50 protein-coding genes and 3 pseudogenes are annotated in these 55,158 nt (G+C 59.9%); 28 read left to right on the top strand and 25 right to left on the bottom strand.

From position 1 onward, the window contains the following. Positions 1-215: 215 nt before the first annotated feature. Positions 216-734, top strand: a pseudogene (locus ACR0KW_RS21170) (IS6 family transposase); the annotation flags it as partial. A 37-nt stretch (positions 735-771) separates the two neighbouring features. On the opposite strand, the gene ACR0KW_RS21165 reads toward ACR0KW_RS21170, so the two are convergent. After that, on the bottom strand, positions 772-1,989 hold the full coding sequence (locus ACR0KW_RS21165) for an IS110 family RNA-guided transposase (protein ID WP_480806769.1): 1,218 nt from the start codon (positions 1,987-1,989) through the stop codon (positions 772-774). A 248-nt stretch (positions 1,990-2,237) separates the two neighbouring features. Between ACR0KW_RS21165 and ACR0KW_RS21160 the strand changes: the two are divergent. The 16 genes and pseudogenes from ACR0KW_RS21160 to ACR0KW_RS21085 form a co-directional block, all read left to right on the top strand. Continuing rightward, positions 2,238-2,420: pseudogene (locus ACR0KW_RS21160) on the top strand (DDE-type integrase/transposase/recombinase); the annotation flags it as partial. A gap of 144 nt (positions 2,421-2,564) precedes the next feature. After that, positions 2,565-4,286: an amidohydrolase gene (locus ACR0KW_RS21155; protein WP_480806768.1), complete on the top strand. Its 1,722-nt coding sequence runs from the start codon at positions 2,565-2,567 to the stop codon at positions 4,284-4,286. Positions 4,287-4,417: 131 nt separating this feature from the next. Beyond that, entirely contained in the window at positions 4,418-5,500 is a 1,083-nt protein-coding gene (locus ACR0KW_RS21150; RefSeq protein WP_480806767.1) for a DUF3500 domain-containing protein, read from the top strand. Positions 5,501-5,553: 53 nt separating this feature from the next. Beyond that, complete coding sequence (locus ACR0KW_RS21145; protein WP_480806766.1) at positions 5,554-6,051, top strand: DUF4405 domain-containing protein; 498 nt, start codon at positions 5,554-5,556, stop codon at positions 6,049-6,051. Positions 6,052-6,072: 21 nt separating this feature from the next. Continuing rightward, the gene (locus ACR0KW_RS21140) at positions 6,073-6,759 is read left to right on the top strand and encodes a response regulator transcription factor (RefSeq protein WP_480806765.1); all 687 of its coding nucleotides are present in this window, start codon (positions 6,073-6,075) and stop codon (positions 6,757-6,759) included. Continuing rightward, a complete protein-coding gene (locus ACR0KW_RS21135) occupies positions 6,752-8,164 on the top strand; it encodes a sensor histidine kinase (RefSeq protein WP_480806764.1) in 1,413 nt (470 codons plus the stop codon). The genes ACR0KW_RS21140 and ACR0KW_RS21135 overlap by 8 nt, the downstream gene beginning before the upstream one ends. Positions 8,165-8,340: 176 nt before the next feature. Further along, positions 8,341-9,441: a transporter substrate-binding protein gene (locus ACR0KW_RS21130; protein WP_480806763.1), complete on the top strand. Its 1,101-nt coding sequence runs from the start codon at positions 8,341-8,343 to the stop codon at positions 9,439-9,441. After that, the gene (locus ACR0KW_RS21125) at positions 9,438-10,049 is read left to right on the top strand and encodes an ANTAR domain-containing response regulator (protein WP_480806762.1); all 612 of its coding nucleotides are present in this window, start codon (positions 9,438-9,440) and stop codon (positions 10,047-10,049) included. The genes ACR0KW_RS21130 and ACR0KW_RS21125 overlap by 4 nt, the downstream gene beginning before the upstream one ends. Then, on the top strand, positions 10,024-10,914 hold the full coding sequence (locus ACR0KW_RS21120; protein WP_480806761.1) for an ABC transporter permease: 891 nt from the start codon (positions 10,024-10,026) through the stop codon (positions 10,912-10,914). The genes ACR0KW_RS21125 and ACR0KW_RS21120 overlap by 26 nt, the downstream gene beginning before the upstream one ends. Beyond that, on the top strand, positions 10,914-11,834 hold the full coding sequence (locus ACR0KW_RS21115; protein WP_480806760.1) for an ABC transporter permease: 921 nt from the start codon (positions 10,914-10,916) through the stop codon (positions 11,832-11,834). The genes ACR0KW_RS21120 and ACR0KW_RS21115 overlap by 1 nt, the downstream gene beginning before the upstream one ends. Before the next feature lie 37 nt (positions 11,835-11,871). Further along, positions 11,872-13,494 carry an ABC transporter substrate-binding protein gene (locus tag ACR0KW_RS21110; RefSeq protein ID WP_480806759.1) on the top strand — a complete coding sequence of 541 codons (1,623 nt, stop codon included), beginning with the start codon at positions 11,872-11,874 and terminating at the stop codon, positions 13,492-13,494. Between the two features lie 4 nt (positions 13,495-13,498). Then, on the top strand, positions 13,499-14,443 hold the full coding sequence (locus ACR0KW_RS21105) for an acetamidase/formamidase family protein (RefSeq protein WP_480806758.1): 945 nt from the start codon (positions 13,499-13,501) through the stop codon (positions 14,441-14,443). After that, complete coding sequence (locus ACR0KW_RS21100) at positions 14,440-16,242, top strand: ABC transporter ATP-binding protein (protein ID WP_480806757.1); 1,803 nt, start codon at positions 14,440-14,442, stop codon at positions 16,240-16,242. The genes ACR0KW_RS21105 and ACR0KW_RS21100 overlap by 4 nt, the downstream gene beginning before the upstream one ends. A 327-nt stretch (positions 16,243-16,569) precedes the next feature. Next, complete coding sequence (locus tag ACR0KW_RS21095) at positions 16,570-16,959, top strand: aminopeptidase P family N-terminal domain-containing protein (RefSeq protein ID WP_480806756.1); 390 nt, start codon at positions 16,570-16,572, stop codon at positions 16,957-16,959. A 12-nt stretch (positions 16,960-16,971) separates the two neighbouring features. Then, positions 16,972-17,628: pseudogene (locus ACR0KW_RS21090) on the top strand (M24 family metallopeptidase); the annotation flags it as partial. Beyond that, complete coding sequence (locus ACR0KW_RS21085) at positions 17,609-18,382, top strand: maleate cis-trans isomerase family protein (RefSeq protein ID WP_480806755.1); 774 nt, start codon at positions 17,609-17,611, stop codon at positions 18,380-18,382. The pseudogene ACR0KW_RS21090 and the gene ACR0KW_RS21085, both read left to right, overlap by 20 nt. Before the next feature lie 320 nt (positions 18,383-18,702). Here the strand turns inward: ACR0KW_RS21085 and ACR0KW_RS21080 are convergent, their stop codons facing one another. From ACR0KW_RS21080 to ACR0KW_RS21070, 3 genes are read right to left on the bottom strand one after another with little or no spacing between them, the layout of a single operon-like run. After that, positions 18,703-20,334 carry an ABC transporter ATP-binding protein gene (locus tag ACR0KW_RS21080; protein ID WP_480806754.1) on the bottom strand — a complete coding sequence of 544 codons (1,632 nt, stop codon included), beginning with the start codon at positions 20,332-20,334 and terminating at the stop codon, positions 18,703-18,705. 24 nt (positions 20,335-20,358) lie between these two features. Continuing rightward, complete coding sequence (locus ACR0KW_RS21075) at positions 20,359-21,276, bottom strand: ABC transporter permease (RefSeq protein WP_480806753.1); 918 nt, start codon at positions 21,274-21,276, stop codon at positions 20,359-20,361. Next, positions 21,273-22,253, bottom strand: a complete 981-nt coding sequence (locus tag ACR0KW_RS21070) for an ABC transporter permease (protein ID WP_480806752.1) — start codon at positions 22,251-22,253, stop codon at positions 21,273-21,275. The genes ACR0KW_RS21075 and ACR0KW_RS21070 overlap by 4 nt, the downstream gene beginning before the upstream one ends. A gap of 282 nt (positions 22,254-22,535) precedes the next feature. Here ACR0KW_RS21070 and ACR0KW_RS21065 point away from each other — a divergent pair, with 282 nt between their 5' ends. The 5 genes from ACR0KW_RS21065 (at position 22,536) to ACR0KW_RS21045 (ending at position 30,018) form a co-directional block, all read left to right on the top strand. Next, on the top strand, positions 22,536-24,128 hold the full coding sequence (locus ACR0KW_RS21065; RefSeq protein ID WP_480806751.1) for an ABC transporter substrate-binding protein: 1,593 nt from the start codon (positions 22,536-22,538) through the stop codon (positions 24,126-24,128). A 280-nt stretch (positions 24,129-24,408) separates the two neighbouring features. Continuing rightward, on the top strand, positions 24,409-26,547 hold the full coding sequence (locus ACR0KW_RS21060; RefSeq protein ID WP_480806750.1) for a hydantoinase/oxoprolinase family protein: 2,139 nt from the start codon (positions 24,409-24,411) through the stop codon (positions 26,545-26,547). Continuing rightward, positions 26,547-28,217: a hydantoinase B/oxoprolinase family protein gene (locus tag ACR0KW_RS21055; protein ID WP_480806749.1), complete on the top strand. Its 1,671-nt coding sequence runs from the start codon at positions 26,547-26,549 to the stop codon at positions 28,215-28,217. Before ACR0KW_RS21060 ends, ACR0KW_RS21055 begins: the two co-directional genes overlap by 1 nt. After that, positions 28,214-29,281: a pyridoxal phosphate-dependent aminotransferase gene (locus ACR0KW_RS21050; RefSeq protein WP_480806748.1), complete on the top strand. Its 1,068-nt coding sequence runs from the start codon at positions 28,214-28,216 to the stop codon at positions 29,279-29,281. Before ACR0KW_RS21055 ends, ACR0KW_RS21050 begins: the two co-directional genes overlap by 4 nt. Continuing rightward, on the top strand, positions 29,278-30,018 hold the full coding sequence (locus ACR0KW_RS21045; RefSeq protein WP_480806747.1) for a maleate cis-trans isomerase family protein: 741 nt from the start codon (positions 29,278-29,280) through the stop codon (positions 30,016-30,018). The genes ACR0KW_RS21050 and ACR0KW_RS21045 overlap by 4 nt, the downstream gene beginning before the upstream one ends. A 28-nt stretch (positions 30,019-30,046) precedes the next feature. Here the strand turns inward: ACR0KW_RS21045 and ACR0KW_RS21040 are convergent, their stop codons facing one another. From ACR0KW_RS21040 to ACR0KW_RS21000, 9 genes are all read right to left on the bottom strand, one after another. Beyond that, complete coding sequence (locus ACR0KW_RS21040) at positions 30,047-30,328, bottom strand: Fic family protein (RefSeq protein ID WP_480806746.1); 282 nt, start codon at positions 30,326-30,328, stop codon at positions 30,047-30,049. Positions 30,329-30,598: 270 nt separating this feature from the next. Next, positions 30,599-30,937 (bottom strand): helix-turn-helix domain-containing protein, encoded by a 339-nt coding sequence (locus tag ACR0KW_RS21035; RefSeq protein ID WP_480806773.1) that lies wholly within the window; start codon positions 30,935-30,937, stop codon positions 30,599-30,601. Between the two features lie 318 nt (positions 30,938-31,255). Further along, positions 31,256-32,794, bottom strand: a complete 1,539-nt coding sequence (locus ACR0KW_RS21030; RefSeq protein ID WP_480806745.1) for a trimethylamine methyltransferase family protein — start codon at positions 32,792-32,794, stop codon at positions 31,256-31,258. A gap of 2 nt (positions 32,795-32,796) precedes the next feature. Continuing rightward, complete coding sequence (locus ACR0KW_RS21025; protein WP_480806744.1) at positions 32,797-33,762, bottom strand: D-2-hydroxyacid dehydrogenase; 966 nt, start codon at positions 33,760-33,762, stop codon at positions 32,797-32,799. Beyond that, complete coding sequence (locus tag ACR0KW_RS21020) at positions 33,759-34,298, bottom strand: hypothetical protein (RefSeq protein WP_480806743.1); 540 nt, start codon at positions 34,296-34,298, stop codon at positions 33,759-33,761. The genes ACR0KW_RS21025 and ACR0KW_RS21020 overlap by 4 nt, the downstream gene beginning before the upstream one ends. A 2-nt stretch (positions 34,299-34,300) precedes the next feature. Next, positions 34,301-37,141: an FAD-dependent oxidoreductase gene (locus ACR0KW_RS21015; protein ID WP_480806742.1), complete on the bottom strand. Its 2,841-nt coding sequence runs from the start codon at positions 37,139-37,141 to the stop codon at positions 34,301-34,303. Beyond that, positions 37,138-37,404, bottom strand: coding sequence for a sarcosine oxidase subunit delta (locus tag ACR0KW_RS21010; protein ID WP_480806741.1), 267 nt, complete (start codon positions 37,402-37,404; stop codon positions 37,138-37,140). Before ACR0KW_RS21010 ends, ACR0KW_RS21015 begins: the two co-directional genes overlap by 4 nt. Before the next feature lies 1 nt (position 37,405). Next, positions 37,406-38,647, bottom strand: coding sequence for an FAD-dependent oxidoreductase (locus tag ACR0KW_RS21005; protein ID WP_480806740.1), 1,242 nt, complete (start codon positions 38,645-38,647; stop codon positions 37,406-37,408). Between the two features lie 39 nt (positions 38,648-38,686). Continuing rightward, positions 38,687-40,033 (bottom strand): MmgE/PrpD family protein, encoded by a 1,347-nt coding sequence (locus tag ACR0KW_RS21000; protein WP_480806772.1) that lies wholly within the window; start codon positions 40,031-40,033, stop codon positions 38,687-38,689. A 191-nt stretch (positions 40,034-40,224) separates the two neighbouring features. Between ACR0KW_RS21000 and ACR0KW_RS20995 the strand changes: the two genes are divergently transcribed. Continuing rightward, positions 40,225-41,124, top strand: a complete 900-nt coding sequence (locus ACR0KW_RS20995) for a LysR substrate-binding domain-containing protein (RefSeq protein WP_480806739.1) — start codon at positions 40,225-40,227, stop codon at positions 41,122-41,124. A 53-nt stretch (positions 41,125-41,177) separates the two neighbouring features. On the opposite strand, the gene ACR0KW_RS20990 is transcribed toward ACR0KW_RS20995, so the two are convergent. Both ACR0KW_RS20990 and ACR0KW_RS20985 read right to left on the bottom strand, forming a co-directional pair. Continuing rightward, a complete protein-coding gene (locus ACR0KW_RS20990; protein WP_480806738.1) occupies positions 41,178-43,625 on the bottom strand; it encodes a GcvT family protein in 2,448 nt (815 codons plus the stop codon). Positions 43,626-43,648: 23 nt separating this feature from the next. Continuing rightward, complete coding sequence (locus ACR0KW_RS20985) at positions 43,649-44,899, bottom strand: aminotransferase class V-fold PLP-dependent enzyme (RefSeq protein ID WP_480806737.1); 1,251 nt, start codon at positions 44,897-44,899, stop codon at positions 43,649-43,651. Positions 44,900-45,062: 163 nt separating this feature from the next. On the opposite strand from ACR0KW_RS20985, the gene ACR0KW_RS20980 reads away from it, so the two are divergent. Beyond that, a complete protein-coding gene (locus tag ACR0KW_RS20980) occupies positions 45,063-46,034 on the top strand; it encodes a GlxA family transcriptional regulator (protein WP_480806736.1) in 972 nt (323 codons plus the stop codon). 620 nt (positions 46,035-46,654) lie between these two features. After that, positions 46,655-47,359 carry an IS6 family transposase gene (locus ACR0KW_RS20975; RefSeq protein ID WP_480806771.1) on the top strand — a complete coding sequence of 235 codons (705 nt, stop codon included), beginning with the start codon at positions 46,655-46,657 and terminating at the stop codon, positions 47,357-47,359. A gap of 180 nt (positions 47,360-47,539) precedes the next feature. On the opposite strand, the gene ACR0KW_RS20970 is transcribed toward ACR0KW_RS20975, so the two are convergent. Genes ACR0KW_RS20970 through ACR0KW_RS20935 form a run of 8 tightly spaced genes read right to left on the bottom strand, consistent with a single transcriptional unit; the run spans position 47,540 to position 51,476 of the window. Beyond that, positions 47,540-48,103 carry a zinc-binding dehydrogenase gene (locus tag ACR0KW_RS20970; RefSeq protein ID WP_480806735.1) on the bottom strand — a complete coding sequence of 188 codons (564 nt, stop codon included), beginning with the start codon at positions 48,101-48,103 and terminating at the stop codon, positions 47,540-47,542. Further along, positions 48,004-48,420, bottom strand: a complete 417-nt coding sequence (locus tag ACR0KW_RS20965; RefSeq protein WP_480806734.1) for an alcohol dehydrogenase catalytic domain-containing protein — start codon at positions 48,418-48,420, stop codon at positions 48,004-48,006. The genes ACR0KW_RS20970 and ACR0KW_RS20965 overlap by 100 nt, the downstream gene beginning before the upstream one ends. Before the next feature lie 9 nt (positions 48,421-48,429). Next, a complete protein-coding gene (locus ACR0KW_RS20960; protein ID WP_480806733.1) occupies positions 48,430-49,557 on the bottom strand; it encodes a DUF917 domain-containing protein in 1,128 nt (375 codons plus the stop codon). 16 nt (positions 49,558-49,573) lie between these two features. Further along, positions 49,574-50,053, bottom strand: coding sequence for an ABC transporter permease (locus tag ACR0KW_RS20955; RefSeq protein WP_480806732.1), 480 nt, complete (start codon positions 50,051-50,053; stop codon positions 49,574-49,576). 54 nt (positions 50,054-50,107) lie between these two features. Beyond that, positions 50,108-50,365, bottom strand: coding sequence for a hypothetical protein (locus tag ACR0KW_RS20950; RefSeq protein WP_480806731.1), 258 nt, complete (start codon positions 50,363-50,365; stop codon positions 50,108-50,110). Next, positions 50,362-50,691 (bottom strand): ABC transporter permease subunit, encoded by a 330-nt coding sequence (locus tag ACR0KW_RS20945; protein ID WP_480806770.1) that lies wholly within the window; start codon positions 50,689-50,691, stop codon positions 50,362-50,364. Before ACR0KW_RS20945 ends, ACR0KW_RS20950 begins: the two co-directional genes overlap by 4 nt. Before the next feature lie 6 nt (positions 50,692-50,697). Beyond that, positions 50,698-51,204: a hypothetical protein gene (locus tag ACR0KW_RS20940; RefSeq protein WP_480806730.1), complete on the bottom strand. Its 507-nt coding sequence runs from the start codon at positions 51,202-51,204 to the stop codon at positions 50,698-50,700. Beyond that, positions 51,201-51,476 carry a TOBE domain-containing protein gene (locus tag ACR0KW_RS20935; protein WP_480806729.1) on the bottom strand — a complete coding sequence of 92 codons (276 nt, stop codon included), beginning with the start codon at positions 51,474-51,476 and terminating at the stop codon, positions 51,201-51,203. The genes ACR0KW_RS20940 and ACR0KW_RS20935 overlap by 4 nt, the downstream gene beginning before the upstream one ends. On the opposite strand from ACR0KW_RS20935, the gene ACR0KW_RS20930 reads away from it, so the two are divergent. Further along, positions 51,382-51,642, top strand: coding sequence for a M14-type cytosolic carboxypeptidase (locus ACR0KW_RS20930; protein WP_480806728.1), 261 nt, complete (start codon positions 51,382-51,384; stop codon positions 51,640-51,642). The two genes, ACR0KW_RS20935 and ACR0KW_RS20930, sit on opposite strands and share 95 nt — an antisense overlap. Beyond that, on the top strand, positions 51,582-51,803 hold the full coding sequence (locus ACR0KW_RS20925) for a beta-barrel domain-containing protein (RefSeq protein WP_480806727.1): 222 nt from the start codon (positions 51,582-51,584) through the stop codon (positions 51,801-51,803). Before ACR0KW_RS20930 ends, ACR0KW_RS20925 begins: the two co-directional genes overlap by 61 nt. Before the next feature lie 486 nt (positions 51,804-52,289). Here ACR0KW_RS20925 and ACR0KW_RS20920 read toward each other — a convergent pair whose 3' ends face one another. Continuing rightward, positions 52,290-53,141 carry a putative nucleotide-diphospho-sugar transferase gene (locus ACR0KW_RS20920; RefSeq protein WP_480806726.1) on the bottom strand — a complete coding sequence of 284 codons (852 nt, stop codon included), beginning with the start codon at positions 53,139-53,141 and terminating at the stop codon, positions 52,290-52,292. Positions 53,142-53,171: 30 nt separating this feature from the next. Between ACR0KW_RS20920 and ACR0KW_RS20915 the strand changes: the two genes are divergently transcribed. Continuing rightward, positions 53,172-53,795 carry a sulfotransferase family 2 domain-containing protein gene (locus ACR0KW_RS20915; protein ID WP_480806725.1) on the top strand — a complete coding sequence of 208 codons (624 nt, stop codon included), beginning with the start codon at positions 53,172-53,174 and terminating at the stop codon, positions 53,793-53,795. Positions 53,796-53,821: 26 nt separating this feature from the next. On the opposite strand, the gene ACR0KW_RS20910 is transcribed toward ACR0KW_RS20915, so the two are convergent. Next, positions 53,822-54,556 carry a sulfotransferase family 2 domain-containing protein gene (locus tag ACR0KW_RS20910; RefSeq protein ID WP_480806724.1) on the bottom strand — a complete coding sequence of 245 codons (735 nt, stop codon included), beginning with the start codon at positions 54,554-54,556 and terminating at the stop codon, positions 53,822-53,824. Positions 54,557-55,158: the final 602 nt, after the last annotated feature.

Genomic DNA, 55,158 nt, shown 5'->3' with positions numbered 1-55,158 from the left:
CTGAATTGGACCTGATCTGCTAACACCATACGGGCCAGCGGCACGTGCAAAGGCCGCGCAACAGGCCGAACACATGTCAGTACCCGAGCCGGTGCAAAAGGTCGACCAAATTACCTCTTGCGTTCCGGGCGTCTACACATGTTGCAAACTTTGACCATTGACGCTCAAGAACGCAGAGAGTGAATAGCTGCCGGTGAAATTCAGCCGAAAGTCTGATCATGATCTCTTTAAAAGACGCACAATTTCCCAGAGCAGTGATCCTGTTTGCGGTGTTTTTATATGTCCGATACGGCGCTTCATACCTAAATCAGGAAAAATTCATGCTCAAGCGTGGCGTATCGGTCGATCACACGGCGTTGAACTGATGGGTTACACGGTATTTCGGCGGGATTGCGGAAACAGCGCGCCGGCGAAAAGTGACCTGTGGCCCATCTTGGAGAATGGACGAGACCAACCTCAAGGTGAAAGGGGCATGGGTAAACGTCTACCGGGCGGTCGATAAGCACTTTAAAACGCAAGACTTCATGCTCTCGCAGCGCCGAATTAAGCCTGTCGCCACGAAGCTCTTCGCGCGAATGATGGAGACCAACGGCCTTCCCAGAAAGATTGTCATCGACAAAAGCGGAGCTAACACGGCTGGCATCAAGGGCATAAAAAAGTTGTTGAAAGGCTTTGGTTGCCCGGTGCCAATTGAAATGGTCAGGCGGAAATACTTGACGGATGTATTTGACAAGACCTTTTTCAGGTGCCGCACCCTTATCTTTGGGTGAGCTACTGAGGTGAAACCGGCTTTGCCCATGGTGACCACTGATACCACTTGGCGACGAAACGCAGGTAAACCTTTTCTGCGTGACCGACGGTTTCTCTCTCCCGATCGCGCACTGATTTGAGGCTGTAGTCGGCAGCTGAGCCCTTTGTCCTGCTACCACGGCGCGAGAGGTATCCAGCGGCCAGTTCCAGCTTTCTCAGCTTCCAGTCCAGGAGAGCGGGACGGCTCCAGATATATTCTTCGCCCTTGGAGAGCATGTGCCAGATGACCGCTGTCAGCTTCCGTGCTATTGCCACCGCCGCGATTTGGTTGCCTCGCTTTTCCCTGATCCTTCGAAAGAAGGCTCTTAGTGGTCCGGGCGTACGGGAGAGCGACCAGGCTGCTTCCACCAGCATCGCCCGCGCATGTGATCGACCCTGCTTTGTGATGCGGCCGTGATAGGCAGCTTTGTCACCGGACTGTCGTACCCGGGGATTGAGACCGAAATAACTGACGAGTTTCTCCGGAGATGAGAAGCGCCCGATATTGCCAACTGCCGCCAGAACACTCAAAGCAACGATCATGTTTACGCCGGTGATTGTCATCAGCTGTTTCACGCGCGGCTCCTGAAGCGCTGTCTGTGCAAGGTCTTCTTCGATCTGTTTGAGTTCGCAACCGAGACGGTCCAGCTCGCCGGCATGACGGAGGATGACGCGTCGCTGGTCTTGCGCGACGGGTTGTTCCTCCAGCCATTTTCTCCCACGCTTTGTAAAAAGAGACGCATTGTACGGCGGGATCAGATTGGCATGCAGCACCGAATGGATCCTGTTCTTGAGACGCGTCATCTGAGAAACCAGCTGCACGCGTTCGGCAACGACCCGACGCAGCTGTTCCGTTTCTTCATCCGGCATCCAGACTTCCGGCAGAAAGCCACTGGCGTGAAGCTTCGCCAGAACACTTGCATCGATCTTGTCGGTCTTGACTTTGGCCCAGGCGATGGCGCGAACGAGCAGTGGATTTGAGATGATAACACGGCTCACAAAAGGGGACAGCAGCCGCACGATGGCCTTTGTGTTGACTGTCGCTTCCAGGACGACCTCGTCCTCCACATTCAGCCGCTCTGCAAATTTCAGGATGTGTTCACGTTCAAGCTCGAGGCGACCTGTGTCCCGGATCTTGCCATTCTCCAGAATCGCCACCTGAGCAAAGGTGCGATGCACATCAAGCGCAATGATTTTCATGACGGGCTCCTTTCCATGGTCAGCAACCAAGAGAGCCAGCGGGCCACACGACAACTACGGATCCGCGCTCGCAGCGCAACCGGGCAAGTCGAAGGGGCGGCCAGATAACAACTCGAGCTCACAGCTCATCAAGTATTTCGGCCTACCCGCCTTTCGTGCTCCCAACGCCCCAATCCCGGTAGATCAATTCTAATCCACATTGAGACCAATAACCTCCGATTGGAGCGTCGCGCCCATTCCTGCCGGATAACAACATGATCGAACAGGATCACAGATTCATAAAACGGCGCGTTCGGCACATGTGCGGTTTCAAGTCTTTCTCGTCGGCATCCGCGACGTTGGAAGGTATCGAAGTGGCCAACATGATCCGTAAAGGCCAATTCACACCAGAACTCTGTCCCTTTCAACAATTCAATGAGCTGGTCGAATAGCAAAGCAGGTCAGATGTATTCCTCTGAACTTCAGTAATCTTCGCAACAGAACCACATTGCAATAATGTAATTTTGGCGAAATCGGCCGGCAATATGAATAAGGCATCTGGCCTCATGATCAGATGCTTCGAATTGGAGAGTAGAATGAGTGTCTTGTCCGCCAGCGCTGTGATCGGCATGACAACTGCGGTTGCGTTTGTTGGGGCGATCTCACTTGCCCAAGGCACCGATATCACGATCTACATAAACGGTGACATATTTACAGGAAATCCGGATTCAGCATGGGCCGATGCTGTTGTCGTCGAGGATGGACGCTTTGCCTATGTCGGCAACGCCGAGGACGCCAAGCTGTTTGCCCCCGGCGCTGCGATCGTCGATCTGAAAAGCAGCACTGTGATCCCCGGGTTGTATGATAGCCACGCGCATCCAGTGGGGGCTGGTGAAACCATGCTCTATTTTTGCAACATTGCAGGTGAAGCCGGTGTGCCCGAGCTGTTGCAAGGGATACGTGACTGCGCGGCGAAACTGCCCGACGGAGCTTGGATACAGGGTGGGGCTTGGGGGCCGCAGATCATGTCACAGACGGATATGAGCGCAGCCGAGTTCCTCACCGCCGTGGATGAGGCCGCAGGTGGCCGCCCTGTCGCCCTGCGTGATTTTTCCAACCACAACATTCTGGGCAACAATATTGCCATGCGGGCTGCTGGATTGTTCGACAGGGATCTGTCCGAATTTGGTGATTATGTCGGACGGGATGCGGATGGCAACCTGACCGGGTTCTTTGTTGAAGATGCCAGTTCCGTGTTCAACTCGGCGATCCCGGAGCGCAGCTCTGAAGAGCTTCAGCAAGCGCTGAGTACGGCGCAGGACGAGTTGCACAAACAGGGCTTTGTCGGCGTGTGGTCAGCCGATGCAGCACAACGCGAGCTGGATACGTTTCTAGCGCTGGCTGAAAAGGGTGCATTGAATCTCCACACCGGGTTATCCATCACATGGAGTAATCTCGAAGGCGATATCGAAACGCGCGGTGCGGCATTGGTGGAAATGGTCGCACCTGCCGAAGCTTATCGAAATGTGAATGCACGGTTCACCAAGGTGCTTGTTGATGGTATTCCGCCCACGCGGACGGCTGCATTCCTGGCACCTTACGAAGGAGCCGAAGACGGTCAGGCAGGTGATTTACTAATCAGCCCGGAAGAGTTGAAGCAGCTTACGACCTGGATGGACGCCAACGGTTTCACTGCGCAATACCACACGGTTGGTGACCGGGCCGTTCGCGTGACATTGGATGCGATCGAAGCAGCGCGCGACGCGAACGGAATGTCAGGTTTGTCGCATCAATTGGCGCATGCCTGCATTATCGACGACGTTGATATCCCCCGCTTTGGAGAGCTGGGCGCGGTCGCGAATTTCTCGCCGATGTTCTGGGCGCCCAGCCCTATTGTCGATGGGATGTATGCGCTTTTGGGTGAGGACCGGGTTAATCCCTATTGCCCCAATGCCGCTCTGGAGCAGGCCGGTGCCTGGTCGACGGCCGGTTCGGACTGGCCGGTGGTACCGGACGTGAATCCGTGGAACGGGATTGAAGCATTCGTCACGCGGCAGAATCCCGATGGTTTGCGCACTGACGAATACCTTTCACCGGATCAGAAGGTTCCGTTGGAAAAAGCGCTGAGCTATTACACCATCAACGGCGCCCGCGCGCTGGGTCTGGAAGATCAGGGCGGCAGCATCGAGGTCGGGAAATACGCCGATATGGTCGTGCTGAATCAGGATGTCTTTTCCGTTCCTGAGGCGGATATCAACCAGACCGAGGCGGTCATGACAATATTTGAAGGTAATGTCGTGTATCGCGCCAAGGATTGATGCGTATCATCGGTAACTATGCCGGAAAACATCTCAAGATCACAAAACTGTTAGCATCCTGCAAGGTCGCGCCAATCCGGCGCGGCTAGAAGGGCGCTGAATGCATACACCAGATTCGGGCGAATCCAGTCATGATGAAAACTCCTAAAACTCTGGCCTGCGCCATCGGCGCGCTGGCATTCTCTATTTCTTCTGCCATGGCGCATGACGCGCCGCAGGTAAATCCGGACAAACTGATTCCGATCCCTGCCTATAATGCGCAAGCGAACGCAAGCGGAGGAGCGACCACTGCTGCTGCTCAAGATTTGCTGTCCACGCTCAGCGAGGCGCAGCGGCAGGCGCTGGTCATGCCCTACGATGACCCGAGCCGCCGGAGATGGAGCAACCTGCCGGCCGGCATCGTGTCGCGTGCCGGTTTGCGTCTTGGCGATCTGAGCGCCGATCAGCAAAGCCATCTGTTCGAGTTTCTGTCAGCGGCGCTGGACGCCGAAGGATATCAGCGGGTTGCATCGACCATGGCCGCCGAGGCCTATCTGAGCGATGACACCGAAGCCAAACGCCTGAAATGGGCACCCGAGAATTACTGGCTGGCTTTCTATGGCGCTCCAGCTGCCGATCAGCCCTGGGCCTGGCAATTCGGTGGGCACCATCTCGGATTGAATCTGTCGCTGGCCGACAATGCAGTGACCAGCATGTCACCCACATTCGTTGGCACTGAACCCGCGATTTTCAGCTATGACGGGCTGGAATATGAATCTGTCCGTGACATGCATCTGGCCGGGGCTGCTTTGTTCTATGCACTGGACGACGACCAAAAAGCCAAGGCGTTTTTGCCGAAAGTGCCGGGTGACATCGAAACCGGGCCGGGTAATGACAATGTCGTTCCAACGGTTCGCGGGATTCCCGCCGCGGAAATGACTGCGGCGCAGCGCGAACTGCTGCTGGCGGCGGCGCGAAAGTGGGTCGGGATGCAACCTCAGGAATCTGCCGAGGCGCGAATGGCCAAAATCGAGAGCCAAATCGACGACACTTATTTTGCCTGGATCGGAACGGATGAACTCAACACCGATGGCTATTTTCGTATTCAGGGGCCCAGCCTCGTCATCGAACTGCTGTCCTTTGCCAGCAACATTGGCGGCAGTGCCCAGGGCCAGGGGCATTACCACACGCAGTATCGCAACCTGACCGCCGATTACGGTGTGGCCGAAAATTGAGATGATGAGAGGCGGAGTATTTGCCAACACCCGCCAGCAAAAGGAACGGGAAGATGAAATTGACAACACGCAGTTGGTCGACACCGCTGGTTATCGGCGCGGGGCTTTTTGTGGCGGTCTCTGGCACGCTGATGTTCTGGCGGCTGGCAGAGCCGCTTGAATCAGCGCATGAATGGATCGGCCTTGCCTTTGCCGCAGGTATTCTCTTGCATGTGCTGAACCACTGGCGCAGCTTCAGAAACTACTTCTCGAATGGACTGGGGATGGCGGTCATTGCGATCTGTCTGATCGGGGCTGGCGGCTTTGTCGTCAATGGCCTGACGGAAGGTGAAGGTGGCGGCGTTTCGGTCGGGGCAATGTTCGAATACCTCTCCGAGGCACCGCTTGCCTCTTTTGCCGGGCTTCGCGATATTTCGCCCGACGAGCTTGTCGCACAGTTGCAAGCGGGTGGTGTGCCGGTTGACGATATGTCCCTGACGGTGGCCGCCGCAGCCACAGCATCAGGCCTGTCTGAAGATGCCGTGCTGGGGCTGTTGTTCCCGCGCCACTGAGATCCGGGCAGGAGAGATCACATGCGTGTTTTGTTGCTGGAAGATGAGGTCGAGATCGCCCGGTGGATTGAGCGGGGCCTGACTCAGGCCGGGCATGTGGTCGATCATCTGGCCGATGGCGGTGACGCGCTGGCCGCTGCAAGCGGCCGGGATTATGACCTGCTGATCCTAGACCGGATGACGCCCACGGTGGATGGCTTAAGTGTTCTCAAGGGGCTACGTGCAATTGGCAACACCACTCCCGCCATCTTTCTCACCGCGCTTGGCGCGGTTGAGGACCGGGTACAGGGGTTGGAGGCAGGCGCTGACGATTACCTGAGCAAACCTTTTGCGATCTCGGAATTGCTCGCACGGGCGCAGGCCCTGACGCGCCGGGTGCAGATGGAGAGTAAAGCCGGGCAGGAAGAGGGCGCAGTGTTGAAGGCTGGCCCGCTGGAACTGGACCTGATCCGGCGGACCTGTCGCAGAAATGGCCAGATCATTGAATTGAAGGCCAAGGAATTCACCCTTCTTGAGGTGCTGATGCGCAACAAAGGTCGGGTCATCACGCGGTCAATGCTGCTGGAACAGGTGTGGAGCCTGAATTTCGATCCGCTGACCAACGTGGTGGAAACGCATATGAGCCGCCTGCGCGCCAAGATAGAAAAACCCTTTGGTGACACCGTGATACAGACGGTGCGAGGATCGGGGTACAAGCTGGATGAATAAGCGCCTTGCCAGATTGCTGCGCCGTTCGGCCATGCGGCAGTCGCTGATCCTGTCGGCGGTGTTTCTGGTGGCCATGATCATCGCCGGCGTTCTGGTGTTGGGTACGTCTTACTTTGCTTTGGACAAGAAAATCGACACGATGCTGGCGCAACGGCAGGCCGAACTGCGCGCCGGTTTGGTGACATCTTCTCCAGATGTTCTGTTTGGTCCGAAAGCACGGATATTGCCCAACAGTACAAATTTTCAGGGTCTGATCACCCCTGACGGTGTGGTGTTCGGACAGATTCCAAGCAGTATCAACTTCGTCAGAGGGTATCAGACGATCCTTTTCGCGCCGCGGGGCGAAGACCATGGCGGTGACCACAAGTATTTTTGGCGCGCTTACGCCGAGCAATCCACGACCGGTCTGCTTATTACGGGCACTCGCACAGATATCTACAATGAAGCGCTCGAGTTGTTGCCAGCGACCTTTCTGATTTCCGGAACGCTGATCATCGTGGTGATGCTTGGCGGTGGTTGGTGGTTTGCCAGGCGAAATCAACGCAGGCTCGATCATATCGGGATGGCACTGGATCAAATCGCTGACGGAAATCTGGACACGCGCATCAGCCCGAAAGAAAAGCGCGATGATCTGGATGATCTGGCGGGAAAGATTGATGAAACGACGGCCCGCATCGGGGCATTGATGGTTCAGGTCCGGCAATTGTCGGCAAGTATTGCGCATGATCTGAAAACCCCACTGACCCGTCTGGGGATTCAGATCGAGACCCTGCACGAAGTCATCGAGCAAGGAGACGATCCAACAAAAGCCCTGATGGGTGCTCGGCAACAAATGGATCAGTTGTCATCCATTTTCACGGTGTTGTTGCAGATTGCCGAATTCGAAGGTGGTGTCGGACGAGGAAGCATGTCCCGGCTGAGCCTGGCAGGCGTTGTCGAAGACGTCGGCGAGATCTATCAGGCCGTGGTTGAAGACGCCGGAGGCACCTTAACGGTTTCCGCTGAAAATACAGCCTGTGTCAAAGGTAACCGGGCTTTGTTGGTACAGGCGCTGTCCAACCTGATTGAAAACGCGTTGCGCCATGGCGGTGATCAGGTGCACATCCATCTGGTGGCGCGAAATGCTGCCCTTATTGTCGAAGATGACGGTCCGGGTATTCCAACAGATTTGCGCGCCAAAGCATTGCGTCCGATGCAGCGGTTGGACGCGTCACAGGATGGCCACGGCCTGGGTCTGCCGCTGGTCAGCGCAATCGCCACATTGCATCATACTTTTCTCGATCTTGACTGGGGAAACCCGGATCAGCAAGCAGGGCTTAGAGTGACATTGCGCTTTGCGAACTCAATGGTCGATTCTGATAACTATCAAAAAAAACAAGACTTTAGAGAAACTGAAGAAGCATAAAGATTGCTGTGAACCCGAACTTTTTCAGGCGTTGGAATAAAATCTTGACAGCTCTCCCGCTTGATTACACCATGTTCCCAACATTTGGCGTATAGCCAATCTGGCATCAGAGCCCCACATTTGCCCGTGTATTTTGCACGGGCAAATGTGGGGCTTTCTCGTTTTGGAGAGCTTAAGTGACGAAGCGGCAGATCGAACTTGGTATCCTTTATTCCCGCTCGGGGAACTACTCGCTCATCTCGGAAGCTTGTCGTATCGGGGCGCTCGGGGCGATCGCGGAGATCAATGCAGATCCAACGCGGGATTTCACCTTTCACGCGATAGAACGCGACCCGATGGGCAACATCGACAATTATGAACCGCTGTGCACGGATATCCTGACGAATACCAACGCCCGGCATGTCATCGGATGTATCACCTCGTGGAGCCGCAAGGAGGTGATCCCGGCGCTGGAACGTCATGGTGGCACCCTATGGTACACGGTTCCCTATGAAGGGTTCGAGGCCTCCGACCGGGTGGTGTATACCCATGCTTGCCCGAACCAGCATCTGCTGCCGCTTCTGGACTGGGCCTTTCCCACCTATGGCAAGCGCGCCTTCCTGACCGGCTCCAACTATATCTGGGGCTGGGAGATGAACCGGATCGCACGCGAGACGATCACCAATGCTGGCGGTGCGGTTCTGGGCGAACGATATCTGCCGATCGGGTCTTTTGACGTCGAAAGGATGATTGAAGAGATCGAAGCCACGCGGCCTAATTTCATTCTGAATTCACTGATCGGCCCGTCTCAGTATCGGTTCGTATCGGCCTATCATGAGCTTGGGGAGCGAGATCCGCATTTCCGTCCCGAGACGTGCCCTATCATGTCGTGCAACCTCACTGAATGTGAACTACCGGCGTTTGGCGAAGCTGCTGAAGGGTTGATCGCGGCGGGCCCGTATTTTCGCTGTGATGCCGGCGCGCCGAACACTGCAGGCTTCGGGTCATCCCACGAAGCAATGTCTTATGCCGCTGTGAGGGAGTTCGCGCGGCTGCTGTCGCAATGTCCGGGCGGCGAGTCTCTCAGCATCTCGGAGCTTCTGGAGCAGGATCAGACCGGCGAAGGGATTGTGGATCTGCAGACGCATCACACAAAGCTGCCGGTTTTGATTGCGCAGGTGGAAAACGGGCAGTTCACCGTCCGGCGCCGGTTCGCACCAGTTCTCGGGGACCCGTACCTGTCGCGCGGTAACGAGATTCTGCAAGAGGTTGGTCCCGATCTGAAGGTGGTGTCATGACCCGGCGCTTCACAGCACGAGAGCTTGGCGGTGCCCGCGCGGTCATTCTTCACCGTGAGCACGCGACGGTGAAGGCGCTGGCGCGGCAGCTGACCGCTATCGGGCTTCGCGTGACCCAGCAATGGCCTATGTTGGATGCAAGTGCCCTAGGCGCGGATTTTGTCTTTTTCGACGCTGATCTTGGGCATGACGAGCAATTTCCGTGGGCGCGCGGTCAGTCACCAATGCCGTTGATCGCACTGATCGGCAGCGAAGCGCCGGGTCGGGTTGAATGGGCGCTGACCGCTGGTGCGAATGCCCAATTGATCAAGCCTATTGGTGACAATGGTGCGTATAGTGCCCTGCTGATCGCGCGCGCGGCGTATGACGAGGCGTTGGCTTTGGCGGCGGAAGTCAAAGATTTGCGCCACAGGTTGAACGAGCGGCAAACGGTTGTTCAGGCGGTCAATTTCCTGATGTCCGAGGGCATGGATGAAACCGCCGCCTTTGATCGGCTGCGCCATATGGCGATGGACTGGCGTGTTAGTTTTGAGATGGCGGCGCAGCGCGTGGTCGCACGTCACACCGGCAAACGAGGATCAGATGAGCGACGCAACAGCCACAGCTGACACCACGATTGCCGAGCCCGGCCCCTGGCGCCGAATCCTGCGTCGCAAACTGGCGGTGTTTGGGTTGATCCTGATTGGTCTGGTCGTGTTCGGCGCGGTATTTGCGCCGTGGATCGCGCCTTATGCGCCGGACGAGCAGCATTTCGAGGGACTGACGCTGGAAGGTGCACCGCTGGAGCCAGGCGGTGAATTCCCGCTGGGGACCGATCTGCTTGGGCGAGATCTGTTTTCGCGCATTTTGTATGGTGCCAGAACATCGTTGATCATTGGCGTCGTTGCCAACGGGCTGGCTTTGATCATCGGAACGCTCATCGGTGTGACCGCAGGCTATCTGCGCGGGTGGCTGGGCACTGTACTGATGCGTTTCACGGACCTGATGATGGCTTTCCCGGCACTTTTGCTGGCGATCTGTCTGGCCGCGATTTTCCAGCCGTCGCTTTGGATTGTCGCCCTGGTGATCGCCCTCGTGAACTGGGTGCAAACCGCCCGCGTCATCTATACCGAAACCACGTCTTTGTCTGAGCGCGACTTTATCGCTGCCGAAAAGACGCTGGGTGCGGGAACTGGCCGTATCCTGTTCCGTCACATCCTGCCGCATCTGGTGCCCACCTTGATCGTATGGGGCACATTGGGCATTTCGACGACAGTGTTGCTTGAGGCGACGCTCAGTTTCCTTGGCGTCGGAGTACAACCTCCGACACCGTCCTGGGGCAATATCATTTTCGAGAACCAGACCTATTTTCAGGCAGCGCCCTGGCTGGTGTTCTTTCCCGGACTTGCCATTTTGCTGCTGGCGCTGGCCTTCAATCTGGTTGGCGACGCCCTGCGGGAAGAGCTTGACCCAACACAGCGGGGACGCAGCTGATGGTCGCTTATCTGCTGCGCCGTTTCGTACAATCGATTCTGATCCTGCTAGGCGTGTCGTTTATTACTTTCCTTCTGCTTTATGTCTTGCCTGCGGACCCTGTTCGACAGATTGCCGGTCGTTCCGCCACGGCGCAGACCGTGCAGAATATCCGCGAACAGCTGGGCCTGGATCAACCGTTCTTTGTCCAGTACTGGCGCTACCTTACAGGTCTTGTGCAGGGCGACATGGGCCGCAGCTATCTGCAAAAGACCGAGGTCAGCAGCCTGATTGCCGCCCGTCTGCCTGCCACTTTGCTGCTGATGGGTGCCGGTATCCTGTGCGAACTGGCCATAGGTCTTTCGATGGGTGTGATCGCTGCGTTGCGTCGTGGTCAGACATCTGATCAGGCCCTGATGATCGTATCGTTTGTCGCGGTTTCAGCACCGCAATTCGTGGTGTCGCTGTTGTTACTTTACGTTTTTGCGGTGCAGTTGGGCTGGTTCCCGATCGGCGGTTATGGAACTGCATCCCATGTGGTGCTTCCGGCGCTGGCACTGGGGATCATGGGGTCGGGCTGGTACAGCCGGATGATGCGCTCCTCGATGATCGATGTGCTGCGTCAGGATTTTATCCGCACCGCACATGCCAAAGGGCTGACCCGCTCGCGTATCATCCTGCGCCATGCTCTGCCGAACGCGATCCTGCCGGTCATTGCGATGATCGGCATCGATATCGGTATTTTCATGGGCGGACTTGTGGTTGTCGAAAGCGTTTTCGGCTGGCCCGGTATCGGTCAGCTAGCGTGGCAGGCCATTCAGCGCGTCGACATTCCCATCATCATGGGCGTCACCCTTGTGACCGCCTGCGCCATCGTCATCGGCAACTTGCTGGCGGACATTATCGCGCCGCTCATCGACCCGCGCATCAAATTGCGCTGAGGAGATCAAACAAAAGACCAACCTGGAGGAAATCAAGATGAAAAAAATCCTGTGCACAACAGCTCTTGCTCTCAGCATGACTCTTCCGGCATTTGCCGAAGAGTATCAGCCCGATCCGAACGCGAGACCCGGCGGCGGTATTGTCATCACCTACAAGGATGATGTGGCGACACTCGATCCGGCCATCGGATACGACTGGCAGAACTGGTCGATGATCAAGTCCATTTTCGACGGCCTGATGGATTATGTTCCCGGTACAACCGATCTGCGCCCCGGGCTGGCGGAAAGCTATACGGTATCAGACGACGGGATGACCTATACTTTTAAGCTGCGCGATGGCGTCAAGTTTCACAATGGCCGGGAAATGACCGCCGACGATGTCAAGTATTCGCTGGACCGTGTCACCAATCCGGCCACGCAATCGCCCGGTGCCGGTTTCTTTGGCTCGATCAAGGGCTATGACGCCATGGCAGATGGCAGTGCTGACAGTCTCGAAGGCGTCAAGGTCGTCGATGATAGTACGGTCGAGGTTACCCTGTCACGGCCCGATGCGACTTTCCTGCATGTCATGGCGTTGAATTTCTCGTCGGTCGTAGCGCGAGAAGCGGTCGAGGCCGCCGGAGATGATTTCGGCAAGCAGCCAGTGGGCACCGGGGCCTACAAACTAGGTGAGTGGACCCTGGGTCAGCGGCTGGTTTTCGAAAAGAACGCTGATTACTGGCGGGACGGAGTTCCCTATCTCGACAGCATCACCTTTGAAGTGGGTCAGGAACCGGTGGTGGCCCTGCTACGGTTGCAGAACGGCGAAGTTGATGTACCCGGGGACGGCATTCCGCCCGCGAAGTTCCGCGAGGTGATGTCGGACCCGGCACAGGCAGAGCGTGTTGTCGAAGGCGGTCAGTTACATACCGGATATATTACGCTGAACGTGAATACTCCGCCAATGGATGATGCGCGGGTGCGCAAGGCCATCAATATGGCCATCAACAAGGATCGCATTGTGCAGATCATCAACGGACGCGCGGTTCCCGCAACACAACCCTTGCCCCCGTCCATGCCTGGTTACACCGAAGGGTATGCCGGATATGGCTTTGATCCCGAAGGCGCAAAGACTTTGTTGGCCGAAGCCGGGCAGGGTGACGGCTTTGCGACAGAACTTTACGTCATGAACACCGACCCCAATCCCCGGATCGCGCAGGCCATTCAACGCGATCTTGCAGATATCGGCATCGACGCCGCGATCAAGTCTCTGGCACAGGCCAACGTGATTGAGGCGGGTGGCAACGGGTCTGCCCCGATGATCTGGTCGGGCGGTATGGCCTGGATCGCCGATTTCCCGGATCCGTCGAACTTCTACGGCCCGATCTTGGGCTGTGACGGCGCCGTCGAAGGTGGCTGGAACTGGTCATGGTATTGCAACGCGGACTTGGACGCCATGGCGACCAAAGCGGATGCGCTTACCGATGCGGCCAAACAGGATGAACGCATGCAGATGTGGTCGGACGTTTATATGGGGGTGATGGAGGATGCGCCCTGGGTGCCGGTGTTCAACGAACAGCGCTATACGATGAAATCGGCCCGCATGGGCGGCGCGGATGAGTTGTATGTTGATCCCGTCTCGATTCCGATCAATTACGACTATGTCTACGTGACCGAGTGATCGTATGTGCCAAGCTTGCAATTACACGATTCACCACGCGCAACACCACTTTGGTTGGGACAACTCGATTGCCCCGGTTGAACGGGTGACGCCCGGATCGACCATCCTGTTTCATTGCGCCGACAGTTCGGCGGGCCAGCTTGGCCCGTCCTCCACGGTGCAGGATATTGCCGATCTGGATTTTGGCAAAATCAACCCGGTCTCGGGTCCGATCTATGTCGAAGGGGCCGAGCCGGGCGATAGCCTGAAGGTGACGATCGACAGCTTTGCCCCCTCGGGCTGGGGATGGACTGCCAACATTCCCGGCTTTGGCCTTCTGGCCGACCAGTTCACCGATCCGGCGCTGGCGCTCTGGAAGTATGATCCTGAAACCCTGGCGCCGTCCCTGTGGGGCGATCAGGGAAAAGTGCCGCTCAAGCCATTCTGCGGCACCATCGGGAACGCCTTGGCAAAGCCGGGCCAGCACAGCATTGTCCCCCCTCGCAATGTTGGCGGAAATCTCGACATCCGTGATCTTGCGGCCGGCACGGTTCTGTATCTTCCTGTCGAAGTCGTAGGCGCGCTGTTCAGCGTCGGCGACACGCATGCCGCTCAGGGAGATGGTGAGGTGTGCGGTACCGCCATCGAAAGCCCGATGGATGTTGTTCTGACACTGGATCTGGTGAAAGGGGAAAATCTGAAGTTCCCCCGCTTTACCACGTCCGGCCCGGTGACACAGCATTTCGACACCAAAGGCTATGAGGCGACCACCGGAATTGGCGACAGCCTGATGCAGGCGGCCCGGGATGCGGTGTCCGGCATGATTGAATTGCTGTGCAAACAGCGAGGCATGGCGGCGGTCGACGCCTACATGCTGGTGTCCACTTGCGGTGATCTTCGTATTTCCGAGATCGTGGATATGCCGAACTGGGTGGTCAGTTTCTATTTCCCGCGGGTGGTGTTCGAATGACGGTGCCCGCTGAACAAACCGCTGGGGCAGCAAACGCCGCCGCCCCAGATACGCAGGTTTTGGATGTCAGCCGCTTGTGCGTTTCGGTGCGCGCACATGGTGCCCTTAAATCTCTGGTGTCTGATGTCAGTTTTCAGTTGAAACGGGGGCAGACACTGGCCCTGGCCGGTGAAAGCGGATCGGGTAAATCGCTGACATCCCTTGCGATTATGGGCTTGTTGCCTCCGCCCGCGGTACAGGTCACCGGCGGAGCGATCCGGTATGGGGGGCAGGATTTGACCCAAGTTAATGATGCGGCGATGCGTGATATTCGTGGCAACCGCATCGCGATGATCTTTCAGGAGCCGATGACATCGCTCAACCCGGTGCTGACCATCGGAACTCAGCTGGTCGAGGCGATCCGGGCCCATGATCCGGTCAGCCGACGCGAAGCCCGCAGCCGGGCACTAGGTGCGTTACGTTCTGTGCGCATCAACCAGCCGGAGCAGCGTATGATGCAATACCCGCACGAACTGTCAGGCGGTATGCGTCAGCGCGTGATGATCGCGATGGCATTGGCGTTGGAGCCCGAGATTCTAATCGCCGACGAACCGACAACGGCGCTGGATGTCACTGTGCAGCGCGAAGTATTGGACCTTTTGCGCGATCTTCAGGCTGAACATGGCACAGCGATCCTGCTGATCACACATGATATGGGCGTCGTGGCTGAAATGGCGGATCATGTCATCGTGATGAAGGACGGAACCGTCGTTGAAGAAAACGAAACCAAATCGCTGTTTGCGGAACCGAAGCATCCTTACACGCAAGCGCTGTTGTCTGCGGTTCCTCGCATGGGAGATGGTACTAAACCTGTGACAGACGAAGTCATGGATACGGTTCTGCGGCTTGATAATCTGGAAGTGAGGTTTGATATTCATGGCGGTCTGCTTGGCCGGGTCACTCATCGCGTCCATGCGGTGGAAGGCGTCAGCCTTGAGATCAAACGCGGGGAAACCTTCGCCCTTGTTGGTGAAAGCGGGTGCGGCAAATCCACAATTGCACGGGCCATTGTCGGTTTGGCCCCGTATACGGGCCGAATTAAGCTTAAAGGCCAATATCTTGAAGGGGCGGACGCCCAACAGCGTATGTCACGCTGCCGTAGTGTACAGATGGTGTTTCAGGACCCCATGGCAGCTTTGGACCCGCGGATGCGCGTGGGCGATCTGATTGCCGAACCCCTGGTCATCCACGGTATCGGCACCCCTGCTGAGCGTGTAACTCAGGTTGCCGAATTGTTGCACAGGGTCGGGTTGCCCTCTGAGGCCGCCGAGCGATATCCGCATGAGTTCTCGGGAGGGCAACGCCAGCGGATCTGTATCGCTCGCGCCCTGTCCCTGAAACCGGACCTGATTATCGCCGATGAATCGGTTTCGGCTTTGGACGTTTCGGTTCAGGCTCAGGTTCTGGACTTGTTGCAATCTTTGAAAAAAGAACTTGGAATATCTTACCTTTTCATCTCTCACGACATGGCAGTGGTTGAAAATGTAGCGGACCGGGTCGGGGTCATGTACCTGGGTCAGATCGTAGAAATGGGAACCAGCGCGCAGATCTTTGGCAACCCTCAACATCCGTATACCCAACGGCTGATACAGGCGGTCCCGGTTCCCGACCCGCTGCACGTTCGCGTGTCCGATGTTCGACTGACGGGTGAAGTTCCCAGCCCGGTCTACCCAGTGGGCAAAGCTCCGCGTCGAGCAAAGCTGATCGACCTCGGGGATGCTCATTTTGTTTCACGCCCCAGACCGGAAGCTGTGGAGTAAAGCCTGTTAGATAAAGCGGCTGTTTCGACGCTAAAGCCAAGTCACTAAAAATCTCGTACTTCTCGCGGCAGTTGCTGCTACGCATCTTGGAGAATGAACGAGACTCTGAGTAATTGAGCGGTAGCTCTCTTGGCCGGTGCATGATGGCACCGGAGCAAAGACAGGAGAGTAAAGTGGAATAGTGTTTTGTTGGATTGGATGTTTGGAAAGCTGAGACGTCAATTTGCGTCTGCGATGAGAACGGTGATCCCGTGTTTACCGCTAAGAAAGTCACGGACCCGGATTGCATTTTCCGGTCGTTGCGCAAACACGTAAGTGCCATCCAGTGTGTTGCTCTCGAAACCGGCCGAATGGCGAACTGGCTTTACACTGAGCATTCGGATCGAGGTTTACCAATGCCTGATCCTGCCGCTTGAAGGTGACCCTTTCATGGTGTTGTGGCAGTTTGAACAGGGTCGTTTTGGTGCCAGCGCGACCGATTGCGAGTCGGTTTATTTCGGCAATGCCGATGACCCGATTGCGGCGAACACCAATGCCATGCGCGACCGCGGCTGCCTGAGTGGAACTGTCGGCACGGAAGCCCAGCGTACCTTCCTGCCCAAAGCGCGCCATGACGCGCTGGTTGATGCGTTCGGAATCAAGGTTGTTGATATCTCAGGCCTTGTCGAAGATGTCAGGTCGGTCAAATCGCCGGCCGAAATCGCCGTGATGCGTTAGGCGGCGGCGGGCACGAACGCGGCCATGTGCGCTGCACTCAATGTCATTGCCGAAGGCGTCACCGACCGCGAAATCACCCAAGCCTTTGCCGGGGCGCTCATCGGAACGGGAACACAAGGCTTTACAATCTTCCCTATGGTCGCAGTGGGGGAACGCTCGGGCACGCCGCACCACGCCCAGAACGGGGCAGTCGTGAAAGCCGGAGACACAGTCTTTCTTGAGTGCTCCCCGGCGATCAGCTGGTATCACAGCCCGCTCATGCGCACAGCGGTTTTGGGTGCGCCACGTGACCCATTTGCCGAAGAGGTCGCAGCCGTTGGTAGCGAGGCTTTGGAAGCAATTGTGGCAGCCATGAGGCCCAGTGCACTGGCCTCGGACGTTGCCAAGGCAGGTGCCAAAGTGGTGGATCAAATTCGCGACCGCATCCTGTTTCACGACTTCTACGGCTATTCTGTCGGCATCGGCTTTTCGCCCACATGGATCGAGGATGGCGAAATGCAGATCGTCGCCTCAAACGACCGACCGCTGCAGACAGGCATGGCATTCCATTTCCCAAGGACTTTGCGGAAGCAAGGCGTGTTCGGCGTCCGTCAAAGCCGCACGGTTGTTGTCACCGAAACTGGTGCTGAGGTGCTCAGCCAGCTTCCCCTTGGTTTCGACCGAATTTGAGGTAAGGGCCATGAATGACGTAAAAAACCATGGACTGATTTATCCCGGTGGTGGCCCCGAAGGCGATTTCTACAGCTTTGAGCGTGCTATGGCCGGTAGGTTGCGCGTGTTTCTCTCGAACTCCGAATTTGGCGTCGTTGAAGGATCAGATCACCACCCCGATGCACTGCGAATGACGGCCGAAGTGCCACGCATCGCCGCAGCAGCCGAACGAATTAAAGACTGTGATCTGGATGCACTGGTCTGGGCCTGCACCTCCGGCAGTTTTGTCATTGGCCGAGCCTTTGCCGAGGACCAGGTGGCGCAACTCTCAGACCGCCTTGACCTTCCGGTTACCAGCACGTCCCTTGCCTTTGCGGCCGCGCTTGAAGAGATGTTTCTGGACCGTGTTGCACTCTTGTCCACCTATCCAGAACCTGCGACCAATCTGTTCGCCAGCTTCCTGTCCGATTTTGGCGCAACGGTTACCGCACGGCACTTTCTTGGCAATCTGTCCGGCTGGCAATCCGCTGCCATGCAATATGAGGACATTCGCAGCGTTGTTTCCCAATTTGATCTAACCCGCTGTCAGGTATTGTTGATTCCGGACACAGCCCTTCCCAGCCTGTCCTGGTTGACTAAATTGGAAAAAGATATCGAGCGCCCGGTTCTCAGCGCCAATTCAGTTTCCCTCTGGCATGGATTGCAAATCGCGCAGTCGCAGTGCGATCAATCAAATCTTGGCTTTAGCCCGATCTCAGTGGGAAACTCGTAAATTTCCGCCAAAGGAGCCAAAAGTTGGCGACAAGTCTCACTAGCAGACATTGAAGTGGCTCTCATAAAACGCAAAGGTCAGCTAACGCGCGAAAGCTGTCTGTTTTGCCAATTCGTGGAACTGGTTGCTTAAGCAGCTAACTCGGCGGGATCTGTCGCAAACTTTGACATTGCCATTTGGAGGGAACAAACGCCAGATCCTGCATACTCTTCAATTTGCCCCCAAAGTTTACGACACATCCTCATCCAACTGATGCAAAAGGGGTTATTCCCGGTCGATCCGGACCCTGGCGGATCGTGAATGACCAAAGGACCTGAAGGTCAGGCGTCCACCTGACCCTCGGCCATGCGGCGGTCCAGCCAGTCGGGGTCCATTTCCGGCACCGAGCTGAGCAGGAGCTGCGTGTAGTCCGGGAAGGGCGGCGACAGCACCATGTCCTTCAGGCCCTGTTCCACCACGCGGCCGTTCAGCATGACGACGATCTCGTCGGAAATCGCCTCGACCGTGGCGATGTCATGGGTGATGAACAGGTAGGAAATCCCGCGTTCCTTTTGCAGGCGCATGAGCAAGCGTAGGATGCCTTCCTGCACGATTTGGTCGAGGGCCGAGGTGACCTCGTCACAGATCATGACCTCGGGGTCAGCGGCGAGCGCGCGGGCGATGCAGATGCGTTGTTTCTGCCCGCCCGACAGCTCGCTGGGCAGGCGGTCGTAGAAGCTTTCGTTCAACTCGATCGCTTTGAGCAGTTCGATCACCCGCGCCTCTTTCGCGCGGCCTCTGAGGCCGTGGTAGAACTCCAGCGGGCGGCCGATGATCTCTCCCACCGTCTGGCGCGGGTTCATCGCCGTGTCGGCCATCTGATAGATCATCTGGATGCGCTGTTTCTGATCGCGCGTGCGCGCCTTGAGCCGTGCGGGCAGGGCTTCGCCGTTGAAGCGCACCGTGCCGTTTTCGGCCGGCAAAAGCCCCGTTGCCACGCGGGCGGTGGTTGACTTGCCAGACCCGCTTTCGCCGACGATAGAGACGGTTTTCCCGCGCGGCAGCCGGATCGAGACGTCATGCAGCACCCGCATCGAGGCGCTGTAGCCCGCGTCGATGCCGTCGATCTCCAACACGGTATCGTCGGACTGTTCGGCTTGTTTGTGCAGGGCGCGCACGGACCAGAGGGATTTGGTATAATCCTCGCGCGGTTCCGTCAGCATCTGGCGGGTCTCGGCCTCTTCTACCTCTTCACCATAGCGCAGGACCTTGATGCGGTCGGCCATCTGCGCGACCACAGCCAAGTCATGGGTGATGTAGATCGCGGCGGTGTGGAACTCCTCGACGATCTTGCGCATGGCGGTCAGCACCTCGACCTGGGTGGTCACATCGAGCGCGGTTGTGGGTTCGTCGAAGATGATCAGGTCCGGGCGCGGCGACATGGCCATGGCGGTCATGATGCGTTGAAGCTGTCCGCCAGAGACCTGGTGGGGGTAACGCTCGCCAATGGTCTGGGGATGGGGCAGGGAGAGCGCGTCGAACAGCGCGCGGGCGTCGTCGCGCGCGGCCTTGTCGCTCTGCAACCCCTCGCGCACGGTGGCGGCGACGGTTTGGTCCAGCAGGCGGTGGGCGGGGTTGAACGAGGCGGCGGCGGATTGCGCGACATAGGCGATGCGGCTGCCCCAGACATGCTGCAACTCCCGCTGGGATTTGGCGCGCAGGTCCATGCGATCGAACAGGATCGAGCCCCCGGTAATGCGGCAGCCGGGCTGAGTGTAGCCCATCGCGGCCTTGCCCAGGGTCGATTTCCCGGCCCCGCTTTCACCGATCAGCCCCAGCACCTCGCCGCGCCGCAGGGTCAGGTCGACCCCCTTGATGATCGGGTTCCATTTCTCATCCGCGAAGCCCTCAATGCGGATGTCGCGCATGTCGAGCAGCAGGTCGTCGGAGGCGCCGGGCGGTATTTTATGCATGGTTAGGGTCCTTTTCCGGCTGTGTCAGTGCTCGTCCCGCAGTCCGCTGGTCTTGTGCAGGAACCAGTCGACGACGAAGTTCACGGCGACGGTGATCAGCGCAATGGCGGCGGCGGGTAGAAGGGGGGTCAGCCCGGCCTTCAGGTCGAACTTGGCGAATTGCACCAGGTTCGCGGTTTCGCGCACCATGGTGCCCCAGTCCGCAGTTGGTGGCTGGATGCCCACCCCAAGGAACGAGAGCGCGGCGATGGTCAGGAAGACGAAGCAGAAGCGCAGCCCGAATTCGGCCACCAGGGGTGGCATGATGTTGGGCAGGATCTCGCGCCGCATGACCCAACCCAGGCCCTCGCCACGCAGGGTGGCGGCCTCGACATAGTCCATGACGGCCACGTTCACCGCGACCGCGCGGGTCAGGCGAAAGACGCGGGTCGAATCCAGAAGAGCGATGATCAGGATCAATGACAGGGCAGACGAGCCGAAGATCGACAGCAGCATCAGCGCGAATATCAGGCTGGGGATGGCCATCAGCACATCCACGCCGCGACTGATCAGCTGGTCCAGCCAGCCCCGGTTGATCGCCGCAATCAGCCCCAGGCCGCCGCCGATCGCGAAGGCCAGTAGCGTGGTGATAAAGGCAATGCCGATCGTATTGCGCGCGCCGTAGATCAGGCGCGAGAGGATATCGCGGCCGATCTGATCGGTGCCGAACCAGTGCTCACCCGACCAGGCGGCATAGGGCTGGGCGAAGACCTGGCTTTCGCCATAGGGCGCGATCCAGGGGGCAAACAGCGCCAGCACCACGTAGAAGGCGATCACGGCCAGGCCGAAGAGCGCTGTGGGCGGGGCCTTCTTCAGTTCGATCCAGGCGCGTTGGCGGCGGGTGCGCCGGGTGCGGACATGGCCGACTTCGGCGGCGGCGGAATAAGTCTCTGTTTCACTCATTTCGGGTGCAGAAGCCTCGGGTTGGAGAGGATGCCGATCACGTCGGCAATCAGGTTCAGAAGGATGTAGGTGGCGGCAAAGATCAGGGCGCAGGCCTGGACCACCGGGATGTCACGGGAACTTACCGCGTCGACCATCAGCTGGCCGACGCCCGGGTAGACGAAGACGACCTCGACCACGACGACGCCCACCACCAGATAGGCGAGGTTGAAGGCAATAACGGTGGCAATCGGCGCCAGCGCATTGGGCAGGGCATGGAGCAGGATCACCCGCGCGGCACTTTCACCTTTCAGCCGGGCCATCTCGATATAGGGGGACGCGAGCAGGTTGATCAGCGCGGCGCGGGTCATGCGCATCATGTGGGCGACGATGACCAGGGTCAGGGTCAGCGCGGGCAGGATGCATTTCAGGATGCGCTCGCCAAGGGGCATACCGGGTTCGACATTGGCGAGCGATGGCAGCACCGGCCAGAGCGTGCCCAGGAGCAGGATCAGGATATAGGCCACGAAAAACTCGGGGAAGGAGATCGCGGTGAGCGTGCTGGCCGAGGCGAGCTTGTCATAGCGCGAGTTGCGCCAGAGCGCGGTGGTAATGCCCAGAAACAGCGCCAAGGGTACCGAGATCACGGCAGCGAGCCCCGCCAGGAACAACGTGTTCCACAGGCGTGGCGCGACCAGGTCGACCACCGGGCGCGAGCGGTCCACGCCGGAACTGTCGCGGCCCGAGAAGGAGGTGCCCAGGTCGCCGGTCGCCACCGAACTGACCCAGTCGAGGTAGCGCAGCCAGGCCGGTTGATCCAAGCCGAGCTCGGCCCGGAAAGCGGCGACGGTTTCGGGCGTGGCGGCCTGACCCAGCACCGCCTCGCCGAAATCGCCGGGCAGCATCTGGATCGCCGAGAAGATGATCAGCGACACGATGAACAGGGTCACCAGGCCCAGGAGTAGGCGTTTAAGGATCGTGGACAAAACGGGGTGCATGGGCGGTCCTTGCAGGATTTCGGGGGGCCGTCAGGCAGGTGCGGGCAAGCCTAGACAAAGCCGGGCGGGGACATTTGCGAAAAAAACCGTGCCAATGACCCGGTTTTCTTTGTTTGCTCGAATGGCGCCTGCTCGGTGACGATCAGCGCGAACCGAGGCGGGCCGAAAACGGCTCTGATTCACCGGAAAAGCGCCGAATCTCACTTTGCCCATCATGGGGCAGGGCGCGGGGTGGGGCGCGAAACGATCAACGCATATCGCACCAAACCGGGAGGACCCCTGATGACCAAAGACACCAAGCGCTGGCTTTCCTCGCCCGCAAAGACCCTGTCGCGCCGCGGCTTCATGACCAGCGCTATGGCGGTCGGCATGGCAGGCCCCGCGCTGATGAGCCTGTCGGGTCAGGCCCTGGCCGCCAGCCCGAAACGCGGCGGCACGTTCAAGGTGGGTTTCGGCAGCGGCTCGACGACCGACAACCTGGATCCGGCGACCTATGAAGGCACGATCATGACCGCCGTGGCCTTCCTTTATGGCAACAACCTGGTCGAGGTGGACGCGAACGGTGTGCTGCAGCCGGAACTGGCGGAAAGCTGGGGATCAGAGGACGCGAAGACCTGGGTCTTTACCCTGCGCTCGGGTGTGACCTTCCACAACGGCCAGGCGCTGACGCCGGCGGATGTCATCGCCACGATCGACCACCACCGCGGTGAAGGCTCGAAATCGGCGGTGAACGGGCTGGTCTCGCAGATCAAGGACATGCGTGCGGACGGCAACAACGTGGTGTTCGAGCTGGACGGCGCCAATGCGGACTTCCCCTTCATCCTGTCCGATTACCACCTGGTGATCCTGCCCGCGAAGGACGGTGCGCTGATCGACCCACAGGGTGGCATCGGCACCGGCGGCTATATCATCGATGAGTTCGAGCCCGGCGTTCGCGTGAAGGCGCATCGCAACCCGGATTACTTCAAATCCGACCGCGCCCATTTCGACGAGGTTGAGTTTCTGGCCATCGTCGACTTGACCGCGCGTCAGAATGCGCTGTTGAACGGCTCGGTGCACGCGATTGACCGGGTGGACCCCAAGACCGTCGCCCTTCTAAGCCGCGCGCCGAACATCAACATCCTCGAAAAGACCTCGACCCTGCATTACACCTTCCCGATGCGGGTAGATGCGGCGCCCTTCGACAATTACGACCTGCGCATGGCGCTGAAATATACGGTGAAGCGGCAGGAGCTGGTGGACAAGATCCTGCTGGGCCATGGTGCGGTGGGCAATGACCACCCGATCTCGACTGCGAACCAGTATCACGCGGGCGACCTGGCGCAGCGGGAGTTCGATGCGGACAAGGCGGCCTTCCACTACAAGAAATCCGGTCACAGCGGACCGTTGCAGCTGTCGTCCTCGGATGCGGCCTTTGCCGGTGCGGTCGACGCCGCCCAGCTGATCGCGGCCTCGGCTGCAGAGGCGGGGATCGAGATCGAGGTAGTGCGCGAACCGTCGGATGGCTACTGGTCCAACGTCTGGAACAAGAAGCCCTGGACCGTCGCCTACTGGTCGGGCCGCCCGACCGAGGACTGGATGTTTGCCTCCGCTTACACCGATGACACGGATTGGAACGAGACCGCTTGGCGCACGACGGACGCCGCCAAGCGCTTCAACGCAGTCGTCACCGAGGCGCGCTCGGAACTGGACAGCGACAAACGCCGCGCCTTGTATGCCGAGGCCCAGACCCTGGTGCATGATGATGGTGGCGCATTGATTCCGATGTTTGCAAACCACATCATGGGCGTGGCCAGCACCGTGGCCCATGGCGAGGTTGCCGCGAACTGGGAGATGGATGGTGCCAAGGCGCACGAACGCTGGTGGTTCGCCTGATCCAGGAGGTTCCCCGTCCTGGGCCTGTTCCCCGTTCCTGAGGGCCCGGGACACCCCCTCCTGCCAGCAGATGACCGGCAGGTCGTTTGCTGGCGCTTTTGTCGCAAACGGCCCAGACGCGGGGCCTGAACCAGTGAATACTGAGGTCATGCAACAGATGATCACTCCGAAACGTCTCGACCGTCGTGCCACCGGCTGCGACTTGGTTCCGCAGGGCTGACCCAGCGCCCTTCGCGGGTTGCCTCACGCTTTGTATCCTTCGAGACAACGGAAATGACATATGACCGCTACACCCCAACTGCGCCTCGCCATTGATATTGGCGGTACGTTCACCGACACAGTGCTGGTCGAGGGCGAGGAGACGATTCTGGCTTCGACCAAGACCCTAACCACCCACCAGAACCCCGCCGATGGCGCTATGGAAGGCGCGAAACGTGTGATGGCCCAGACCGGACGCAGCTTGAGCGAGGTCACGGGCTTCATCCACGGCACCACGCTGGCGACCAACGCGCTGATCGAACGGCGAGGGGCGACCGTGGCGACCATCTGCACCGAAGGGTTCCGCGATATCCTGGATATCGGTTACGAACGCCGGTATTCGCAGTACGATATCAACCTGGAAAAGCCCGACCTGTTGGTGCCGCGTGAACATTCGCTGGTGATCGCCGAGCGTATGTCGGTCGATGGCGAGGTGCTGATTCCGCTGAACGAGGGCGCGGTAGAAACCCTGCTTTCGCAGATTGACGAGACCGGCGCCGAGGCGCTGGCGATCTGCCTGATGCACGCCTATGCCAACCCGGCACACGAACTGCGTCTGCGCGAAATCCTGGCGGAGAAACGGCCTGACATTACCGTCTCTATCTCGTCGGAAGTCAGCCCGGAAGCGCGGGAGTTCGACCGGCTCTGCACGACGGTGGCCAACGCCTATATCCAGCCTCTGATGGAGAGTTACCTGGCCCGGTTCGTGGCGCAGTTCGAGGCCGAAGGGGTCACTTGCCCGATCCTGATGATGACCGCAGGCGGCGGCATGTGCACCGTGCAGACCGCCGCACGTTTCCCCATTCGCCTGGTGGAATCCGGTCCCGCCGGGGGCGCAATTCTAGCCGCCCGCATCGCCGCGCGTGCGGGGCTGGAAGAAGTTCTGTCCTTCGACGTGGGCGGCACCACCGCGAAACTGTGCCTGATCGACAAGGCCCGCCCGCAAACCTCCCGCGCGTTTGAGATCGCCCGTGCCGCCCGGTTCATCAAGGGTTCAGGTATGCCCGTGCGCATCCCGGTGATCGAGATGATCGAGATCGGGGCAGGGGGCGGCTCCATCGCCGGGGTCGACCGGTTGGGCCGCCTGACCGTGGGACCCAGGTCGGCAGGGTCCGAGCCCGGCCCGGTCGCCTTCATGCGCGGCGGCACGGACCCGACCGTGACCGACAGCGACATTACGCTCGGCTACATCGTGCCCGACACCTTTGCCGAGGGGCACATCAAGCTGGACCCGGAGGGGTCGAAAGAGGCTCTGACCCGCGTGATCGGGTCGAGGTTGGACACGGACGCGGTGGGATCCGCCGATGGTGTGTCGCGCATTGTTGATGAAAGCATGGCAAGCGCGGGCCGGATGCACGCGGTGGAATCGGGCAAGGACCTTGGACCGCGAACGATGATTGCCTTCGGCGGCAACGGCCCGCTGCACGCCAGCCGCGTGGCACGCTCGGCAGGCGTTAGCCGCATCGTCATCCCGCCCAACCCAGGCGTCGGCTCGGCGGTCGGTTTCCTCTTCGCGCCGGTCAGTTTCGAAATCGTGCGCTCGCGCTATTCACTGTTGAACTCTATGGACCTGGACGGGGTGAACGGGTTGTTCGACGCGATGATTGCCGAGGCCAAGGGCGTGGTCGCTCAGGGCGCCGGTGACGCGGCGACCGAGACCCTGCGCACCGCTTTCATGCGCTACAACGGCCAGGGGCATGAGATCGAGATCACCCTGCCGGACGGGGCATTGACGGCCGACGACATCGCGCCGCTGACCGCCGCCTTCGAAGAGGAGTATCGCAAGCAGTTCTCGCGCCCCGTGCCGGGGATGGAGATCGAGATCCTCAATTGGGCCGTTCGGGTGGCAACGAAGGACAGCGTGGTGCCGCCGGTGCCTTCGACGCCCACGCTCACCACGATCAAACCAAACGGCACCCGCCCAATCACCTGTGACGTGGATGGAAGCGTGAAGGAGGCGGCCTTCGTCGCTCGCGCCGATCTGAAACCGGGCGATCACGTGCCGGGCCCCGCGCTGATCTACGAACCGCAGACTACCACGCTGGTGTCCGCCGATTTCTCTGCCCACCTGGATGCCATCGGCAACCTTGTCCTAATCAAGACCCCCTCAAGTAGCGAAGCGGTAGGGGAAACCATGACTGTCCAGAAAGGAGGCGTATGATGAACATGAACGCCAATCTGAACGCCGACCTCTCGCCCGCCCGCCTGCAAGTCATGTGGAACCGCCTTCTGGCGGTGGTGGAAGAGCAGGGTCAGACCCTGATTCGCGCAGCCTTTTCCCCCATCGTGCGTGAATGCGGTGACATTTCCGCCGGGATCTTCGACGTGAACGGGCGGATGCTGGCCCAGGCCGTCACCGGCACGCCCGGCCATATCAACACCATGGCCGAGGCGGTGCTGCACCTGCGTGGTCGGTTCTCGCTTCAGGACATGAAGCCCGGCGACATCTACATGACCAATGACCCCTGGCTGGCCTCGGGGCACCTGAACGATTTCCTCCTGATGATGCCTGCCTTCAAGGGCGGCAAGGTGGTTGGCTTTACCTCCTGCACCTCGCACCTGGTGGACCTGGGTGGCTTGGGCATGGGGCCAGAAGGCGCTGATATCTATGACGAAGGCCTTCTGATCCCGCCCAGCAAACTGGTCGAGGAAGGCACGCCCAACCAGCTTCTCATGGACATCATCCGCGTGAATTCGCGCGAGCCAATCGCGAACGAGGGCGACATCTACGCGCTGATCGCCTGTTGCGAGGCGGGGGTGAACCGTCTGGTCGCGATGATGGAGGAGTTCGGCATCGACGACCTGCACACCCTGGGCGACTACATCATCGACACCTCGCGCAAGGGCGCGTTGGAGGCGATCGCCGAGGTGCCCGAGGGCACCTACAAGAACATGCTGAAGATGGACGGATATGAGAACGAGCTGGAGCTGCACGCCACCCTGACGGTGACCAAGGACGGGATGCATGTTGACTTCACTGGCACTTCGGGCCTGTCAAAAAAGGGCATCAACGTGCCACTGAACTATGCCACCGCCTACACGGTCTTTGCCCTGCGCTGCATCGTCGGGCCGGATATTCCGAACAACGCAGGGTCGCTGGAGCCCTTCACGGTGGATGGGCCCAAGAACTGCATCCTGAATGCTCAACACCCCGCGCCGGTGGCGATGCGCCATACGCTGGGGCAGGTGACGCCGGACCTGGTTCTGGGCTGCCTGCACCAGGCGCTACCCGATGAGGTGCCGGCGGAAGGCGCGAGCTGCATGTTCGACCTGCCGATGCGCCATGCGCCCGAGGTGGCAGCGGAAGGCGGGCGCGAGTTTGCCATCGAACCCGTGCACAACGGTGGCACCGGCGCGCGGCCTCATGCGGACGGGCTGTCGGCCACGGCCTACCCTTCGGGTGTCTTCGGTTCTCAGGTTGAGATCACGGAGAGCGTGGCGCCCGTCGTGATGTGGCGGCGGGAACTGCTGCCGGATTCCGGTGGGCCCGGCAAGTATCGCGGGGGCCTGGGGCAGCGGATCGAGATGACCTCGTCCAACGGGGCTCCATTTATCGTCTTCCTCTCGGTCGAGCGTCTGAAGTTCCCGGCACTTGGCCGCATGGGCGGGCAGCCAGGCGCGCCGGGGCGGATCCGATTCCGCGAGGGCGCCGAGGACATCCCGGGCAAGGGTGAGCTGCGCGTGACAGGCAAGGACTACCTGATCTTCGACACGCCCGGCGGCGGTGGGTTCGGCGATCCGGCCGACCGCGACCCGGCCGCGCTGGAACTGGACCTGAAACGCGGGCTGGTCACCGAAGAGGGCGCCAAAGCCTATGGGGGGGCGTCATGATCCGCGCTGTCCCCCATGTGAGAGAGATGGCCGCCTATGCGCTGGCCGATCTTGGTGGTGAGGGGACCGTTTCCCTCGCCCAGAACGAAAGTGCCTTTCCGGCGAGCCCCGCGGCCATCGCGGCCGGGCAGGGGGTGCTGGCACAGATGCCTCTGTACCCCGATCCCGACTGGCCCGAGCTGCGCGCGGCGATTGCCCGGGTGTATGGGGTGGCCGCCGAGACGATCCTCTGTGGTGCAGGCTCGATGGAGCTGATCGGCTGCCTGATCCGCGCCTTTGTCGGGCCGGGCGACCGGGTGTTGGGCACGGATTACGGCTATGCCTATGTCGCCTCGGCTACCGCGCAGGTGAAGGCCGATTACGTGAAGGCGCGGGAGGTGGATCTGACCGTTTCGGTCGATGATATCCTGGGGGCGGTCACGGTTGAGACGAAGATCGTCTTCGTCTGCAACCCGGGCAATCCTACCGGCACGCTCATTCCGAATGCTGAGATCATCCGCCTGCGTGACGCCCTGCCAGCGGGCGTGCTGCTGGTGGTCGATCAGGCCTATGCGGAGTTTTCGGACGCCGCCGAAGACCCCGCCGAGGTTTTCGCGCTGGTTGACCGGGGCGACACGGTGGTCATGCGCACTTTCTCCAAGGCCTTCGGGCTGGCGGGCGCGCGGGTCGGCTGGGGCGTTTTCCCGCCCGAGATCGCCGGGGAGGTGCGCAAGCTTCTGAACCCCAACAATGTCTCGATCCCGTCGCAGGCCATGGCGACGGCGGCGATGCTGGACCAGGCGCATATGCAGGACACGGTGGCGAAGACCGTCGCGATCCGGGATCGCTTTGCCGAAGGCTGCCGCGCGCTGGGGTTGGAGGTGGCGCGGAGCCATACCAACTTCGTGCTGATCCGCTTCGCCAGCGTCGAAGCTGCGCAAATGGCCGATGCCGCCCTGCGCGCGGCGGGGCTCTTGATGCGGGGCATGGGGGGCTATGGGCTGGCCGACTGCCTGCGCGCGACGATTTGTGATGAGGCGGTGATGGGCCGCTGCCTCTCCGTGCTGACGGAGGTGCGCGCATGACGTTCGAGTCTCGTACCCGCGCAAAGATCGGCGTCTTGGTGCCCTATACCAACACCAACCTGGAACCGGACATGATGCTTATGCGCTGCCCGGACACCACGTTGCACTTCCAGCGCATGGGCGGCTACGACGTCAATGAAATCCCCGGGTCCGACCAGATGGCCGGGCTTGGGGCGTCGGACATTTCCCACGACCTGCGCATGATCTCGGGCGTGCGGCCGGACGTGGTTCTGTATGGCTGCACCTCGGCCACGCTGACCCATGGGCCATCCTTTGACGCTGAGCTGGCAGAGGATATCAAGGCGGGTTCTGGCGCGGTGTCGCTGACCGCCGCCGGGTCGCTGGTGGCAGCGGTTCAGGCACTTGGCGTGACCAAGGTCGGCTTTTCCTCGCCCTATCTGGGCGAGATCAACGTGCAGGCAATGGATTTCTTGGCCGAGAACGGGATCGAGACGGTGAAATGCGCCGATGTGGGCCGCGAGCTGGGCAATTATGGCCAGGGCGAGCTGACCCCGGACGAGGTGTTCGATCTGGCCTGCGAGGCGGACCACCTCGAAGCCCAAGCCATCGTGCTGAGCTGCACCGACATGCGCTCGGTCGAAGCTGTCGCGCGGATCGAAGCCGCTTTGGACAAGCCTGTCGTGACCTCGAACCAGGCGATGATGTTCGCGCTGATGCGCGCACTGGGTCTGCCGCGTCACGCGGGCGTTCCGGGGCGCCTGTTCGACCTTCTGTAATCAAGGCGCGGTCCGGGTCGGGGCCGCGTCACCCCAGCGCCTGTTCAACGAAGGCGATCAGCGGAGCGAAGTCATGGCCGTCGGCGGCCCGCAGCGCCCTGATATAGCGCTGCCGGTGATGGCATTCGCTGGTTAGGGCGCCCTCATGTACCCAGTCGATGAACAGATCCGGGTCGATCCGGCGCAGCAACTCGTTGGCCGTAATGCGAGACCAGCGGCCGTTACTATTGGCGAAGGGAAGGATGCGCACCAAGCGGTGATGGAACAGCGCCACCGCCTCGGCCGGGGGAAGACCACATCGTCCAGCCACAGCCGTGCGTCATCCAGCGCATAGAGCAGCTCGGACGAGAGCTGCCAGACCGGCACGCCAATGTTCTTTTCGGTCTGGCGGTAATCGCCCGCCCAGGTCCAGACATCACCGAACAGGCGGCGGTGCACCTCGCGCGCCGAGGCGTCACTCAGCAGGTCGAAACGGCGCGGCCGCGTATCGAGCCAGCGCAACCCCTGTTCGATATTGACTGCTTCGACCTCGTTCAGCGCGTCGTGGGTGGTGATACCCTTGAGCTTCAGCCCCTGAAGCTCATCCGCCGTCAGCGGCGTCGCCCTCGGGATAGCCCGCCAGCCCGCTCATGACCAGAAGCCCCGGCGCAAGTCGCGGGTCAGTCAGCTCGCGGGCCAGTTCCTCGACCGCGTCCTCGGAGCTTTGCAGCCCGTCCGACTGCGCATCCACCGCCATCTGCGCGCGGGTGCGCCGAATGATCCGTCCCGCGGTGGCGCGGGCCACCTTGTCGAGCTGCGCCAGGGTCACACCCCAGTTCTTCTCGCGACTTTCCAGTTTCGAGATGGTCGGACGGGCCACGCCGACGCGGTCCGCAAGCTCGGTAATGCTCATGCCCAGGGAGGTGCGGAACTGTTCGATTCAGCCGGTCTGCACCGATAGATCGCGCAGCGCCGTGGCCGCCGCATCGACCTGGGCATCGTTGCGGCGCCCATTGATCGTCTTAGCATCGCGCATGGGAACTCCGCTGTGCATCTCAAGGAAATAGCGAGTTCCACCCGTACCTTATTGGGTACGCTTTTTGGGAAACAGATAGTTTATAGGCTACAGTTCTATGATATTTTGTAGCTTATAGAGACCCTTTTCGACAAAATACGTGCCCTGAAGGCTAAACTACTGGCGCAAACTACGCCCCCGGCTGTTTGGGCCGGGGAGCGAAGCGCGGTGGGGCAGGGGGGATCAGGGCTCGTCCGAACCGATCTCTTCCTTCCGGCGCGCGATATAGGCGTCCAGTTCATCGCGGATCGCCGGGTCCATCACGGGCGCCTCGTATTCCCGCAACGCCTGTTGCCAGAGTTCGGTTGCGCGGGTCAGTGCGGTCTTGGCACCCGCGGCCTCCCAGGCGCCGTGGTTCTGCCAATCCGACAGCATCGGCGAATAGAAGGCGGTTTCATAGCGCGCCATCGTGTGGTCGGTGCCGAAGAAATGCCCGCCGGTGGGTACGTCCTTGATCGCGTCAAGGCCTAGCTCATCCTCATCGAACTTCAGGGGTTTCAGGAACTCCATCATGTTCTGGATGATCTCCACATCCATGATGAATTTTTCATAGGACGCGGTCAGCCCACCTTCGAGCCAGCCAGCCGCGTGATAGACCAGGTTCGTCCCGCCCAGCACCGCGCCCCAAGTGGCCATCATTGTCTCGTAAGCCGCCTGCAGGTCGACCACGTTCGAGGCGTTGGCATTCGACGTCCGGTAGGGAATGCCATAGCGGCGGCAGAGCTGGCCGGAGATCATGTTGGCCTTGCTGTTTTCCGGCGTGCCAAAGGCAGGCGCGCCAGATTTCATATCCACGTTCGAGGTGAAGGATCCATACATGACCGGCGTACCGGGGTTTACCAGCTGAGTGAGAGTCACGCCAAAAAGCGCTTCGGCATTCTGCTGGGCGAGAGCGGCGGGCAGGGTCACCGGAGTCATGGCACCCATCAGGGTAAAGGGCGTGATCGTGACAGGCTGGCCATGCTCGGCCATGGCGATCAGCCCGTCGCCCATCGCATCATCGAACAGGCGCGGGGAGTTGACCGAGATGATGGTGATCACGCCCGGGTCGTCACGCATCTGCTCAAGCGTCATGCCGCGCGCGATGGCCATCATGTTGATCCCATCCATCGCCCGGCCCCGGCCAATGGCGGTCGCGTGGAAGCTGAGGTCCGAGTAGGTCAGGTTGGCGTTGTAGGTGTCCAGGTGGCGGTTGTTCGCGGGCATTTCCTGCGGCGCGGTGACCTGATTGCCGATCAGGTGAACCGCGTTGAAGTGATGCGCCAGCTTTATGAAGTTGCAGTAGTCCTCATAGTTGCCCGCGCGGCGGCCATTGATGCAGTCATGCACATTGGGCGGCCCGGCGACGAGACCGAAGTTCACGTTGTTGCCGCCCAGCGTGATGCGTTTTGCCGCGTTGCGCGAGGTAAGGGTAAAGGTCTGAGGCACCGTCTCCAGCGCCTTCATGACGATGCTTTCGTCGATACGGATTGTCTTGGTGTCGCGATCAACGAGGGCGCCCACGCCCTCGAACAGGTCCATGACATTGTCGCCCATGACGCGGATGCCGGCCTCTGACAGGATGCGCATGGAGGTCTGGTGCAGCTTTTCCAGCTGCCCCTCGTCCAGAATCTCCATCTTCGGAGTGGTGTTGATCACGTTCTGCCAAGGCAGTTGTTGAATGCCGCCACCGCTGCGGGTGGATTTACCTCGACGACCGCCGGTGCGTCTTTCACGGGCCATGTTCAGTATCCTCGTTCGGGATTGACGATGTTGCTCAGCGCTTCGCCCTTGCGATAGCGCCACAGGTTTTCGGAAAACATCTCGACCGATTTCAGGTCCCAGCCGTCATAGACCGACGAGCAATGCGGCGTGATGATCACGTTGTCGAAGCCCCAGAGCACGTGGTCACAGGGCAGGGGTTCGATGGAGAAGACGTCGAGCGCGGCGCCACGAATGCTGCCGTTTTCGACGGCCCGGATCAGCGGTAATTCGTCGATTACCCCGCCGCGGGAGACGTCGACGATGACCGCTTCGGGTTTCATGGCCGCGAAGGCGTCGGCATGCACCAGCCCACGGGTGCTGTCCAGAAGCGGAACGCAGGCGACGATGATATCGGCGCGGGGCCAGAGGTCGGGGAGGGCCTCCATACCGTGGACCTCATCCACGTTCGGGGTGTCCTTAGGCCGGGCGCGCACGCCGATGGTGTTCAGCCCCAGGGCCTTCATCCGTGCGGCCACGGCCATACCGGTCTGGCCCAGTCCCAGGATCAGCACAGTCTTGCCGTCGATGGGTTCAACCTTGCCTGCGACCCATTCACGACGGTCCTGCGCCGCCCGGAACCCGGGCAGGCCGAGCGAGAAGTGGAACATCGCCCCCACCGCATATTGCGCCATCATGTCCGCCGCCACGCCTGCCGCATTGGTCACGGTCAGGGCTTCGGGGTCCCAGGGGTTCATATGGTCGGTGCCCGACCCGCCGACCGAGACCCATTTGACCGTGGGTGCGTCGATCAGCGACTGGCGAGGAAAGCTTGGGGTGCCCCCAAAGCGCACGGAATAGACCACCTCGGCGCCGGTGTCCGCGATCAGCGCGGGTAGGGCGTCGTAGCTGTCACAGGTGTGGATTTCCAGGTCCGGATGGCCCTTGGCCAACACCTCGCGCGAGGCCTCGGGGTTGTCGGTGTGCAGGATGATGACGGGTTTTTTCATGGGGCAAATTCCTGTGCTGCGGTGGCGACAGCATTGGCAACAAACGCCGTGGCGGCAATGTCGAACAGGACCGAGAAGCCGGGGACCTCGTCACGGGTGTCGCGCCAGGTGATTGCCTCGACATAGCCGACGCGGGTCTGGGCGATCTGGCCGTCACCAAAAGCGCGCGGTGAAAGATCGACGGGGCAGATTTTCGCTATCAGATCCCCCAGGCGCGGGCCAGACAGGTGCATCCAGGCCCAGGTCTCCTCGCGCCAGGCGTCATAGCCTTTGGGGGCGGGGGCGGCCTGCCATTTGGCCCGCAGGGCGTCGGCACCTTCGATCACCAGAAGATCTTCGCGGCCCAGGCGCAGGACACCGTTTGCCATGCGGTTGACCTCAGGCAGGTCCAGCCCCTGCGTGACCAGCCAATCGGCCGAGCCACGCCCCTTGAGGCCGAAGCGGGGCAAGGGGGTGAGGTCGATGAGCCTTACCGGGCCGGTGGTGAGGGGCGTGCCGAAAGCGGCACCACCGGGTTGAAGCGGATAGGTTCGCATGATCACACCTCCTGCCGCGTATTGTCGGGATCGAAGAAGGCATGGGGGCCGACCGGCACCGTTACTCGCGCGCCATTGCGGCATTTTACCGTCACCGGCGAGCCAATCTCCGCATCACGCCCGTCTACATAGGCCAGCGCGATGTGCTTGGCGAGCGTGGGCGAGTAGAGCACCGAGGTCACGTGACCCACCGGGACTTCGTCCCGCAGAACCAGGCAGCTTTCGCCGGGGATGTCGCCACCGTCGAAGCTCACCCCCACAAGCTTGCGCGGCAGGCCCTTGTTGCGACGCATCTCGATCGCGCGTTTGCCGACGAAGAAGGGTTTGGCCTTCGAGATCGCCCAGCCGAAGCCGAGTTCATCCGGCGAGGTCAGCGCGTCGGTGTCCTGGCCGATCAGGATATGGCCTTTCTCCAGGCGCAGGATGCGGCTGGCTTCCAGCCCGTAGGGGCGCAGGCCGGTGGGTTCACCCGCCGCCAGGATCGCGTCCCAGAGGGTTTTGGCCATGCTGGACAGGCAGTGGAGTTCATAGCTTAGCTCGCCGGTAAACCCGATCCGCATCGCGCGCACGGGTACACCTGCGACGGTTCCGGAGCGGCCGTCGAGATAGGCGAACCCATCGCGGCTGAAATCAATGTCGCTGTCGAGCCGCTCGACCACCTGACGCGCCTTCGGGCCGGTGATGTTGAAGCCGGAGAAGGCGGAGGTCACGTTCAGCACATCCACATCCAGTCGCCATTGTGCATTCCAGAACAGCATGTCCGCATAGACCCGCGCGACGGCGCCAGTCGTGGCGGTGACGTAAAACATGTCGGGGGCCAGGCGATAGGCGACGCCATCGTCGATGACGGTGCCCATTTCATTGGTCATCAGGCAGTACCGGCAGCGGCCAACAGGCTGTTTCTTGTAGGTCATGGTGTAAATGCGGTTCAGGAACTCGCCCGCATCCGGCCCGCGCACTTCGAGCCCGCCGAGCGTCGAGACGTCGAGCACCCCCACCCCTTCGCGCACCGCGCGCACCTCTTCCTCGATCAGGCGTTTGGCATCCGCTTTGGGACCGTAGAAATAGGGCCGCCACCAGGCTCCGACGGGACGCATGTCTGCGCCGAGGCGCAGGTGTTCCTGATGCAGCGCCGAGCGGCGTTCGGCCGGGTGGTGGTGGCCCGAGAGTACGCCCAGGGTCTCGGGGGCAACGGGCGGCCGGGAGGTGGTCACGCCTGTTTGGGCGATGGTGCGGTCGGTAGACTTCGCCACGATCCGCGCGGTGGCGAGCGCCGAGTGGCGGCCCTGGCTTGGCCCCATGCCGACGGTGGTAAAGCGCTTGATCAGCTCCAGCTCGCGGTAGCCTTCATTTGTGGCGTTTTGCAGGTCCTTGACCTGAATATCTTCGTCGCGGTCAACGAAATCCTTGCCCTTGGGGTGGGGGGCGATTTGAGGTTCGAAATTCGCCATGGCGGCTTCGGGATCGACGACGGGAGATACCGCACGCGTGGGCAGGTCGAGCCGGGCCAGCGCCTTTTGTGCCGCGATCTGGGCGTCAGCGATGACCGCCTCGGCGACCACCGCGCCATTAATGCTGCCGGCTACGCCCAGGGGCGCCTCGGGCAGGGTCAGCGAGAAGCGCGCGGTGGCGTCGTCGTAACCGAGTTTCGCACCCGCCTGGCAGGGCAGTTGCCACATCGGCGCGCTTCCGGTCGAAATGACGACAAGGTCACAGGCGAGGCGGCCGCCCTCGACGGTGACGCCGGTGACGTGTTTCTTGCCATGGGCTTCGTTGATGGTGCCATTGCGGATTTCGACACCCTTCTGGTGCAGGGTCTCAGTCATGACGCCTCCGGAGCCACCGGGGCGCGGGTCCACCAAGGCGGTGATCTCCACCCCTGCCTCCAGCAGGTCCAGCGCCACGCGGTAGCCGTCGGGGTTTGCGGCCAGCACAACGGCGCGAGTGCCAGGCCTCACCGCGTAATGGCGCATGAGACGCTGCGCGGCCGAGCCGTGCAGGATTCCCGGCAGGTCGTTGTTGCGGAAGACGGCGGGCTGTTCGATGCAGCCGGTGGCCAGAATGACTTCTTTCGCGCGGGTCTTGTAGAGCTTGTTGCCCCGGATCAGCGGCAGCCAGTTGTCCTCGAACCAGCCATTCACCAGCGTATCGGCCATGAGGCGCAGGTTCGGGAGTGCTTTGGCGCGGGCCAGCAGGTTGGGCAGGATCGCGTCACCGCCAGGGCGGTAGGTCAGCGCACCGCCCAGATCCGGCTCCATCTCGGCCAGGATTACGTCGGCACCCGCCTCGGCAGCCTCAATGGCGGCGGTCAGCCCGGCCAGGCCACCGCCCACGACCAGGGCATCGCAGAACAAGTTGGCCTTCTCGAAATCCTGGTGCATCGCTTTGGTGTCGAGCACGCCCAGGCCCGCTTTCTTGCGAATGAGCGGTTCCCAGAATTTCAGCCAGCTCGACCGCGTGGGCCCCATGAAGGTGCGGTAGTAAAAGCCCACCGGCATGAAGCGGCCGAGCTTGTCCATGAAGGCATCGCGGTCGCGCGCAAGGCTGCCGTTCACGTTCTGGGCGGTGACCGTCAGGCCTTCGGAAATCTCGTGGCGGTCCGCCTGCACGTTGGGGTCCGAGGGCAGTTGCACCAGCGTGTCCGCCTCGGCCCCGGCCATGGACATGAGACCGCGCGGGCGGTGGTATTTGAAGCTGCGCGACAGCATCCATTGGCCGTTGGCGGCGAGCGCCGAGGCGATCACGTCGCCTTTCAGTCCGGTGAAATTCTGGCCTTCGAAGGTGAAGCTCACCGGCACGTCGCGGTTGATGCGCGAGCCATAAGGGGCGGGCAGGCGGGTCATGGGCAGGCCTCCAGCTCGGACGCATCGAAGGTACGGAACACTTCGTTCGTGGTGGCGTGGCGCTCGGCCAGGAAGAAGTAGTTCGACGGCACGTGGCGCCACCATTCGGTAATCACGCCTGTCGAGTTGTCGGCACGGAACAGGTGGCGGGCCCAGTCCTGATCAGAGGTTGTCTCCGGGTCCGGGTCGGGCTTCACGGGCCCGAAACACTGGAACTCGTTGATGTTGCGCGGGCCATTAAGGGGGCAGGTAAGGATCTTCATATCAGTGACTCGCAGCGGTTGCGCCCATTTCATTGAGCAGTTCGAAGTTGGCGAAACGCTCCATGGTAAAGGGTTTCAGGATCGGGGCGACACGTTCGTTCGCAATCGTCTGGGCCATGTATTTTCCGGCCACCGGCGTGGCCTTGAAGCCCCAGGTGCCCCAACCGCAATCAAGCCAGAGGTTGGACAGGGGGCTTGCCCCCATGATCGGCGAATAATCCGGAGTCATGTCAGTGATGCCTGCCCATTGGCGCATCAGCCGCACCCCTTGCAGGAACGGGAAAAGATGCGTGGCGCCCTCGGCCAGGTGCTCCTTCATGTCCAGGGTCGAGCGGGTGGAATAGAGCTGATAGGGGTCCGATCCGCCGCCGATCACGATCTCTCCACGCGAGCTTTGCACCAAGTACGTGTGCAGGCTGACGGAGCTGACCAGCGTGTGCAGCCAGGGTTTCAGCGGTTGCGTGACCATGGCTTGCAGCGGGTAGCTGCGGATCGGCAATTCGACCCCCGCCTTCATCGCCATGTCGTAGTTCATGCCACCGACCGCGATCATAACCTGACCGGCAGAGATATCACCGCGATTGGTGCGCACCTTGGTGATTTTGCCGCCGTCGGTGTCGAAGCCCTGCACCTCGGTGCGTTGGTGGATTTCGACACCCCGCCGCGAGGCCTGCGCGGCATAGCCCCAGGCCACTGCATCATGGCGCGCGGTGCCGCCGTCGGCGTGCCACAGCCCGCCCATGATCTCCAGCGGCCCGCCTTCGTCCATATTCAGATGCGGCGAGAGATCCTTGACCGCCTTGGCATCTACCACCTCGATACTCGTGCCCGCCTGTTTGCCCATTTCGGCACGTAGGTGGAACGACCGCAGGGTCGCTTCAGTATGGGCCAGAGTCAGCTGCCCGCGCTGCGAGAACATGACGTTGAAGTCTAACTCCTCGCTCATCTCCTCATAGAGTTCGACGCCTTCCTTGTAGAAGGCGATGCCCTCCTTGGTGATGTAGTTCGAGCGGATCGTGGTCGTGTTGCGCGCGGTATTGCCGCCGGCGAGGTAACCCTTTTCCAACACCGCAACATTGGTGATGCCGTGGTACTTCGACAGGTAATGGGCGCAGGCCAACCCATGGCCACCGCCACCGACGATCACCACGTCGTAATCAGATTTCAGATTCGGTGTGGCGGGGATGTCGCCGGTCACTGGATAGCGTGAGGAGAGCGCGTATTTGAGCAGCCGCAGTGGCATGGGGCGGTCCTGTCTGAATCTTTGTCTTTTGTCGGAGGATCAGGGGGCGTCGAAGATCAGTGCGCCGAGGTCGGAGAATTTCGACCCCGGCTGCGTCAGCCCCAGCACCGCGTCGCGGATCGCCGCCGCGCGGGCCTCGCCCAGCGAAGGCGTGGCGAATCCCATGAACTTCTGCACCACCTCGTCGTGGTCCATTGGCGCTTCGGGCCCGCCACGCGCGTGCACGTCGCCGGATGCGAGTTCGCGCCCGTCCGTGGTGGTGATCACCACATCGGCAATGCGGCAGGCCGGGAAGCGGTCGGAGTGGCGGGCCGACTCGTTCACGGTGATGCGGGGCAGGATGTTCGCAACCAGCGGGTCGGCCAACCCGTCACCGGTGATGTGTTCGACGCCAATGCGTCCATGGATGACCATGGTCGCGACCGCGAAGGGCAGCGAATACTGCGCCTTCGAAGTGTCATCCGGCAAACCCTGGAACAGGCAGGCGCCTTCATGGAAGGTGTTGACCTCGATCGCGGCGATCTCCTCGTGGGTCAGGCCGTGTTCGCGGATCAGGGCGCGGGTCGCGTCAATCGCCGCATGGGCCCAGCGGCAGATCGGGTAGGGCTTCACGTATTGATGTTCCATCTGCCAGAAGGCGCCGAGGTCGTCCCAGTGATGGGCGACGCGGTCTTCCTCGATGGTGATCGCGGGCGCGCCGGTAAAGCCGTTTTCGGCCAGCACGGCTGAGGACAAACCGACCATCGCGCCCCAGCCGGAGCCGTCATGCAGCATCGTGGGATTGGCAATCTCCCGCATCATCTGGCTGCGGGGGCCGTGATATTCGGCGATGCCCATGGCCTGGCGCATTTGTTCGGCCGACATGCCCCGCATCCGCGCCGCCATAGCCACCACGCCAAGCACATTCCAGGCGCCAGAGGTGTGGTAATCGCAGGCGGTGTCATGCAGGGCGATGCCTGCGCGGCCCGCAACTTCGTAGCCGATGGTCACGGTGACCAGTGCCTCACGGCCCGAAAAATCGGCCACGGTTTCGGACAGGGCGGCCAGCGCCGGAACCACCACCACGCCGATATGGCCCTTGGTGGGGTTGTAGCCGTCATGGCCGTCCAGATTGTCGGTCTGGGTCGCGGCGGCGAAACCGGCGCCCGCCAAGCTGACCCGCCGCCCATCGAACATCATACGTGCCGAGGAGTGCGGATTGTCGGATCCGTAAAGCGCCACGGCCCCGTCGCGGGCAATGCGCCCCGCGTTCATCGGGCCCGCGCCGATGGTAATGCCCAGCGTGTCCAGGAGCATCAGCGCGGCGGCCTCCAGCGTTTGGTCGGGAAACTCCGAAGCCGGGCGAGCCAGGGTAAACTCGGCCACACGCGCGAAAGTATCAGAGATCGCGGGGGCGGGAAGGGTGCTATCAGCCACGGGTCTGCCTCGACATTGATGAACCGGTTCCCCCAGCTTAGGCCCGGACCCCGGCCACCTCACGAAAACAAAAAAAGGGCTTAGGCACCGGATTTTTTGTACCACTCGCGCCCACGCGGGCGTATGCCGGGGTAAACCCCATCCCGCGCCCGGATATCGCCATGCATCTGCCCCACCTGACATTCCTGCGTAGCTTCGAGGCCTCGGCCCGCCACATGAGCTTTACCAATGCTGCGGTGGAGCTGAACTGCACCCAGTCCGCGGTCAGTAACCACGTGAGATCGTTGGAGGATTTCATCGGCCGCCCGCTGTTCGTGCGCCATCCCCGGTCGCTCTCGCTGACCGATGTGGGCGAGGCCTACCTGCCCTCGGTGCGCCATGCGCTTCAGGAAATCGACCGCGCCACGCAGTCGCTGATCGCCCAGACCCACAAGCGCGAAGTGGTGGTCTCCTGCCCGTTCAGCCTGGCCGCCAACTGGCTACCCGAGGTGATCCGGGGGTTTTGCGAAGCGCACCCGGGCATCGACCTGACGGTGCATGGCACGATCTGGACGGACGTCGAAGAAAACGTCTCGGACATCTCGATCTCAATCAACCATGTGGATGACATCACCCCGGATCTGACCCCGCTTTGGGCCGAGACCCTGACTGTGCTCTGTTCACCGGACTACCAGGTGAACAGCGAAGCCGTGACTCGGCCCGAACAGCTCTATGAAGCCGGGCTGATCCATATCCTGGGGCGGCTGGAATATTGGAAGCTGATGGCTCGGGCGCTGGATCTGCCCGATATCGACCTGAACGCGGGCCCCAGCACCAGTGCGACCAACCTGGCGCTGGAGATGGCGGTGCAGGGGCTGGGCTGTGTCGCCGCGCCGCGCTCTCTGGCGCACAACTACCTGACACGCGGGCTGCTGGTAGAACCCTTCGGGGTCAAGGTGGACAGCCCCTGGGTCTATTGCCTGCGGCTGAAAGAAAAGTCCCAAACACCGATTGTGAAGCTTTTCCTGGAGTGGTTGCGTACAGCGGCAAGGGCGCAGGACGACTGGATGCGCCTGGGGTGAAGAACGCCGCCCGGCACGGGGCAGGGCGGCGTTGTGTTCGGGTCAGTTGCGGATCAGGCCGGGGTCAGTATCGCCGCCTGATCGGTGCCGCGCAGGCGGGTGCCGAAGGGATCAAACGGCGCCTCGGCCAGAATGTGGGCCTTGTGAGGTTTGCCCAGGACCATGATCTCGACCGTATCGCCGGGCTGGGCCAATTTCGGGTTGCGGAAACCCACCGCCAGCGATTTGCCGACAGAATAGCCATAGGCGCCGGAAGTTACGCGGCCCACTGGGGTGCCGTCGAGGGCAAATATCGGCTCGCCACCGGTGGCGTCGGCATCTTCGGTGACATCGAGTTCATAGATTGCCAGCACCTCGCGCGCTTCGTTGTCCTTAACGGCCAGGTAGGCGTCCTTGTGCAGGAAGTCCTTTTCGAGCTTGATCAGCCCATCCAGTCCCAGCTCTTGCGGCCAGTATTCCTGGCTGTATTCGCGACCCCAGGAGCCGTAACCTTTCTCGATCCGCAAGGACCCGAGCGCACGGCCTCCGACAGGCCCGCCGCCCTGCGCCTGGGCGGCGCCAATCAGCGCGGTGTAGAGCGTGACCTGGTCGGCTTCGGCACAGTGCAGCTCCCAGCCCAGATCGCCGGTAAAGCTGACGCGGATGGCGGTACAATCGACGCCCGCGACGGTGATCTTCTGTGAGCGCATGAAGCGGAAGGCTTCGTTCGAAAGGTCGGCATCAGTGAGCGTGGCCAAGGCTGCGCGGGAATTCGGCCCTGCGATGTTAAAGCCTGCGATGCGGTCGGTGGCCACCTCCAGCGTCGTGCCCTCAGGCAGATCGACCATCTGGAAGAAGCGCTGGTGATAGCGTTCGGCCATGCCCGAGCCGATCATCATGTACTCGTCATCCGCGAGCTTGGTGATGGTGAAGTCGCCAGCAACACCGCCGCGCACCGAAATCAGTGGCGTCAGGCAGCTGCGGCCCACCACGGTCGGTACGCGGTTCGCCACCAACTTGTCCAGCCAGTCATGGGCACCCGACCCCTTCACCACGTAATTGGCGAAGTTTGAGATATCGATCACACCCACGCGTTCGCGCAGCATGTTCACTTCGCGGCCCACCGGGTCGAACCAGTTCTGGCGGGTGAAGCCGTTGGTTTCCACCGTGCCCGGCTCATCGGCGAACCACAGCGGGTGTTCCCAGCCGCAGTTTAGGCCAAAGACCGCACCCATGCCCTTCTGCATGTCATAGGCGGGGCGCATGCGGGCGGGGCGGCCTGCGGTGATTTCTTCGTTCGGGAAATGGATTTTGAAGCGGTGGGTATAGGCGTCCTCGACGCGGGCCTTGGTGAATTTCTTGTCGGCCCAGTCGCCGAAGCGTGCCAGGTCCCAGGCGAACATGTCGTACTGCGGCTCGCCCTCGATCATCCATTGCGCGGCCAAAAGGCCGAGGCCACCGGATTGCGAGAAGCCCGGGATCAGACCACCGCAGAGGAAGTAGTTCTTCAACTCCGGCACCGGGCCCCAAAGGGCGCTGGAATCAGGCGACCAGATCATCGGGCCGTTTATCACGCGTTTCACACCGGCGGTGGCGGCGACCGGCACACGTTCGGTGGCGCGAATGACGTTCTCCATGATCCGATCGAGGTCATCGGGGAAGAGGTCATGGGCGAAGTCCAGCGGCGTGCCCTCTTCAGCCCAGAACTTCATGTCTTTCTCATAGGCGCCGATCAGCAGACCGTTGCCTTCTTGGCGGAAGTAATACTCGCCGTCGCGGTCGGCGATTGAGGGCAGGCGGCGGCCCAGATTGGCGACCTCGTCGATGCCCTCGGTGACGAAATACTGGTGCTCGGTCGGCTGAAGCGGCAGGGTCAGCCCCGCCAGCGCGGCCACCTCACGGCCCCAGAGGCCCGCCGCATTCACCACCCATTGCGTGTGAATGTCACCCTTTGTCGTGCGCACGATCCAGCTACCGTCGGGCTGCTGGTCAGTGCCAATGACAGGACAGAATCGTTCGATGGTCGCGCCCATGGCTCGTGCCCCGGCGGCATAGGCGTGGGGCACCCCGGACGGGTCCACGTTGCCGCCATCGGGTTCATACATGATGCAACGGATGTCATCGAATTGGGCCAGCGGGTGCAGTTCCTGCGCTTTTTCGCGGCTCACTTCGTGGAAATTCAGCCCGTAGAACCGCGCCTTAGCCTCCTGCAGGCGCAGCTGGTGTTCGCGCTCCTCGGTCTGGGCGAGGTACAGGCTGCCGGGCTGAAAGACGCCGCAGCTTTGCCCCGTCTCCTGCTCCAGCTGCTTATAGAGGTTCATCGTATAGTGCTGGATGCGGGTTATGTTGTTGTTGTCATGCAGCCCGTGGATATTGGCCGCCGCATGCCAGGTGGAGCCGGAGGTCAGCTCGTCCCGCTCCAGCAGGATCGAATCCGTCCAGCCGAGTTTCGCGAGGTGGTAGAGGATTGAGGTGCCGGCAAGCCCGCCACCGATCACAACGGCCTGTGCGTGGGTTTTCATGGGGAAATCCTTCCTTAGGTGCCTCAGGCAGCGATCTCTTTCATGGCGGCGAGGAATTGGGCGACCTCACCGACGGAGTTGTAATGGCACATCGACACGCGTACGCAGCTGTCCATACCGAGCGGTGTCAGGATGTTGCCTGAGTAGTGGTCGGCCTTGCGCAGATGAGTGCGGATGCCCTGGTTGTTCAAGGATTTGACTACATCCACCGAGGGTACGCCCTCAACCCGAAGCGACACCAGCCCTTCGCGTGCGGGGTTGTCCACGCCGCCCAGGATGGTGACCCCGGCCAGTTCAGCGAGGCCCGGCAGGTTGCCGATGCCGTGGATCATTGCATCGGTCAGGGCCTTTTCCTGGGTATGGATGGCTTCACCCGCCGCCAAGAACTTGCCGCGCCGGTCGCTTGCGTCGCTGACCTGGCTACCCAGCCATTCGAAATAGGACACAACCTCGGACATGGTGGCATAAGCACCGGTGTCACGCGTGCCCATCTCCCAGTTCTCGGCGGGTCCATCAATGAGCGCGTTGTGCTCGACATGGGTTAGCCGGTCGGAAATCCAAGCCACGCCATAACCGTGACGCGAGAAGACCTTGTAGGGCGAGATCACGTAGCCATCGACATCATAGTCCGTCAGGTCGATGCGCCCGTGGGCTGCGTGCTGGATGCCGTCGACGATGATCAGGCAGTCGGGGGCCACGGCGCGGATGGCCTTCGAGACGGCACCCACGTCTACCCCCATACCAGTGACCGGTGAAGTGTGCAGGATCGTCGCGACCTTGGTGTCGGGGGTGACAGCGGTCGTATAGGCGTCGGCCGTCACGGTGCCGGTGGCATCGTCATGAGGGATCAGAACGTGGCGCTGACCGGCGATGCGCGCCCAGCGGTCGCAGGCCGACCGCGTGGCGGGATGTTCCAGGGTCGATCCCAGCACCACGCCGTCCCCCGCCGCAAGACAGGCGTTCATGATCAGGCGGAACAAAAGCTCCGTGCCGCTTTCGCCAACAAAGAACTGCCCGCCGGGCGCGTTCATGAACTCGGCCATATCCGCCTTGGCCTTGTTGATCGTCGCGACTAGCGCGTGGGCGCCTGGGTTGTCGCGCCCCTGATTGTCGGGGATCGCGGCGTAGCTCGCGGAGCTGTCCAGCACCGCGTTCAGCGTCAGCGCGCCCCCGGCGTTTTCAAAAAAGATGCGCGAGCCTTGCTCCGGGCAATGGTCGACTTGGGCGAAACGACTGCGGATATCTTTCAGTAGGGCGTCGGTTATCTGGCTCATCGGTGTCCACTCTGATGACGATAGGGTTTCGGCAAAGCCTAGGCTGCTGGCCCCAACAAGGCATGCAAAAAAAAGCGGGGCAAAGGCCGCGAAAATCTTGTGCCATGGCGGCTCGCCTGCGCGGTAGGGTCCGGCGACCACCCCGAAAGGCAAGGGCAGGGACATGGATCAGGGCACAGGGCAGAACACGAGCCCGCTGACATTCGTCTTCGTTTTGGTGCCGGATTACAGCGCCCTGTCGCTAATATCCGCGCTGGAAACCCTGCGTGTGGCCAATCGCGGGCAGGCGAGAGCCCCCTTTGCCTGGCAGGTGCTCAGCGTGGATGGCGGGCCAGTGGCCAGTTCCCTGGGCGCGGAAATGCCGGTCGACGGGCCGCTGCGCGACATCGGCCGACGCGAGATCCCGCTTCTGGTCAGCGGTGCCAATGTGCAGGCCCAGGCCGACCCGGCGCTGTTGGGGTGGTTCAGACGCCAGCACCGGCGCGGGGCCGAGATCGGCGGGCTCTGCACCGCCGCGCATCTACTGGCCGAGGCCGAACTGCTCAGGCGCGCCAGGGCGACGATCCATTGGGAAAACCGCCATGCTTTTCAGGAGAGCTTTCCCGAGGTGGAGCTGAGCGACCAGGTGTTCCTGGCCGAGGAGGGGGTTTTCTCGACTGCGGGCGGCACGGCCTCGATCGACCTGATGCTGGAGCTGATCGCCCGCGACCAGGGCCAGGGGCTGGCCAACATCGTGGCGGGGCGGCTAAACTACCACGACATCCGCTTCCTGCAACGCACCGCGCGGGTCACCATGCCCGGGCGTATCGGCATCCGCCATGCCAAGCTGCGCCAGGTGCTGGACCTGATGGAGGCCCACTTGGAAGACCCGCTCAGCCCCACGGTGCTAGCCGATCACGCTGGCATATCGGTGCGTCAGCTGGAACGGCTCTTTCGCCGCTACCTGGGTTGCCCGCCCAAGCGGTTCTACAATCAGCTGAGGCTGCAACGGGCCCAGGACCTTCTGCTGCAATCCCAGATGAGCGTGACCGAGATCAGCACCGCCTGCGGCTTCAACTCGATGACCCATTTCTCGAAACTCTTTCGCGAGCGCTTCGGCCTGTCGCCCACCCAGATCCGCCGCGGTGTCGGGTAGGTTGGAAAGAGCAGAGGCGCGACTGCACGCGGCGTGGGGGTTGTGTCGCGAACTTTTGGAACGCCCAGAGTCAGCGATATGCTGAACACATCTTTCCTACGATCTCAGTAAATATCTGAAAGCGCGAGTTCGTAGTGCTAGAGAATTGCTGTTTTCGGATCATATTTCGATGCCACCCAAGGTAGCCGTGTCCTAGCCCCCTAAAACTGTGCCATTACGCTGTCCGCGAGAGGGGGCTTTAGCCTGGCGTCGCCACCAAGCGGATCTTCGCTGCGGCTGCCAAATTCACGCTGTGAGCGCGAGTGTATCTGATGAGAGGGCGGAAAGCGGCCATTTTCTGCAGATTCGAATATATCCGTCCGGCCTCCCGAAAGCAGCCGTTCGACCTCGGAGTTTTAGAAACCTGCATCCTACGCTCGATCTGAGCCGGCGCTGCTGCTCCGCATCCCATCGAATTCGAATTTCCGCCCCAAATAGGACCTGCGCTTTTCCTCTGTCTGATTTCTGGCAACCCTTCGATTGGGAGGAGCGGACGATGCCGACGGACATAAAGGCTTGGGGAATTGTCACGTAAACTACCACCGATTGCCTGACCAACGAATTGAACGTAATCGGCCATGATGCAGACACGGTCCATCATCAGCTACAAACGCCACCGCTTCCCGCCCGAGATCATCGCCCATGTGGTCTGGTTGTACTTACGTTTCAATCTGAGCCTGCGCGAGGTCGAGGAATTGCAGCTGGAACGCGGCATCGATGTGTCCTACGAGACCGTTCGAAGATGGACCCGCAAGCTCGGACCGCTGATCGCCCGCAACTTGCGTTGGCGGCAAGCTCGCCCCGGTGATGTCTGGCACTTGGACGAAGTTGTCGTGAAGATCGCGGGCCGGTCATTCTGGCTCTGGCGTGCCGTCGATCAGAAGGGTGTTGTTCTGGGCGAGATCCTCCAATCCAGAAGGGACAAGCGCGCAGCAAAGCGGCTTTTGGTGCGGCTGATCAAGCGATACGGCGTCGTTCCGAAACGGATCATCACGGATAAACTTCGGTCCTACAACGCGGCTATGCGACAGGTCGCGCCCGGCCTCGATCATTGGTCTCATAAGGGCCTTAACAACCGTGCCGAAAACAGCCACCTGCCGTTCCGAAAGCGTGAGAGAACGATGCATTGGTTCCGGTCATCAGGCGGATTGCGGCGATTTGTGTCAATCCATTCCGCGACTCGAAATTGCTTCTCCGTCCCATTTCGTCGCCGTGCCGCCCTGACATACCGTTATCATCGACTGGAAGCCTTTGACGCATGGAAAACAGCGGCAAGCATTGCGTGATTGATGGACGTTGTGCTGTTGCTGACGGCCATAAGTTTACGTGACAATCCCCGCCTGACGTATTGTTCCACCAGAACGACCAACTTGCCCTGACGGGTGTTTGAATTGAACTGATCGTCCATCGCCTGCCTCCAATCGGCGAGGTCATATACATCCCCGACCTGTGGATGCAGCTAACTCTCAGAAAGACCGCGCTGGATGTAAGCAACACCGCGCGCGCAGTTCATCCTTGTTGATGTAGTTGAAAACCGAAAACGGGCGCAGGCAGGCGTTCTTCTGTGTCATCTCGATTTCCGGCAACACGGTCTCGCTTTGGTCCATGCCGCCATAGAGGAAGATTACCGCATCCTGCCCCAGCGCGTCTTTGTAATCCTGCACAATCCGACCAACGATAGGATCATAGATCACCCGCGCGCCCTTACCGTCAGAGACGCGGTTGACAACCTCGGACAGGTTGTCACTGTCCTGTGCGATGACATGATCGTATCCCTGTAACAAAAGCGCCTCGCGCTTGGATGAGGTGCGGCTGGTGGCAATCGTGGTTGCCCCGATCTTGCGGTAAATCTCCATAGCGGCAATACCCGCTGTGGAACTGCCTGCAGTGATCAGAACGAAGTCATCCGGGCCAACGTTCGCAACCTTGATCATTGCGGCATAGGCGGTGAAATAGCTGACCCAGATGGCGCAGGCTTCGACACTGGAGATATTGTCCGGAATGTGGGCGCAGTAATTCGCTTCATACATTGCCACCTCACCATCATGCCGTTTTTGCCATAAATGGCAGGCATGGTGGATACACGGTCGCCCACGACAAAACCTTCAACGCCGGGTCCGACCGCAAGCACGCGGCCAGCGCATTCGTCCCCCACGCGGGCCGGTAGATCAAGGCGGAACTTATAATTGCCGGTGTAAAGTTCGAAATCGCCGTAATTGAGGGCAAAGGCTTCAACGTCTATCAAAACCTCGCCCGGGCCTGGAACTGGCATTTCGATGTTTTCCAGATCGAGGGCTGAAAGATCGCCATAGTCATTGAATTCCCGCAGGATGAGCGCCTTGGGCATGGAACTGTCCTATTCTTCAGTTGTTGACGGCCGATTGCTTTTCACTGCCGGTTCATAGGGTTGATCGAGGCCCACATAGGCCGGACCAAATTCGGCCAACCCTTTTTCGGTGGTGAAAGCAGCAGGTGCAGGCAATATGATGACCGCAACGTTCTGGCCGGATTGATAATTGGGATTGGTAATTGGCAGTCCCGTATCGCTGTCGATCAGGCAGATCATGTCAGGGATGGTTGTATGCACCGTATCATTCAGCCAGCCGATCAGATTTTCGTTCTTGAGCCAGATGAGATAAGCGTCGCCAGAAAAATCCTCCACGCCGGAAATGCAGATGTTTCCGGTCGTGAACCCGTTTTCCGTTTTCCAGTCACAGTCGGTAATCGTTCCGCGGAACCCCACAAAGCCGCCACCTACCTCAGCGATAACCTGGGCCGGGTCCAGACCCGTTTCGCGCGCCTCGCGCCAACATCGCCCCATATTCATAGCCATCGAGATGGCGCCGGGGATCACGGCTTGCCGGATCTGGCTCAGCTCCAGCGCGTGGTCTATGGCGGCGATGTCATTTCGGCTGACCATGGCAAGCGCCCGCACGACGCGTTCAGCGCGCATATCGTCCATTACGTTTTCGCAGATGATGCTCTCACCGAACTCGTTCGCCATCACGATGGGCTCGGCGGACAGGCCATTGATGTAGTAGGTGGAGTGGGTGATCTCGGGCACCGCACGCCCGGCTGGATCGGCGTCGATGATAAAATGCGCGTTCATTGCGGCGGCATAAAACGAGATGGCTGTGTTGGAGCCACCCAGCTCGCAGGAAATGGTTCCGTAAAACTCCTTGCCCAAATAAACCTGAAACCGGCGGTAGGCGATCAGGATCGAAGGCTCGTCGGCCCGGGGTAACCGGTCATAGCGCCGCTCTTCCTCTTCCGGTAGGTCCGAAATTGCGCCCAACATGTATGGCGTACAAACCAACGCATCGTCGGGTGCATCGTTCATGTCCACCAGAATGAACTCTTTCCCTTTGGCCAGCGCGTCGTCAATCAGGCTAAAGCCTTCGTCCACCTCGCCACCGCCACCGGTGCCGAGAATGGCTGCGCTATAGAGAATATCTTCAAGATCCTGACGAGAGAGATTTTTCATGGTTTTTCCTGCAGTCTCAGCCGCGCTGTGCGCCAAGCAGTTTCAAAAGATCGGTCTTCAATGACAGCACCACCAGCAGCACGATCGTAAGCAGCGCAAAGCCCATGGCGGCCGATGCAACCACCGGTGTGTAGCCGTAGCGGATGTTGTTAAAGATACGAATGGGCAGGGTTTCGGCGGCAAAGCCTGAAACCAAGTACGAGATCAGGTATTCGTTCACCGAAATGATTGCCACCAGTGCAAAACCTGTGATCGCGTAAGGCAGGATTAGTGGCAAGATCACCTTGGTGAAGGCCTTCCGCGGGCTGGCGCCCATGGTGCGGGATGCCTCGATCACATCGTCGGAAAGCGTCGCGAACCCACGTGCGATGACCACCAGAGGGATGGTGACGAAAAAGATGTCGTGCGAGACGATGGTGGCTTCGATCCGACCATAGAACCCCATTTCTGCCCAAAATACGCTTGCGCCCATCGCAATGAATATTGGCGGCAGCATGAACGGACCGATACCTAGGGCAAAGACGAGCTTGCCGAAACCGGATTTCAGCCGCTACAGCACGTAGTTGGCAGCGAGCGCAACGCTGACCGCGATCAGCGAGGCAAAGACGGCGATTACGATGGAATTCCGGATCGGGATCAGCCAATCTCTTCCGGTCACCAGTATGGCGTACCATTTCAGTGACAGTGCCGATGGTGGGAGTGAGATGTTCTTGTCGGCATTCAGGGAAACCCCTGCGATGATCAGGAAAGGCAGGAACAGACCGATGGCGAGCGACCAGATGAACAGGTGTTTTGCGACTTTCCTCATGACCTCACCCTCTTGCGCGACAACAGCAACAGACCTCCGATAACGAGAACCGTTAAAATCAGCATGATAACCGACAGGGCGGCCCCCAAGGGCATGTTCGAATTGCCGACCGCCTTGTCGGTGATGATCACTGTCATGTTCCAGTCCTGCGGACGGCTTAGCATCGTGGGCATGACGAAAACGCCCAGATAATAGACGAACATCGTTACAACCGACGACAGGATGGAGGCGGTGAAGTTTGGCAGGACCACTTTGAAGAACACCTTGGCAGGCGGGGTTCCAAGGGTCTGCGCCGCCTCTTCGATGGCGCGGTCCCTCTGCGCGATCTGCGGTTAGAACATCAGCGCCACCAGAGAAAATCCAAGCGTGATCAGGCCGATCAGCATGGCCCCAATGCTTGGCGACAGGGAACGGGGTTCAGTCCACAGTCCCAGTACGCCCAGCAGCTTGGGCAGACCTGCGCTTTCCGACAGCAGAATCAGCCAGGCAAAGCCGATGACCACCTCGCTGAGGCACATCATGGACAACAGCAGGATAACCCAGAACAGTTGCCAACGGCGCGACATGTCGGCGATGATGAACATTGCCGGAAAGGCCAGTGCAACGGTCAGAACCGCCGCCAAGGACGCCGACCAGAGCGAGCGCAGCGAAACCGTATAGTAAAAGCTGGAAAAGAATTTACCGTAATTGTCCCAGACAAAGGCGACCTTGAAAAACTCCAAAGGGTCACGTTCATAAAAACTGACCGCGATCATGAAGGCCAGTGGAACCAGAAAGAACAGGCTCATCATGACTAGGGGATAGACCCCGATCAGATGGGGGATCACGCGGGTTTTCATGACGGGATCACCCAGGCATGGTCCAGATCGAAACTGATCTCGGCCCGTTCACCCACCGCAAAGGTCGGCGGACGATCAGAGATCATCGTATGGATGAACATGCGGTCGCCGATGGTCAGTTCAGTCTCAACTGAAGGTCCCAGCAGACGCACAAAATCGACCGTTCCCACCAAGCCAGTGCTTGTGTCGGTCGCCGGAGACAAACGCAGATACTCCGGGCGGATCGAAATCGAAAACGCGTCAGAAACCAGCTTTCCCGAAGCCTGGCCCACTTGCACTCTCGTTGCGTCCTCCGATCGCGAAACCTGGCACCGCGTGAACACGCGCTATGACGGGACAGTCCTGCAATTTGATGTCCGGCCAGAAGCACCGAGAATGTGGTTCGCGCTGCATCCACCTCGATCGACGAGGCGACAGGTCTTTCATTCTATTGGGTGACGGTATCTGTTGAGCCAGAGGAGCTGGAACGTCTGGGTGATCAGGAGCTCATCCCCGGAATGCCCGTGGAGGCTTATCTGACCACAACGGACCGAACCGTATTGAGCTACTTGTCAAAGCCGCTGTTGGATCAGGTGAATCAAGCATTCCGAGAAGAATGATAAGGTAAGTTATGTTAATTGTCTTGGTTGGGATTTCGGTTGGTTAGAAAATCTCATTGCCCGATGTATATCAATCTACACCACAGCGCGCATACGATTCGACCCACCCGCAACCGAACGAGTTCACCATTTATGCTCTAGCGGCCGGCAGAAAATCTGCATTTGTGGTTTACCGCAAACGCGGAAGCTTACGGGGTTAGAACTTGATCCACTTGCCCAAACCCGCCTGCGATCTGGTTTCTTAGACGTACAGAAGATTGGGAATTTTTTTGCCGAATTCACATATCCGCCCTTGATCTGCGGGCATCAACTCCTCGGCATCATCGAGTACGAAAACGTCGCCGTTTGGGCCATCACGATATCGAGGGTGTCACCCCACAGTCAGTCTTTCTGTTGCACTTTTCTATGAAGGCTGGACGGATTGAGTGCACATATAAAACTGCCCCCCCTGCAAGCCCATCATGCGCCGCTGTTCACGTTAGCGCGCTATTTCTTGGGACTTGAGCCCAAATACTCTTCAAGCGAAGCGTCTGAAGTAAGCGTGTCCCAATCCTGCACCAGCGCAAACAGACCTTGTTTGCTAAACTCATCCAACTTTGCCTTCGCTTCTTTCGCGGAAAAGTGGTGTTTTGCTACGACTTGACGCTCTAGCACAGTGGGGTCAGGTACTCTTTGCACAAATTTATGTGGCACCAGATCGACCGTGATGTTTTCTTGTGCACATTTTCCGTGCAATGTCTCAGTCCAGCAGCAAAATGTATGCCCTCGGAATCTTAATCGATAGTCGGGCGTATCAGCCCTGTCCCAGACAGTTCCGGAAGAATGCAGCAGTTCGTTTACGGACGCCTGATCATCCTTGCTGTGTTCGACGTGGTCCGCGAGTTTTCTTAGAAACGAGCTCCCTCCGGCTCCGGGGTTCACACGGAACAGGCCACAGCACAGAACAAAACCCAACTTGCAGTGGACGACCGTCGGATGAATGGTGCCTTGAGAAAAGATCAGATCAGCTCCACTCCCGAATCCATTGACCAATGGATCGGCCAGCCAAATGCAATCACTGTCCGTGTGAACGATCGGTCGCCCTTCTTCGACCAAATCGGCAAGGATGCGCAACCGCTGCGCCCAAAGGTTCTCAAAAGACCCATCCCAATCGATCAGTTCGGCCCCTAGGCCGGCACGCCTGACGAATTCTTCTGTCTCGCGATCAAGGCAGTATACGCAAATTTCGAAATGACCGACGCGACGCGCAAATGCCAGCCAATTTGCAAGGACCGGAATATATCGCTTGTCGACGAAAGTGACGACTAGAGGATTACCATCAGATTGTTTATATGGCATTCAAAATCTCGATCGAGGGAAGCTAAACATATGATCTCGCACAAGCATCGTTGCCTCTTTGTCCATGTTCCCAAGACCGCAGGCAAGAGCGTTCTCGATCTTTTTGGTTTGCCGATGCTTGGTGCCGATTATGACGGGTCCAAGGATTGGATTGAAGATCCCTATGGGCATGTGCCTGTGCACTCATATGAAAAGCGTGATTGGTTCAAGTCCTATTTTAAGTTTGCAATTGTCAGGCATCCGTTTGATCGGCTGGTATCGGCTTTTCACTTCCTTGACAAAGGCGGTCTTAACAAGGACGATCAAGCGTTCGCCGAGAAGCACCTCTCTCCGTACAACGGCGACTTTCAGAAATTCGTAGCAGAGGGCTTGGAAAGCGCAAAAACCTACCCTCACTTTCGTCCGCAATCAGATTGGCTGTGCAACCGATGGGGATTTGTCTCTGTAGACTATGTTGGCAAGTTCGAAACGCTTGAAGACAGTATGGTCGAAATTACCCGACGGATTAACCTGGAGTACCCAGGCATCAAGCGTCTCAACACCTCTTCCCGGGCCGAGTGGCCTACCTATTTTGATCAGAGCACACAAAAAGCAGCGGCCAAAGTTTACCGCAAGGACTTCAGGTGCTTCAAATATCTCTCAAAACTAAGCTGAACTGACAGGCAGCCTCTTAAGGTTCGCTAAAACTCGTACCCAAACAGCTTGATATCTTTTTCGTAGAGTCGTTCGACGATACCACGCAGTTCAGCATCATAATAATTCCTATAATCTGCTTCGCTCTGGGTAGCCCTTTGTAAATGCAGGTTACCTAACTCCGGCAAATTAAGCCTTTCCGCAACTTTGGCCAGACCGGTGCTCCTATCTTCGAAGCGCACAATGTGGTCCACCAGAATCGTGTTATCGGTATCGAGCAAGAAATCAGAAGCGCCGTAACGATGCCCATGAAACTCGAACCTGGGTGTCTTGCTATCCGCCTCTTCCAGCGCGCGAAGAAACTGGGAAAAACTCCATTCCAATGGAACATTTCTGCTTTTTTGCATATAGTTGAACAGCGAGTAACATCGATCCCACGGATTGCGTACCACCGAAAACGTGAACAACGAATCCCATTCTTCTTCGCCCAGAAATGATCGCATCACGCTCGCAGGAACGTGGTCGAAAAAAAGTTGCTCTGTGGCAAGCTCTTGCTCAAACAGATTACTTTTGCCGTATGCGGGGCCGAAATGCCGACCCAACTCCGTCCGAATCGAACTTGAGGAGGTCCGGGGAACATCCACGAACCAAACACCGGACTGGATGATTGCCGACCGGACAGTATCTGCGACTTTCTCCGATAACTCCCTGCCCATTATGTGTAAGGTTGTATCCGTTGATCCACCTGATTCACCGGGTTTTTTTGGGGGTTTGACGGGCATGGCAGCGCTGGCCTTAGACTTCCCAAAATAGTTTCTTAGCATTCTCCGGACACCCACGTTCCGCGCCCCCTGTCTTCACCTGCGTTGCCTGTAAATCAGATAGGATTTACCTACCTTCAATAGAACAAGGGCATCTATAGCCCTATTTTGATTTGGGCATGTGAGCCAGAGCAGCCAGCGAGTGTCAAGCCCGGACAAAAGAACCGCTTCAGAACTCTGCTCACGCCTCGAATACCACCTTTTTTCGTGTTATTCTTGCCTCGCACGCGTAGGCAGAATTCGCCCATACACCAAAGTCAGTGCGCTGGACGCCTCTGCGGTTGCCCGAGTGTCATGTTCAGAGTCGAACTTTTCGCAATCCATATGTTCAGCAAAGCGCGACTTACCTCAGTTTCGATCCCTGATAAGCCCTACCTGAGCGGTCCGGTTTGATTGTTATTGCATGACCGGCCTCTGGTACATCGGGACGATGGCTTCCGGAGCCGGTAGGCGAAAGCGCAGGGCGTTGTGTCGGCTCGGGTACTGACATGTGTTCGGCCTGTTGCGCGGCCTTTGCACGTGCCGCTGGCCCGTATGGTGTTAGCAGATCAGGTCCAATTCAG

It is taken from the genome of Ruegeria sp. CG11 (assembly GCF_056537245.1).
This window is presented reverse-complemented; position numbering and strand designations above follow the sequence as displayed.

Coding starts and splice junctions, on each gene's coding strand:
- ACR0KW_RS21060 (WP_480806750.1), top strand. CDS start 24,409: ATGACCGCTACACCCCAACTGCGCCTCGCCATTGATATTGGCGGTACG.
- ACR0KW_RS21050 (WP_480806748.1), top strand. CDS start 28,214: ATGATCCGCGCTGTCCCCCATGTGAGAGAGATGGCCGCCTATGCGCTG.
- ACR0KW_RS21135 (WP_480806764.1), top strand. CDS start 6,752: ATGAATAAGCGCCTTGCCAGATTGCTGCGCCGTTCGGCCATGCGGCAG.
- ACR0KW_RS21150 (WP_480806767.1), top strand. CDS start 4,418: ATGATGAAAACTCCTAAAACTCTGGCCTGCGCCATCGGCGCGCTGGCA.
- ACR0KW_RS20985 (WP_480806737.1), bottom strand. CDS start 44,899: ATGAGCCAGATAACCGACGCCCTACTGAAAGATATCCGCAGTCGTTTC.
- ACR0KW_RS21045 (WP_480806747.1), top strand. CDS start 29,278: ATGACGTTCGAGTCTCGTACCCGCGCAAAGATCGGCGTCTTGGTGCCC.
- ACR0KW_RS21065 (WP_480806751.1), top strand. CDS start 22,536: ATGACCAAAGACACCAAGCGCTGGCTTTCCTCGCCCGCAAAGACCCTG.
- ACR0KW_RS20980 (WP_480806736.1), top strand. CDS start 45,063: ATGGATCAGGGCACAGGGCAGAACACGAGCCCGCTGACATTCGTCTTC.
- ACR0KW_RS21070 (WP_480806752.1), bottom strand. CDS start 22,253: ATGCACCCCGTTTTGTCCACGATCCTTAAACGCCTACTCCTGGGCCTG.
- ACR0KW_RS21100 (WP_480806757.1), top strand. CDS start 14,440: ATGACGGTGCCCGCTGAACAAACCGCTGGGGCAGCAAACGCCGCCGCC.
- ACR0KW_RS20995 (WP_480806739.1), top strand. CDS start 40,225: ATGCATCTGCCCCACCTGACATTCCTGCGTAGCTTCGAGGCCTCGGCC.
- ACR0KW_RS20955 (WP_480806732.1), bottom strand. CDS start 50,053: ATGCTGCCGCCAATATTCATTGCGATGGGCGCAAGCGTATTTTGGGCA.
- ACR0KW_RS20975 (WP_480806771.1), top strand. CDS start 46,655: ATGCAGACACGGTCCATCATCAGCTACAAACGCCACCGCTTCCCGCCC.
- ACR0KW_RS21075 (WP_480806753.1), bottom strand. CDS start 21,276: ATGAGTGAAACAGAGACTTATTCCGCCGCCGCCGAAGTCGGCCATGTC.
- ACR0KW_RS20940 (WP_480806730.1), bottom strand. CDS start 51,204: ATGAAAACCCGCGTGATCCCCCATCTGATCGGGGTCTATCCCCTAGTC.
- ACR0KW_RS21105 (WP_480806758.1), top strand. CDS start 13,499: ATGTGCCAAGCTTGCAATTACACGATTCACCACGCGCAACACCACTTT.
- ACR0KW_RS20960 (WP_480806733.1), bottom strand. CDS start 49,557: ATGAAAAATCTCTCTCGTCAGGATCTTGAAGATATTCTCTATAGCGCA.
- ACR0KW_RS21125 (WP_480806762.1), top strand. CDS start 9,438: ATGACCCGGCGCTTCACAGCACGAGAGCTTGGCGGTGCCCGCGCGGTC.
- ACR0KW_RS21010 (WP_480806741.1), bottom strand. CDS start 37,404: ATGAAGATCCTTACCTGCCCCCTTAATGGCCCGCGCAACATCAACGAG.
- ACR0KW_RS20950 (WP_480806731.1), bottom strand. CDS start 50,365: ATGAGGAAAGTCGCAAAACACCTGTTCATCTGGTCGCTCGCCATCGGT.
- ACR0KW_RS21165 (WP_480806769.1), bottom strand. CDS start 1,989: ATGAAAATCATTGCGCTTGATGTGCATCGCACCTTTGCTCAGGTGGCG.
- ACR0KW_RS21145 (WP_480806766.1), top strand. CDS start 5,554: ATGAAATTGACAACACGCAGTTGGTCGACACCGCTGGTTATCGGCGCG.
- ACR0KW_RS21080 (WP_480806754.1), bottom strand. CDS start 20,334: ATGCATAAAATACCGCCCGGCGCCTCCGACGACCTGCTGCTCGACATG.
- ACR0KW_RS21005 (WP_480806740.1), bottom strand. CDS start 38,647: ATGCCACTGCGGCTGCTCAAATACGCGCTCTCCTCACGCTATCCAGTG.
- ACR0KW_RS21015 (WP_480806742.1), bottom strand. CDS start 37,141: ATGACCCGCCTGCCCGCCCCTTATGGCTCGCGCATCAACCGCGACGTG.
- ACR0KW_RS21115 (WP_480806760.1), top strand. CDS start 10,914: ATGGTCGCTTATCTGCTGCGCCGTTTCGTACAATCGATTCTGATCCTG.
- ACR0KW_RS21055 (WP_480806749.1), top strand. CDS start 26,547: ATGAACATGAACGCCAATCTGAACGCCGACCTCTCGCCCGCCCGCCTG.
- ACR0KW_RS20970 (WP_480806735.1), bottom strand. CDS start 48,103: ATGTATGAAGCGAATTACTGCGCCCACATTCCGGACAATATCTCCAGT.
- ACR0KW_RS20910 (WP_480806724.1), bottom strand. CDS start 54,556: ATGCCCGTCAAACCCCCAAAAAAACCCGGTGAATCAGGTGGATCAACG.
- ACR0KW_RS21140 (WP_480806765.1), top strand. CDS start 6,073: ATGCGTGTTTTGTTGCTGGAAGATGAGGTCGAGATCGCCCGGTGGATT.
- ACR0KW_RS20915 (WP_480806725.1), top strand. CDS start 53,172: ATGATCTCGCACAAGCATCGTTGCCTCTTTGTCCATGTTCCCAAGACC.
- ACR0KW_RS21030 (WP_480806745.1), bottom strand. CDS start 32,794: ATGGCCCGTGAAAGACGCACCGGCGGTCGTCGAGGTAAATCCACCCGC.
- ACR0KW_RS20920 (WP_480806726.1), bottom strand. CDS start 53,141: ATGCCATATAAACAATCTGATGGTAATCCTCTAGTCGTCACTTTCGTC.
- ACR0KW_RS21020 (WP_480806743.1), bottom strand. CDS start 34,298: ATGCGAACCTATCCGCTTCAACCCGGTGGTGCCGCTTTCGGCACGCCC.
- ACR0KW_RS21025 (WP_480806744.1), bottom strand. CDS start 33,762: ATGAAAAAACCCGTCATCATCCTGCACACCGACAACCCCGAGGCCTCG.
- ACR0KW_RS21155 (WP_480806768.1), top strand. CDS start 2,565: ATGAGTGTCTTGTCCGCCAGCGCTGTGATCGGCATGACAACTGCGGTT.
- ACR0KW_RS21120 (WP_480806761.1), top strand. CDS start 10,024: ATGAGCGACGCAACAGCCACAGCTGACACCACGATTGCCGAGCCCGGC.
- ACR0KW_RS20990 (WP_480806738.1), bottom strand. CDS start 43,625: ATGAAAACCCACGCACAGGCCGTTGTGATCGGTGGCGGGCTTGCCGGC.
- ACR0KW_RS20965 (WP_480806734.1), bottom strand. CDS start 48,420: ATGCCCAAGGCGCTCATCCTGCGGGAATTCAATGACTATGGCGATCTT.
- ACR0KW_RS21110 (WP_480806759.1), top strand. CDS start 11,872: ATGAAAAAAATCCTGTGCACAACAGCTCTTGCTCTCAGCATGACTCTT.